Origin of the sequence: Nostoc parmelioides FACHB-3921, assembly GCF_014696625.1 — a bacterium.
Classification (GTDB): Bacteria; Cyanobacteriota; Cyanobacteriia; order Cyanobacteriales; family Nostocaceae; genus Trichormus; species Trichormus parmelioides.
In genome coordinates this window covers 1-44093 of sequence record NZ_JACJQL010000050.1, presented here as the reverse complement: position 1 = coordinate 44093, position 44093 = coordinate 1, and the positions used below count along the sequence as shown (strand labels likewise).

39 protein-coding genes and 1 pseudogene are annotated in these 44093 nt (G+C 41.1%); 16 read left to right on the top strand and 24 right to left on the bottom strand.

What is annotated here, in order from left to right; all coding sequences use genetic code 11:
• On the top strand, nucleotides 1-339 hold a 339-nt coding region (locus tag H6G14_RS24515; RefSeq protein WP_242053527.1), incomplete at its 5' end, for a transposase.
• A gap of 18 nt (nucleotides 340-357) precedes the next feature.
• On the opposite strand, the gene H6G14_RS24510 is transcribed toward H6G14_RS24515, so the two are convergent.
• From H6G14_RS24510 to H6G14_RS24490, 5 genes are all read right to left on the bottom strand, one after another.
• Nucleotides 358-546: an RNA-binding S4 domain-containing protein gene (locus tag H6G14_RS24510; RefSeq protein ID WP_190570442.1), complete on the bottom strand. Its 189-nt coding sequence runs from the start codon at nucleotides 544-546 to the stop codon at nucleotides 358-360.
• A 79-nt stretch (nucleotides 547-625) separates the two neighbouring features.
• Nucleotides 626-1063 (bottom strand): DUF6918 family protein, encoded by a 438-nt coding sequence (locus tag H6G14_RS24505; protein WP_190570441.1) that lies wholly within the window; start codon nucleotides 1061-1063, stop codon nucleotides 626-628.
• Nucleotides 1064-1337: 274 nt separating this feature from the next.
• The gene (locus H6G14_RS24500) at nucleotides 1338-2000 is read right to left on the bottom strand and encodes a cadmium resistance transporter (protein ID WP_190570439.1); all 663 of its coding nucleotides are present in this window, start codon (nucleotides 1998-2000) and stop codon (nucleotides 1338-1340) included.
• 438 nt (nucleotides 2001-2438) lie between these two features.
• On the bottom strand, nucleotides 2439-3245 hold the full coding sequence (locus H6G14_RS24495) for a pentapeptide repeat-containing protein (protein WP_190570437.1): 807 nt from the start codon (nucleotides 3243-3245) through the stop codon (nucleotides 2439-2441).
• Nucleotides 3246-3255: 10 nt separating this feature from the next.
• A complete protein-coding gene (locus H6G14_RS24490; RefSeq protein WP_190570435.1) occupies nucleotides 3256-3897 on the bottom strand; it encodes a beta-carboxysome protein CcmP in 642 nt (213 codons plus the stop codon).
• A gap of 201 nt (nucleotides 3898-4098) precedes the next feature.
• On the opposite strand from H6G14_RS24490, the gene H6G14_RS24485 reads away from it, so the two are divergent.
• Nucleotides 4099-4794: an HAD family hydrolase gene (locus H6G14_RS24485; RefSeq protein WP_190570433.1), complete on the top strand. Its 696-nt coding sequence runs from the start codon at nucleotides 4099-4101 to the stop codon at nucleotides 4792-4794.
• A gap of 78 nt (nucleotides 4795-4872) precedes the next feature.
• On the opposite strand, the gene H6G14_RS24480 is transcribed toward H6G14_RS24485, so the two are convergent.
• Nucleotides 4873-5499, bottom strand: a complete 627-nt coding sequence (locus H6G14_RS24480) for a CPP1-like family protein (RefSeq protein WP_011321570.1) — start codon at nucleotides 5497-5499, stop codon at nucleotides 4873-4875.
• A 658-nt stretch (nucleotides 5500-6157) separates the two neighbouring features.
• On the opposite strand from H6G14_RS24480, the gene H6G14_RS24475 reads away from it, so the two are divergent.
• Nucleotides 6158-6874, top strand: coding sequence for a response regulator transcription factor (locus H6G14_RS24475; RefSeq protein WP_011321571.1), 717 nt, complete (start codon nucleotides 6158-6160; stop codon nucleotides 6872-6874).
• Between the two features lie 420 nt (nucleotides 6875-7294).
• On the opposite strand, the gene H6G14_RS24470 is transcribed toward H6G14_RS24475, so the two are convergent.
• The 3 genes from H6G14_RS24470 to H6G14_RS24460 all read right to left on the bottom strand — a co-directional run bounded on the left by H6G14_RS24470 (nucleotide 7295) and on the right by H6G14_RS24460 (nucleotide 9328).
• The gene (locus H6G14_RS24470; protein ID WP_010997412.1) at nucleotides 7295-7492 is read right to left on the bottom strand and encodes a DUF2811 domain-containing protein; all 198 of its coding nucleotides are present in this window, start codon (nucleotides 7490-7492) and stop codon (nucleotides 7295-7297) included.
• A 902-nt stretch (nucleotides 7493-8394) separates the two neighbouring features.
• The gene (hisIE, locus tag H6G14_RS24465) at nucleotides 8395-9045 is read right to left on the bottom strand and encodes a bifunctional phosphoribosyl-AMP cyclohydrolase/phosphoribosyl-ATP diphosphatase HisIE (RefSeq protein ID WP_190570430.1); all 651 of its coding nucleotides are present in this window, start codon (nucleotides 9043-9045) and stop codon (nucleotides 8395-8397) included.
• A gap of 88 nt (nucleotides 9046-9133) precedes the next feature.
• Entirely contained in the window at nucleotides 9134-9328 is a 195-nt protein-coding gene (locus tag H6G14_RS24460; RefSeq protein WP_190570429.1) for a ChaB family protein, read from the bottom strand.
• A 109-nt stretch (nucleotides 9329-9437) separates the two neighbouring features.
• On the opposite strand from H6G14_RS24460, the gene hemL reads away from it, so the two are divergent.
• Together hemL and H6G14_RS34510 are read left to right on the top strand one after the other, a co-directional pair.
• The gene (gene hemL / locus H6G14_RS24455; protein ID WP_190570427.1) at nucleotides 9438-10736 is read left to right on the top strand and encodes a glutamate-1-semialdehyde 2,1-aminomutase; all 1299 of its coding nucleotides are present in this window, start codon (nucleotides 9438-9440) and stop codon (nucleotides 10734-10736) included.
• Nucleotides 10737-10746: 10 nt separating this feature from the next.
• Entirely contained in the window at nucleotides 10747-10980 is a 234-nt protein-coding gene (locus H6G14_RS34510; protein ID WP_479684947.1) for a hypothetical protein, read from the top strand.
• A gap of 179 nt (nucleotides 10981-11159) precedes the next feature.
• Here H6G14_RS34510 and H6G14_RS24445 read toward each other — a convergent pair whose 3' ends face one another.
• On the bottom strand, nucleotides 11160-11675 hold the full coding sequence (locus tag H6G14_RS24445; RefSeq protein WP_242053526.1) for a hypothetical protein: 516 nt from the start codon (nucleotides 11673-11675) through the stop codon (nucleotides 11160-11162).
• Between the two features lie 382 nt (nucleotides 11676-12057).
• Between H6G14_RS24445 and H6G14_RS24440 the strand changes: the two genes are divergently transcribed.
• Nucleotides 12058-13632: a serine/threonine-protein kinase gene (locus tag H6G14_RS24440; RefSeq protein WP_190570425.1), complete on the top strand. Its 1575-nt coding sequence runs from the start codon at nucleotides 12058-12060 to the stop codon at nucleotides 13630-13632.
• A gap of 343 nt (nucleotides 13633-13975) precedes the next feature.
• A complete protein-coding gene (locus H6G14_RS24435) occupies nucleotides 13976-14680 on the top strand; it encodes an FHA domain-containing protein (protein WP_190570423.1) in 705 nt (234 codons plus the stop codon).
• A gap of 176 nt (nucleotides 14681-14856) precedes the next feature.
• Here the strand turns inward: H6G14_RS24435 and recA are convergent, their stop codons facing one another.
• From recA to H6G14_RS24400, 7 genes and pseudogenes are all read right to left on the bottom strand, one after another.
• A complete protein-coding gene (recA, locus tag H6G14_RS24430; RefSeq protein ID WP_190570421.1) occupies nucleotides 14857-15933 on the bottom strand; it encodes a recombinase RecA in 1077 nt (358 codons plus the stop codon).
• A gap of 631 nt (nucleotides 15934-16564) precedes the next feature.
• A pseudogene (locus H6G14_RS24425) lies at nucleotides 16565-19207 on the bottom strand (amino acid adenylation domain-containing protein); the annotation flags it as partial.
• 180 nt (nucleotides 19208-19387) lie between these two features.
• Nucleotides 19388-20764 carry an ATP-grasp domain-containing protein gene (locus H6G14_RS24420; protein ID WP_190570417.1) on the bottom strand — a complete coding sequence of 459 codons (1377 nt, stop codon included), beginning with the start codon at nucleotides 20762-20764 and terminating at the stop codon, nucleotides 19388-19390.
• 14 nt (nucleotides 20765-20778) lie between these two features.
• A complete protein-coding gene (locus tag H6G14_RS24415) occupies nucleotides 20779-21618 on the bottom strand; it encodes an O-methyltransferase (RefSeq protein ID WP_190570415.1) in 840 nt (279 codons plus the stop codon).
• 23 nt (nucleotides 21619-21641) lie between these two features.
• Nucleotides 21642-21779 carry a hypothetical protein gene (locus H6G14_RS24410; RefSeq protein ID WP_190570412.1) on the bottom strand — a complete coding sequence of 46 codons (138 nt, stop codon included), beginning with the start codon at nucleotides 21777-21779 and terminating at the stop codon, nucleotides 21642-21644.
• Between the two features lie 19 nt (nucleotides 21780-21798).
• Nucleotides 21799-23031, bottom strand: coding sequence for a sedoheptulose 7-phosphate cyclase (locus tag H6G14_RS24405; protein ID WP_190570410.1), 1233 nt, complete (start codon nucleotides 23029-23031; stop codon nucleotides 21799-21801).
• Between the two features lie 1217 nt (nucleotides 23032-24248).
• Nucleotides 24249-26174, bottom strand: coding sequence for a heavy metal translocating P-type ATPase (locus H6G14_RS24400; RefSeq protein ID WP_190570408.1), 1926 nt, complete (start codon nucleotides 26172-26174; stop codon nucleotides 24249-24251).
• A 118-nt stretch (nucleotides 26175-26292) separates the two neighbouring features.
• Here H6G14_RS24400 and H6G14_RS24395 point away from each other — a divergent pair, with 118 nt between their 5' ends.
• Nucleotides 26293-27399, top strand: coding sequence for a precorrin-8X methylmutase (locus H6G14_RS24395; protein WP_190570406.1), 1107 nt, complete (start codon nucleotides 26293-26295; stop codon nucleotides 27397-27399).
• A 103-nt stretch (nucleotides 27400-27502) separates the two neighbouring features.
• Here the strand turns inward: H6G14_RS24395 and H6G14_RS24390 are convergent, their stop codons facing one another.
• Entirely contained in the window at nucleotides 27503-27778 is a 276-nt protein-coding gene (locus tag H6G14_RS24390) for a hypothetical protein (RefSeq protein WP_190570405.1), read from the bottom strand.
• Nucleotides 27779-28240: 462 nt separating this feature from the next.
• On the opposite strand from H6G14_RS24390, the gene H6G14_RS24385 reads away from it, so the two are divergent.
• Nucleotides 28241-28618 (top strand): sensory rhodopsin transducer, encoded by a 378-nt coding sequence (locus H6G14_RS24385; protein ID WP_011320559.1) that lies wholly within the window; start codon nucleotides 28241-28243, stop codon nucleotides 28616-28618.
• Between the two features lie 5 nt (nucleotides 28619-28623).
• Here the strand turns inward: H6G14_RS24385 and H6G14_RS24380 are convergent, their stop codons facing one another.
• The gene (locus tag H6G14_RS24380; protein WP_190570403.1) at nucleotides 28624-29886 is read right to left on the bottom strand and encodes a sensor histidine kinase; all 1263 of its coding nucleotides are present in this window, start codon (nucleotides 29884-29886) and stop codon (nucleotides 28624-28626) included.
• A 192-nt stretch (nucleotides 29887-30078) separates the two neighbouring features.
• Between H6G14_RS24380 and H6G14_RS24375 the strand changes: the two genes are divergently transcribed.
• A complete protein-coding gene (locus tag H6G14_RS24375) occupies nucleotides 30079-30378 on the top strand; it encodes a 30S ribosomal protein PSRP-3 (protein ID WP_044521654.1) in 300 nt (99 codons plus the stop codon).
• A 122-nt stretch (nucleotides 30379-30500) separates the two neighbouring features.
• Here H6G14_RS24375 and H6G14_RS24370 read toward each other — a convergent pair whose 3' ends face one another.
• Nucleotides 30501-32183 (bottom strand): serine/threonine-protein kinase, encoded by a 1683-nt coding sequence (locus H6G14_RS24370; RefSeq protein ID WP_190570449.1) that lies wholly within the window; start codon nucleotides 32181-32183, stop codon nucleotides 30501-30503.
• Nucleotides 32184-32846: 663 nt separating this feature from the next.
• Between H6G14_RS24370 and H6G14_RS24365 the strand changes: the two genes are divergently transcribed.
• Nucleotides 32847-35912 carry a sensor domain-containing protein gene (locus tag H6G14_RS24365; protein ID WP_190570401.1) on the top strand — a complete coding sequence of 1022 codons (3066 nt, stop codon included), beginning with the start codon at nucleotides 32847-32849 and terminating at the stop codon, nucleotides 35910-35912.
• 619 nt (nucleotides 35913-36531) lie between these two features.
• On the opposite strand, the gene H6G14_RS24360 is transcribed toward H6G14_RS24365, so the two are convergent.
• The gene (locus H6G14_RS24360; RefSeq protein WP_190570447.1) at nucleotides 36532-37443 is read right to left on the bottom strand and encodes an AraC family transcriptional regulator; all 912 of its coding nucleotides are present in this window, start codon (nucleotides 37441-37443) and stop codon (nucleotides 36532-36534) included.
• 189 nt (nucleotides 37444-37632) lie between these two features.
• Here H6G14_RS24360 and H6G14_RS24355 point away from each other — a divergent pair, with 189 nt between their 5' ends.
• Nucleotides 37633-38037 carry a DCC1-like thiol-disulfide oxidoreductase family protein gene (locus tag H6G14_RS24355; protein ID WP_190570444.1) on the top strand — a complete coding sequence of 135 codons (405 nt, stop codon included), beginning with the start codon at nucleotides 37633-37635 and terminating at the stop codon, nucleotides 38035-38037.
• 163 nt (nucleotides 38038-38200) lie between these two features.
• On the opposite strand, the gene H6G14_RS24350 is transcribed toward H6G14_RS24355, so the two are convergent.
• On the bottom strand, nucleotides 38201-38632 hold the full coding sequence (locus H6G14_RS24350; RefSeq protein ID WP_190570399.1) for a hypothetical protein: 432 nt from the start codon (nucleotides 38630-38632) through the stop codon (nucleotides 38201-38203).
• Between the two features lie 129 nt (nucleotides 38633-38761).
• Nucleotides 38762-39316, bottom strand: coding sequence for a bifunctional adenosylcobinamide kinase/adenosylcobinamide-phosphate guanylyltransferase (gene cobU, locus H6G14_RS24345; RefSeq protein ID WP_190570398.1), 555 nt, complete (start codon nucleotides 39314-39316; stop codon nucleotides 38762-38764).
• A gap of 373 nt (nucleotides 39317-39689) precedes the next feature.
• Here cobU and H6G14_RS24340 point away from each other — a divergent pair, with 373 nt between their 5' ends.
• From H6G14_RS24340 to hpsU, 4 genes are all read left to right on the top strand, one after another.
• A complete protein-coding gene (locus H6G14_RS24340; protein ID WP_190570395.1) occupies nucleotides 39690-40484 on the top strand; it encodes a hypothetical protein in 795 nt (264 codons plus the stop codon).
• 189 nt (nucleotides 40485-40673) lie between these two features.
• Nucleotides 40674-41615, top strand: coding sequence for a glycosyltransferase family 2 protein (locus H6G14_RS24335; RefSeq protein WP_190570393.1), 942 nt, complete (start codon nucleotides 40674-40676; stop codon nucleotides 41613-41615).
• Between the two features lie 20 nt (nucleotides 41616-41635).
• The gene (locus tag H6G14_RS24330; RefSeq protein ID WP_190570391.1) at nucleotides 41636-42577 is read left to right on the top strand and encodes a glycosyltransferase family 2 protein; all 942 of its coding nucleotides are present in this window, start codon (nucleotides 41636-41638) and stop codon (nucleotides 42575-42577) included.
• Between the two features lie 28 nt (nucleotides 42578-42605).
• Nucleotides 42606-43169, top strand: a complete 564-nt coding sequence (gene hpsU, locus H6G14_RS24325) for a hormogonium polysaccharide biosynthesis acetyltransferase HpsU (protein ID WP_190570389.1) — start codon at nucleotides 42606-42608, stop codon at nucleotides 43167-43169.
• 90 nt (nucleotides 43170-43259) lie between these two features.
• On the opposite strand, the gene H6G14_RS24320 is transcribed toward hpsU, so the two are convergent.
• Nucleotides 43260-43943, bottom strand: a complete 684-nt coding sequence (locus tag H6G14_RS24320) for a DUF928 domain-containing protein (RefSeq protein WP_338421215.1) — start codon at nucleotides 43941-43943, stop codon at nucleotides 43260-43262.
• Nucleotides 43944-44093 lie beyond the last annotated feature (150 nt).

Below are 44093 nucleotides of genomic sequence, written 5' to 3'. Positions count from 1 at the left end.
GATGGAGTAAAGTTTGAAGTATCTCAATTATATCTTTCTGCCTTCTGCCTTCTGCCCTCTGCCTTCTGCCTTGCCCCAACCAAGATCACCAAAAGTTGCCAAGACCCCCATTGTGGTTTCATTAACCCGTTAGTCAAAGATTTAAAACTGCGTGAATGGACTTGTCCTACTTGCAGTAATTACAATTTGAGAGACAATAATGCGGCTTTGAACATATTGGGTGAGGGATTAAAACTTTTAATAGCAGCCGTCGGTGCGCCGGATGCTCTAAACGCCTATGGAGAATCTGTAAGTCCTGGAGTCATCCAGGCAGGACTCGTTGAAGTAGGAATCCCGTGACTTCTAGTCATGAGAGGTTCAAATTACGTCTCCAACCTCAAAAACTTGCCCCGCCACCATCACGCGATCGCTTGATACTAATTTTCTTCCCCGTCGAGTTTCAACCGCACCATTAACTTTGACATCACCATCCATAATCATCAGCTTGGCTTGCCCTCCAGTCGGGGCTATACCGACTAACTTCAAAAACTGATCCAGTTTAATCATGCTTATCAGAATTAATTTATCCCTAAAAAACAAGGACAGGTGCGGACACCCATCCCACAAATATACAACACCTAAATTTTTAAGCTTTTGTGTATTTATCAATTAATTTGGCAAAATCTGGCACTGCTTCTTCTACGTGCTGCTTGGCAGAACCACGAAATTTATCATAAGTTCCCCGCACAATTTGCCGCTTCGAGTCCTTGACCCTAGCATCCGTAATGCTAAGTAGCGCATCAGCCGTGCGAGAGCGACTCTCCACCAAATGCCCAACAGCATCGCCCTTCTGCACACCCTCACTCCAAATTGGATCAAGCGCCTCAAAACACTGTGGTAGTAGTTGCTCCACTACATGAGGTATATATCCAGGCTTGATTCCCTTCAGTGCAGCAAAAGCAGTCTTCAAAGCGATACCACTGATGCCCGACTTGGAAGCCAGTTGCGATTCTATCATATTGCAGCAATCCTCTACAACCAGAGCCTTTTTCTCTGGGTTCAAGAGTCCGTCACTAAGTCCCATTTCACTCCTCTTTGTTCGGTATCAAAGTACTTGATGTTAATTCAATTATTTTTCCTACTGAGCAGGAAATTACAGAAAATACTATCAGATTGATGATCACTTAACTTGAGTTCCAAGGAACCCAACCCCAACCACTCCCCTACAAGGGAAAGCTGCTCAAAATCTATAACTGAGTACCAAAAAATCAGCGTTTTCAGCCACTCACCGCGTCGGGAAGAGATTTGAAGAGGGGTTCTTCCCAATTTATCGAACTCACATTTATATCAAAAAAATCCTAAATTTTTATACTCATAAGTAAACTAAATGTACCTCTCTCATACATAATAAATAAACCTAAAGCAATCAAGATAAAAGGTATAAAAGTTTTGCCATGAAGGCTCAAAACATAAGCGATAGGGGCTTGACGACTTAACAGATCAGCAGTAACACACCAGATGCCAACCATGAAAAAAAATACCCCTACAATCACTCCCAATGTCACCAGATTTTGTCCAGCAAATAAAGGAATATAAATACTAATGTTGTCACCACCATTAGCGACAGTTACTGCTGCTACCTTATACACTTGAGGATGCAAAAGACTACATATAAAAGCTAATATAGGATTAGTAGGTGAAGACCCTTTTAAATCTGTAGTTACAGCTTGAATTTGGGTATTTTCCTGCTCTTTTGTAACTAATTGTTTGATGCCAATTATTATAGGTAAAATTCCTAATAATCCTATGAATTCTCGCTGCACAAATAAGCCACCAAAAAAACCTGGCAAGCTAGCCAAAATAATAATTGCAAAACCAAGGAAATGACCGACCCAAATATGCGATCGCCGAAAATTCACATCTATCTGCGAGAACAGTAGCAGTAAAATAATAATATCATCGATATTTGTGGCTGCGAAGGCAACCAGACTTTCCGTAAAAGCCGTTACTAGCTGATTCATGCTCAATTATTAAAGATGGAAAAAGGCAGTAGCCTATGACTTCGTTGAAGGTTCGGCGGGAGGTTGATTACTCTCATTTCACTGTACAAAGTGCCATTATTTGCCAATAATAACTTAATGTTTTTTTTAATTATCTACTCGTTTTTTACACTTTTATCACTTGGGTATGATGTTGCACATAAATTAATTTATCAGAAAACAATAGCTAATATTTTAACTCTTTATGGTAGACAGATTAAGCCGTTCGTCCTCGTGTAATTCGGGGTTTTTATTTTTTTAAGTCAAGCCTGAATTTGGGAAAAATTAGCTAGATTGCCAGAAAGAATATGCAGCGATTCAGCTTACCATTACGGGGAAAAGGAAACGACAAAAGTCAAAAAGCCTATTCTATAGGCTTTTTGACTTTTGTATACAACGTGCTGTACTAGTAGTTGTGGACTAATCATGCCTTGAAGAATCAGGCATAATTGTTTCTTGAAGATTGACCCCATACAGGTTAGCACCGTTCAAATTAGCCCCTCTAAGATTAGCACCACTCAGATTAGCCCCTGCTAAATTAGCACTGGTGAGATTAGCCCAGGCTAAGTCAGCGCCTCTCAAGTCTGCTGCGGTTAAATTCGCCCGAAATAAGTATGCACCTCCTAGATGTGCTTTATGTAGATTAGCTTTGTAGAAGTTGGCTTTGTAAAGGTAAGCTCCCATCACTTCTGCTTGATATAGATTTGCCTCGCTGAAATCAGCCGCAATGAGATTAGCGGCGACAAGATTCGCAAAACACAGGTTAGAGCGGATGAGTTTTGCTCCAGCCAAATCAGCATCTCTCAAATCAGCACTACTGAAGTCGGTACCAATTAAATTAGCCTCCGTCGCAATAGCACCCCGGAGATTGGCTCCACTCAAATCAGCACCAATGAAATGAGCATGGCTCAAATCTGCGTGTGTGAGTACGGACTGGCTCAAGTTAGCCACACTAAAATTACCTGCACTCAAGTTAGCTTCACTGAGTTTTGCTTGATAGAGGTTGGCACTACTGAGGTCAGCACCACTGAGGTTAGCACGTACAAGCAGAGCATGACTTAAGTCTACTCGGCTTAAGTTAGTACCTGCGAGATGTGCGCCCCTGAGGTTATTTTCTTGTAGGTTTGCGGTGCTGAGGTCTGGTTCAATTTGCGGATTTTTTTGTCTCCACTCAATCCATCTCACTGCACCTGCCCGTAATAAAGCTAGATGCTCTAGATTTGCCATTGTCTCTCCTTTACTCCTGGCGACCACTATGGGAATTACTCCGGCCAGCAACGCTTTCTATGGCTGCTCTCGCTCCCGCCGCGCCAGCGAGAATGTCCCTTTCTTGCCCACCTAAATACAACCTGCCAAAACTGCCCACAGCTTGAACTTCTAGGATGTTAATTGAAGCTGCTTTCTCAGCTTCATTGGCTGCTAGGGCAGCATAAGCAGCAGGTTCAACCTCTAATACATATAGAGTCTGCCCTGCTAGTAGTAACTGTCCTCGTCGCGTCCGGTTGATCAGTTGGGTTTGGTAAGCGTCTATATTCCTAATAATCTGGCTGGAAACAATTCGCGGTTTAATACACTCTTCTCTTTTGACTCCTAGCGCCGCCAAAATCGCTTGACCAGCAGCCCGCGTTTCGCCTTGAGAGCCTGAATGTACTTCCAATAGACCGTATAATCTCTCAACTACTTGCACTCCTGGGCGGACAGAAGCAGCTTTGAGGGCTATATCGGTAATTTTATTAATCTCGATACCAGGAGAGATTTCAATCCACAGAGATGTATCTCCTGGTAATGGCAAGAAACCTTGGGCTACTGTTCCTATATATGCCGCGTGTTGTGGTTGCAGGCTGTCGAGAAATACGAAACTGCGTAGTTCTATTCCCAAGATAATGCTCTCCAGTCATGAGGTTAAAGTAATATTTCGCAATATATGAATGTAACTTAAAACTACCATAAGGCTAGTACTACCTTTCAGCATCATCCCAGGAATTACACCCATTAATTACTTTAACTACTGAGTATTTTGATATTAATTCATCACAAAAGCTACAATAATATTCATATTAATTAATATTTAGCTGCGGCGATGCTGAGACTGATTACTGATTTTGACGGCCCAATTATGGATGTTTCGGAAAGGTACTATCGTGTGTACCTATTTTGCTTAGAGAAAATCCAACATCCAGGCCAGCCAGTACGGCAATTATCTAAAGCAGAATTTTGGCAAATGAAGCGTAAGCACGTTCCTGAGAAAGAAATTGCCCTAATTTCTGGTTTGGATGCAGTGCAAGCACAGGAATTTTCTCAATTGCGCCGTCAAACAGTGCATACAGAACCTTACTTTCAGTATGATAGTCCTATCCCTGGCGCTTTAGACGTGTTGTCAAAGGTGCAACAATCTGGGTTGGATTTAGTCGTGATGACCATGCGTCGAGTTTGGGAACTGGACTATGCTTTCCAAAAATATGATTTAGGTCAATTCTTCCCAGAAAATCGCTGTTATTGTCTCAGTAACGACTATGTGAAAACCCGCGACATTGACGATAAACCTTTGTTAATGCAAAGAGCTTTAGCCGAATTACCCCCCGCAGCTGATACTTGGATGGTGGGAGATACGGAAGCCGACATTATGGCCGCAAAAAAACATGGTGTTAAGGTGATTGCTGTAGAATCTGGTATCCGCGATCGCACTCAATTACAACAATATCACCCTGATTTAATCGTGCAGAATCTCTGTGCTGCTGTAGATATCATCTTAGAATCTTCGGTTGTGAAAATCTAAATTAAAAACCCCTTCCTGGATAGGTAGGGGTCAGATTTGGAAATATTTGGGTTGTTTTTCTTGCAAATCTGAACCGGTCTAGCGTAGAAAACTACTAATCAACCACAATAATATAAAAGTCAGTACCGTGGAAAACTGATTTGCAGTGAAACTGATAGCGGGTATTTGCGGCAATAGTAAATTAGCAATCAGTCCACCAGTAATTAAGCCTATAATCAGACCTACAAGAGTGAACAAAACTGCTCTACCAAATCGGCCTTCTTTACGATTGAGAAAGAAAATACTAGTTCCTACCCCAATTACCAACGCCAACTGCAAAACTTGATCGCCTGCGGCTGGATAAAAAACACTAATAGCACTCAAACCCAAAAACCAAACCCCTGGCAAAAGCACATCTGTCCCTGAAGGCTGATCTAATATTTTTTGCAGCCATGCAGGGGACTGCTCGCGGGGTGTTAAGTTTTCTTTGGGAGCCGATTGCACTCTTAATTCTGGAAAGCGGATACGTTCAGGAACCTTGATTTTACCTTCTTGGCGCATCCTCAAACGATCCATTAAAATCGCATCGTAGGCAGCCTCAATGATTTCTACACTCTTGCTATCGCCACTATATTGTTCAAATAGGCGATTGCGAGCGTCCTGAATCTCATCAAAGCTAGCATCTTCTGATACCCCAAGTTTTTCGTAGGGACTTTGATCGCTCATGGGAGTTTATACTTCAGCCTTAGTCAGGGGCAGTCTTTGATCGAAGGAAACAATTTTAGGTTTTATTTTGATCGAAAACAAAAGTATCGACCGTATTTTATGCCCTACCAGGATATTAGCACGGGTTAGTTAGATTAACCCGTAAATTTTAACTATAGTAACTTTAACATATTGCCATAACTCCGTGTATCCCCTCATGTCGTTGACCAATTCTGGCTCTACTCTAGAATTTGAGCTAGGGATACCTAAGAGCTATTTTTATGAAAAAAATAACTTTTATCTTTCAGATTTGGCAATTTACAGTTCCCTAAAGGCGTTTTCATGATTGAGCCACTAGATTCAGTAGTAGTATCAATCCAGATAAAGATTTAAAATTGAAAAGTTTTAAATTTCCACTAAACTTGAAAACACACTGCTGTGGTTAAAACCCAAAGATGACGAAACATTAAGTTGATCATGATAATTCTTCCATCCCAATGTAGGAATTACTCCGAGATTCTTCTTTGTATCGTTATACTGCGTTGTGATTACACTATTATGTGGATCATCAGGAAATCTTATCCTGAGTTTTGTAGTTTCTTAAATATTCCCAAGTGGAAACTGCGTTTTTACGCCATACTGCTGTTAATCTTATTAATTTTTGTGCAAAGTGATGGTCATGGCTCCTGCCAAGATTCTTGTAGTTGATGACGACCCTGCGGTTCGGAATTTAATCCAACGCTTTTTGATAAAGCAAAACTATCAGGTGGAGGCTGCCGAAGATGGTAAGACAGCCTTATCTCTATTTGAGCAATTTAACCCAGATTTGGTAATTTTGGATGTCAACCTACCAGATGTCATTGGGTTTAACCTCTGCCAAGAGATGCAAAGTCGTAATGGTGTTTTTGTTCTGATGCTAACTAGCCGTGCAGATGAAGCTGACAAGATTCGCGGCTTTGCGAAAGGTGCTGATGACTACCTTACCAAACCCTTTGGGCTGGGAGAACTAGAAGTCAGAGTCGGAGCTATTTTGAGAAGACAGCGTGTTGTCACCACCGCAGAACAGAAACGGTTAACATTTGAAAAACTGATGATTGACCCTGTGCGGCGAGAGGTGACACTTAATAGCCAAGCTGTACCCTTAACTGCTCTAGAATTTGATCTGTTACATTTCTTAGCCAGCCATCCTGGCAGAGTGTGGCGACGCGCCGAACTAATTCAAGAGGTCTGGGACTACGAATATGTGGGCGACCAGCGAGTTGTAGACGTACATATCGGTCAAATTCGCAAAAAAATTGAAGTGGATGCTAGCCAACCAGCATTGATTCAGACCGTGCGTGGGGTAGGGTATAAATTTGAATGTCCCACTCATTCCCAGGTGGAAACTAATGCTTAAGTATGTGGCTCCTAGTCTAGGTTTAAATAATTCTTTTTATACTTAGACTAGATATTTTCTACGTATAATTAAAAACTAGATTAATCAAATCGCTCAAAGACTTGCAATGAAGTCAGTGTATGAGCGATATTTTCATGTAAACAACCAAAAGCTTACGCTAGTAGTCTGGCAAGTCAGCTTTGCAAGGTTAATAGGAGCAAAAACAGTCTCCTTATTACCCCTGCTCCCCCTGCTTACCTTAGCCTAGCAATTTTGGGTTGGTGAACTACTAGGAGACGGTTGATTTAAATAAAAAATTCTCATGGACACGATATAGCGTATCCATGACAGAAATAAGTAATCATAGTACCGTCCGTACCAGCACTTGAGAATGCCTAGTACATTAGCTGTATGTGGCAAATCGGTACGAGACATTTCTACTTAGCAGTGATGAAATAAAGTTTCTAAGTAAACACGGGCAGCACGGCGATCGCTATCTCCGTTTTGTAGTAAAAACAATGACAGTGCTGCCGTTAAGACACGATTTTGATCCCAATCAGGATGTGTTTCTAAGTAATTTTTCAGAGAATCATGGAGAGTTTCAGGGATTTCTGTAAAAATACTAACTGTCGAGTTCATAACATTTTCCTTCTTTGAGGTCAGTCAAGGGGATAGATTGCTTGTAGTTAGCCGGTTGTAGATAACCATCCGACAGACATCGGTTTTTGGTATTAATGTCAACGGTTGAACAAACTACAAACCCAGGTCGAATCATTGTGCGATATGAGGGGGTGGGTTTGTCAATGCTGCGAAATGTTAAAAACGGTTGTATAAAAAACAGACCTGGACGCAACAATCAGGATCAAAAGTCGATTTTTGTTACATTACTCAACAAAAACTCAGTCCCTACCAATTATTAAACACGTAAATTAAAAATCCCCAGTAAAACGGCAACAGCCTATTACCTCGTAGACCATCTGTGGAAAACCAGGAAAATCCCTGTGGAAATCCTGTGGAATCAGTGAGGAAAATTTCACCGAATGATAAGAATTACAAAAACATGATCTTTTGATAACAATTCATCTCATAAAAGTTGCGCTACCGTCCCAGTTATCTGCGATACATCCCCAGATTTAGGTTTTAGCGATCGCCAGATGTCCCTCAGAAGTTACTTCAGGTTTTACTATGTCTTACACCCCCATCTTTTTGTTCACCAGATGGGTCTATATTTGCCATAGCAGGCGTTTCTATTCATTTCCCCATTAAATCCCTTTTCTGGGCTTGCTGGTTCCTTCCTTGATTGCTTCTCCTACCTCAGTTCTTACGAGAGGCTAACCGCAAACGCGTAGCGTCTCATAGACAAGGCTAACGCCAACGCAATTCGCTTTTTCAGTGTTGTAACGGGGATTTAAACCCCTACATTTTGTTAATTTTCATTCTTTCTCATCTGCCGATCCCCAGTCCCAGACAGAAGCCAAAAGAAAAAATCTTTTACTTTTTGACTTTTGACTTTTGACTTTTGACTTTTTTGTCCCCAGTCCCTAACGCCTGCGTTCTTGCAACTTCCGATAAACTGCTTTTATATCTACTTGATGGTGAGCTAAAGCCACCAAAGTGTGGTATAACAAATCTGCCACCTCACCAGCGATCGCCTCTTGGTCATCATCCTTACAAGCCATCACAACTTCAGCCGATTCCTCGCCAATTTTCTTCAAAATCTTATTATCGCCGCCTGCAAATAACTTGCTAGTATAGGAACTTTCGCTGGGATGTTTTTGGCGATCGCAAATTACCTGAAATACCTGGGATAATGTATCACCTGGTGGGGCCACGATTTTCCCTTCCACCTGATGAAAACAACTACGTTCACCAGTATGGCAAGCAATATCTCCAATCTGCTCCACCCCTACTAGCAGTGCATCGCTGTCACAGTCATAACGTATGCTTTGTACCTTTTGGGTATGGCCAGAAGTTCCGCCCTTATGCCACAATTCCTGTCGGGAACGACTCCAAAACCAAGTTTCCCCCGTATCTAAAGTCTTTTGTAAAGACTCTCGATTCATCCACGCCATCATGAGGACTGTGCCATCCAAATAATCTTGCACAATTGCTGGCACTAAACCTCGTTCATCGTAGCGGATTTCCTCGACGGGGATAACGTTTTGTGGTGAGAGTGAATCGATGAAGGACATACCAGCTAAATTTAATGAGAATGATTCATAGTTTCACGATACCATTCTGTATAGAGCAGCTGGCATGATTTTTTCGAGTAATGTTTTTTCATCCTTGTAAAACAACAGTCCTATCCATAGCCGACTGCATCCTGACAGCACTCAAAGCAACGTGATGAGCTTTTGAAACTTCGCCATACCAATGGATTGCCGAGTTAAAAGCTGCCCGATAAAGGTCTTGGTGGGACTGGGATAATTGAGAGCGGACTTCTAAAGGCAAGTCTTCGTTGGACTTGTATAACATATTGTTATTTTTTTGGTTCTGCTTATTTTATACGATAGAAGTTCTAGGCGATTTTTAACCCTATCCTGAGATAGAGCTTTTTTTTGTTGCCCATTGTTAGGAGAGACCCTTGGTAAATACCACTATTAAAACCACAAAATCACAAGAAATCTTCGCTGCCGCCCAAAACCTTATGCCAGGTGGTGTTAGTTCCCCTGTGCGTGCCTTTAAATCTGTAGGGGGACAACCCATCGTATTTGATCATGTAAAGGGTGCATACATCTGGGATGTAGATGGCAACCAATACATTGACTATGTAGGCACTTGGGGGCCTGCTATTTGCGGTCATGCTCATCCAGATGTCATCGGGGCGTTGCATGATGCTTTAGAGAAAGGTACTAGTTTTGGTGCGCCTTCATTCTTGGAAAATGTTTTGGCGGAAATGGTCATCGCTGCTGTTCCCAGCATCGAAATGGTAAGATTCGTCAACTCAGGGACAGAAGCTTGTATGGCCGTATTGCGGCTGATGCGAGCTTTCACTAACCGGGAGAAAGTCATCAAGTTTGAAGGCTGTTACCACGGACACGCCGATATGTTCCTGGTCAAAGCCGGCTCTGGTGTAGCCACACTAGGTTTACCCGATTCCCCAGGTGTGCCAAAATCTGCAACCAGCAGTACTCTCACAGCCCCATACAATGACCTCGAAGCTGTTAAGGCTTTATTTGAGGAAAACCGCGATCAAATCGCTGGTGTCATTCTCGAACCAGTTGTTGGGAATGCTGGGTTTATTACTCCTGATGCCGGCTTTTTGGAAGGACTACGGGAATTAACTCACGAACATGGAGCTTTACTCGTGTTTGATGAAGTGATGACCGGTTTCCGCATTGCTTATGGTGGCGCTCAAGAAAAGTTTGGCGTTACACCCGATTTGACGACTTTAGGCAAAGTTATCGGTGGTGGATTACCTGTGGGTGCTTATGGTGGTCGTCGGGATATTATGTCAATGATTGCGCCTGCGGGCCCGGTGTATCAAGCAGGAACGCTTTCTGGTAATCCTTTAGCAATGACAGCCGGGATTAAAACTCTGGAGTTATTGCAAAAGCCCGGTGCTTATGAGTATCTAGAGCGGATTACTAAGAAGTTAGCCGATGGGTTACTGCAAGTTGCCCAGGAAACAGGTCATGCAGCTTGCGGTGGTCATATTAGCGCCATGTTCGGCTTATTCTTTACCTCTGGCCCTGTGCATAACTATGAAGATGCCAAAAATTCTGACACAGCAAAATTTGGTCGCTTCCATCGCGGTATGTTAGAGCGGGGTGTTTACTTAGCACCTTCTCAATTTGAGGCTGGCTTTACATCTTTAGCTCACACTGACGAAGATATTGACCAGACAATTGCGATCGCCCGCGAAGTGCTATCTAGTATCTAAATACTAAGTAATGAGTGCTGAGTATTATAACTCAGCACTCAAAAATCAGAACTTTTTAACAGCCACAGCCATTATGGTTACAGCCTTTTATAGTTTTGTGACCTTCGGCACAGCCTTCAGAACAATAGTATTTACCTTCTTTGTTGATGGCATCTTCTACGGAAATGATACACAAGCAACTCGGACAGGCACATTTCATTTGAGTTACGGTTGTCATAATTATTTCCTCCGTTTTCACTTGTGATTACACTACAATACCTGAACAGATGTTCAAGTATTGCTTAATAAAATGTAATAATTAGGTTATAGCCGTAGCCAGATAGATTAGGACATCAAGCTAAGAGCAAACGCTGACAACACAAGGCTTTCAAGTCTGTCAACAGTCAACAGCTATATATAGTACGTTTGGCCACTCTCAGTAATTCAAAGAGTCGGTACAACATCCAGTATGGGAGACTCTACACTATAGTTCTTACCATTAAATTCATAGGTGAATACAGCTTTGACTTTTTTTGCACCACTAAAGCCTTGAGCATTAGTTAAATAAAAGCCTTGTTCAAAAATTTGTAGTCCAGCCAAATTAAATGGTTGCACTACCTGAGAAATCAAAATTTTATTATTATCTGCTTGTTTAAGTTCGACTTTCTGTGCGTTGATATTTAGATGATTGAGAGTCGAATTCTCCAGTCTCAACCTGACAACAGCGTGACCAACTGGGTAATTTTTTGCCGCACCAGGAGGTGGTATCAATGTTTCATATACTTCTAAAAGATTAACATTCAATCTTAGAGCAGGTTTTTGGGTATTTTGTACCATAATTATTGTTTGGATGAGTGATTCAGTTTTGGGTAGAGATGTCAGTGTAGTAGCGGCTATCCAGAAAAGATAATCAAACACCCTAACCTCCATTTTTTGAGTTTTCAGTATAGCTTGCTGCATCAATTTCCACCGCAGCAAAGGCACTAACGGCTAAAAGATAGTATTTCTAGTTAGTATTACTGATCTACCCATCTTATTGAAAATAATCTTGAGTAAAATAACTGAAAAAACCAAATTTTAAAATCCAGTTATATAGAAAAAAAGCAATCTCCATTCTGAAAAATTGTCCCAGGAAAATATTTAGCCTCGACACTATTTGCTAGCATAAGTATAATAAATCATTCAATGATGAGAATCGCTTTACGTAACCCAGGTACAACTTTAGGAATTCTTTAAAAGAGTTCCAGCAAAAATTACCTAGTGAGAGTTGATGTTGTATCTCAATAATTGAAACAGAGCATAATGCTTTCTATTATTTATTCGTGCAGCGAGTTGACAGTGCATGAGCTACTGCATTAATCCTACCTGTCCAAATCCAGAAAATGTAGCATTTAGCCAAAGGTGTGAGGCTTGTGGCTCACGGCTACTGTTGCGCGATCGCTATCGGGTACTGAAACCATTAGGTCAGGGTGGCTTCGGTGCAACCTTTTTAGCCCATGATCAAATATTGCCAGGGGAACCAAGTTGTGTAATTAAACAATTACGTCCTTCAGGAACAGCACCACACGTTTTGCAGATGGCGCGAGAACTATTTGAGCGAGAAGCCAAAACCTTAGGCACAATTGGCAATCATCCCCAAGTACCGCGATTACTAGACTACTTTGAAGAGCAAGAACAATTCTACTTAGTTCAGGAATATATCAGTGGTTCCACTCTTCAACAGGAAGTTAAACTTAATGGCACTCTGAGCGAAACAGGTGTAAAACAATTTTTAAGTGAAATTCTCCCATTACTACAATACATCCATGAACATAAGGTAATTCACCGTGATATCAAACCAGCCAACTTAATTCGCCGGTCTCAAGATGCCAGAATGGTATTGATTGACTTTGGTGCCGTCAAAAACCAAGTCAGCCAAGCAATTACAAACCAATCGGCAAACACAGCACTAACGGCTTATGCAATTGGTACTCCTGGTTTTGCACCTCCAGAGCAAATGGCAATGCGTCCAGTTTATGCTAGCGATATCTATGCCTTGGGGGTGACTTGTGTATATCTATTAACAGGGAAAACACCTAAAGATTTAGATTACAATCCCACAACAGGTGAAGTTATGTGGGAACATTTGGTACAAGTAAGTGATCACCTGCTTGGTGTGCTGCGGAAAATGTTGGAAGTATCAGTACGCGGTCGTTACCAGTCAGCTACAGATGTACTTAAAGCCTTGGAAATCGAGCCATATTTGGAAAGTTTGGCTCAGGGATTGCTAGTGAAATCAGATAAAGAACAAACATCCCAACGTCCGGAAAATTCTGCGGTTTTATCTGGCAGTTCTCCCGTTGCCGCGACTAGCGTAGGTGGCGTAGCACAGGTAGCCGCAGCAATTAGAGCCAGAAGAGCTAAAGATGCAGCAGCCAAGCTAGCCATATTACCTAATAGCAACAGTAATAGTAACGGATTGCCAACTCAACAATCTAAAGCTGGACGTAGGCTAGATAGCCAAACTTTAATGAAAGCTTATCTTAGAGGGAGACGCGACTTTGCTCTTCATAATTTAAACTTCCTTAATCTCCAAGGAGTTGACTTATCAGAAACGAATTTTCATTCAGCTCAACTACAAAACACTAATCTCCAAGGAGCTAACCTCCATAACAGTGATTTTGGCAGAGCTAGCCTAACACGTGCCAACCTTAAAGACGCTAATTTAAGTAAAGCTTATTTTAATCATGCCGATTTAGAAGGTGCAGACCTACGTGGTGCAGACCTCAGTCATGCTTATCTCAGTAATGCCAATCTTCGTGGGACTAATTTGTGTGGTGCTAATCTTACAGGTGCAAAAATTACCGATGAGCAACTAGCATTAGCTAAAACTAACTGGATGACAATACGTCCTAATGGTAAAAGAGGCTTATTATAACTGGAAAATTTAAGACAGAAGATTTTGGTTCCTATTGATTTTTATGAATCATATCTTTTGTCCGAGATATTACGATAAAACTTAGATTTTTAAATGCCAAGAACTTCTAAAAGAATTGAATAGAAGTGAGCATTAAATCATAAATTCTCATAGCTAGAGAAAATAATTGGATTAATCTTAATGAATGAATTATATTAAGTTTATTTACAATAGAATACAATAGATAAAGATACATTAAACCGATAAAATTTCTGGTTACACAAAGTAGCCAAAGAAAAGATATAAATTTCTCTGACCATTTCCTGAAACCACATATTAATTAGCCGAAATTTCCTATTAACATATGTTAAAAGACCAAGATAGAGGCATCGGATTCCAGTTGAAAGACCAGGATATAGAACGGCGTTTAAGTTTATATCAGATATTCATTTCTTTGTATGAACAGCATAGTGATCTTTTGAATGATATCCTGCAATTAGACAATCTATCTCAGTCATCCTGGGCTATTGCAAAGCCTTACTATATACAAGGGGTAATCGATGAACCAGCTATATATGTGATTACCAACTTATGTAATAATCAAACACAAACCCTACAGCAACCACAGTTAACTTGGACGATAGGGCGCGATCGCAGTAATGGTATTTCCACTTATGATAAACTGTTGTCTCGTCACCATGCGGCAGTGCAGTATATTGACAATCAAGGTTTTTACTTAATTGATTTCAACAGTACAAATGGTTCGTTTGTTAATGGAGAGCAAATATATCAGCCAGTGAGACTTAAAGATGGTGATGTGATACGGTTAGGAAGTTTAACGTTTAATTTCTTCTTGAATTATAGCTGTCGTCTTCTACCAACAGTAACACCAGATTTCCCGAAGCCAACGATACCACAAGCACAGAATCATGGAAGTGAAAATGCAGAAGATACTGTACAAATTTTCATGGATTCTAATTCTCTAGAAAGTTTAAAATATGAATACCATGATTTAAGTCCTGAGCATAAATCGGAGATTTTAGACTCTTTTTTTCAAAGACAGATATAATTTTATTCTGGTGAAATAAACCCAGATTACTTTATAAAAATCTATAAATTAAAAGACTACCCCATGTGGAGTAATCTTCAGACGAATAGTAGCATTTTATAGGTATGTGCGGATGGTGCTAGTGTGATTACTTAGTTTAGAGAAAAATTTTTCCCTAGTTCATCACACTACCAATATTATTCTTCTTCGTCTAAGTCAACATCTTCTTCATCTTCTTCGTTAGCCTTGGCTACCGAGTTTGCAGAAACAACAGCGCCCTTGTCCAATTTTTCACGCACCTGTTGTTTAATCTGTTCAGCAAATTCTGTTTTCTCTTCTAGATACTTAATAGCGTTATCTCGACCTTGAGAAATGTTATCTCCGTTGTAACTGTACCATGCTCCCTTACGGAGTAAGATACCAGTTTCTTCAGCTAAATCTACTAAGCAACCTAGAGTCGAAACACCTTTACCAAAAATAATGTCAAATTCTGCAATTCTAAAGGGCGGCGCAACTTTATTTTTTGCAACTTTGACTTTAACTCGGTTACCAAACTCATCAGTACCTTTTTTCAAGGTTTGAATCCGACGAATATCCAAGCGTACTGAAGCATAGAACTTTAACGCGTTACCACCAGTTGTTGTTTCCGGGCTACCGTAGGTAACACCAATTTTTTGCCGCAATTGGTTAATGAAAATCACTGTGCAACCAGATTTACCGATGTTACCAGTAATTTTACGTAGAGCTTGGCTCATTAATCTCGCTTGTAAACCGACGTGGGCATCACCCATATCGCCTTCGATTTCTGCGCGGGGAACCAACGCTGCTACTGAGTCAATAACTACAATATCAACGGCGGCGGAGCGTACCAGTTGATCAACAATTTCCAACGCGGATTCACCGGTGTCTGGTTGGGAGACCAGCAAGTTTTGAATATCTACACCTAAGGCTGAGGCATAGGTGGGGTCAAGGGCGTGTTCAGCATCCACAAAAGCAGCAATTCCGCCTTCTTTTTGTACTTCGGCGATCGCGTGGAGTGCTACTGTTGTTTTACCGGAACTTTCCGGGCCATAAATCTCAATCACCCGTCCCTTGGGCAAACCGCCACCCAATGCTAAATCCAAGGTGAGCGCTCCTGTGGAAATTGTTTCTACCCGCATTCGGGTAGCATCGCCCAGGCGCATGATTGCTCCTTTACCGAAGCTGCGCTCAATCTGGTTGAGTACCATAGTTAGCGCTTTTTGCTTGCCTGAAGTATCGGTATTGATAGCCATTACTGCCTCTAAAAATGTATGGATTTAAGGAGTGTGGGGTTTGGAGTTTGAGTAGAACAGATATACTATTTTAGCCGGAAAATTCTAGTATAGGGCTTCTCAAATTAAAAAGTAACTTTGACAAGATCGTAACCCAAGATTCCGCAGGTGCGATCAGAAATATCTTCATGTATTTACCAAAATTTTTACTAGGGCTACTGAACAGTCTGCTACTCTATCCTGATTAGGGCGCGCCAAAAGGTAAATTATCCGAAATTCATGGTTGAGTAAGACGGATCAGTACGGTATAACTTAGCTACACTCATAAATTATTCATACTGATGCACCCTTGGTCATATTAGACCGCAATGTAGCATATGAGTTAATTAAGAGACTATTTATCAAGTAAATATTAAGTAGGGGAAGCAAAAATGGGTGTAGATGTTCTTCCCGCTTTATTGCCATTGTGTTACGGCTATGAAAGGATTTGGGACTTAGAGACAAGAAAATCGACCTTTCGGGGAGAGGTACCCTGCGGATACACCGATAAACGCGGATAAAATCGATTTTTTAATGCAACCTTTCATACTAGCTACGCCACTACAGTTAGTCTGATGATGACACTTGCATAAATGCTAGTTCCAACTACGAATTACGAATTATTTTCCAAACAATCTTTTAAATTTTTTGCTAAAACCTGTACATGGGGTTCTAAAACAAACGAATAATGGTTTCCAGGGACATCAATAATATTAATTTCTTGAGCCGCCATCACAGAAAATAATTCTACCCAAACTAAAGTCGGGTCAGGAGCCATAATATGTTTTTCTCTGGCTCGAAATACAGTTACTTTCCCTGGGTATGGTTGTCGTACATAGGAATAAGTGGCTTTTAAAGTTCCCACCAAAACATCAAGAATACGTCGATTATTTTGACGTTCTACACCTAGTGGGAATATTCTAGCTTTCCTGGCTTTATCGATAATGTAATTGATTTTTTCTTCTACAGTTAAATCTTCTATTTCTTCGGATGTGACTAGGTTATCTTGACCAAACATACCGCCAAAAACTCTAGAAAGAACACCAACTAAATAAACGTCATCAATGGGCTTTTGTTTATCTAGTAGAATCGGCACATAAGAATCTAATATTGCTAGTAAAGATACTTCTTGTCCTTGTCTATGTAACTGTTGTGCTACTTCATAAGCTACGACTCCACCAAATGACCATCCCCCGACACGATAAGGCCCTTTGGGTTGAAATTCTCTGATAGTTTTGACATAGACACTAGCCATATCTTCAACTCGCATCAAGGGTTCTTTATCTCCATAAAATCCTTGAGCTTGTAAGCCGTAAAATGGTTGATCAGTTCCTATATATTGAGAGAGTTTAAAATAACATAAAACGTGACCGCCAGCAGGATGTATACAAAAGAAAGGCTGTTGCTTACCTTGTGGTTGAATTGGAACTAGAGGCGAGTTATGGATTTGGTTATTTGCTTGAATAACCTTGGCTAAATCTGCAATTACTGGATTCGTTAAAAGTGTTGCTAAGGGTATCTCCTTAGCAAATAACTGCTCAATTTGAGAAATTAAATGTAAAGCTTTGAGGGAATTACCACCAATAGCGAAAAAGTTTTCTGTCACACCTATTTTAGGTAAATGCAGAATGTCTGACCAGATTTGCACTAATTTTTCTTCAATTTCATTCCGAGGAGCCACATAAGAATTGCGTGAATTATAGTCAGATAAATCAGGCTTAGGTAATGCCTTACGATCTACTTTACCACTGGGAGTTAAAGGAAGAGTTTCCAGCATGACAAAAGCGGCTGGAATCATAAATTCTGGGAGCTTTTCTTGAAGGAAATCACGCAGATTATCAAGCTGGGGTTTGACGGAATTGTAGGTGATATAAGCTACAAGTTGTTTTTCTTGGGCGTTATCATCCCGCGCTATGACTACAGCTTCTCTGACTTGTGGGTGTGAGGATACAATATTTTCAATCTCGCCAATTTCAATTCTGTAACCACGAATTTTTACTTGATAATCAGCCCTACCAATATATTCAATATTACCATCGGGTAAATAACGAGCTAAATCACCTGTTTTATAAAGTCGGTTATACTGAGAATTGGAAAAGGAATTAATAATAAATTTTTCTTGGGTCAATTCTTCTTTATTCAAATAACCACGAGCAACCCCTACACCACCGATATAAATTTCACCAGTGACACCAATATTTACTGGTTGCAAATCAGTATCAAGAATGTAAATTTGAGTATTGGCAATGGGACGACCAATAGGTACAGTCTTTAAATTACTATCTTGTCTACATTGCCAAAATGTGACATCAATTGCTGCTTCTGTCGGGCCGTATAGGTTATGTAATTCACATTGCAAATGCTGGAAAAATCTATTTTGTAAATCTATAGATAAAGCTTCACCGCTACAAATAACTCTTTTTAGAGAGGTGCATTTGCTTACATAGCGATTTTGTAAAAACACTTGCAGCATTGAGGGGACAAAATGCAACGTAGTGATTTTTTCTTGGTTGATTAAATTGATAAGGTAAGCGCTATCTTTATGTCCGCCTGGTTTGGCTATTACCAAACGTGCGCCAGTTAATAAAGTCCAGAAGAACTCCCAAACGGAAACATCAAAACTAAAGGGGGTTTTTTGTAAAATGCTATCTGTGGAATCTATTTGATAAGCTTCCTGCATCCACAGTAAACGATTACAGATACCTTTGTGGGTGTTCATTGCACCTTTTGGTTTACCAGTGGAACCAGAGGTGTAAATTACATAAGCAAGATTATCCGGTTTTATATTGCTGTTGGGATTGGTATTAGCTTGTGTAGAAATTTTCTCCCATTCCCTATCTACACAGATAGTTTGTGCTTGATGTTGGGGAATTTGATTTAGTAATTTTTCTTGAGTTAGTAGTACCTTCACCTGAGAATCTTCTAGCATATAAGCTATGCGTTCTTGAGGATATTCAGGGTCAATAGGGACATAAGCACCGCCAGCTTTGAGGATTCCTAAAAGACAGATAACTATTTCTAAGGAACGTTCCATACAAACGCCTACCAAAGTTTCTGGCTGGACTCCTAATGTTTGTAAATAATGTCCTAGCTGGTTTGCTTTATGATTTAGTTCTTGATAAGTTAGTTGTTGCTTGTCAAAGGTGACAGCGATCGCCTCAGGAGTTCGTTCTACTTGAGCTACAATTAATTCATGTAAACTCTGAGAAAGATCATAATCTCTGTGGGTCGCGTTCCACTCTACAAGCAACTGATGAATATTAAAATCTATAGTCTGCATATCTTCTAACTTTGCTCAATAATAAAAAATTTCTCACGCAGAGACGCAGAGAAAACACACTCCGCGTCCCTCTCTCTTGAAAAGTTTCCTACGGAGGGAAACCCTCCTCCAGAACTTTTCGCTGCGTTAACCTCAGCGTCCCTCTGCGTTCAAAAACTAATCTCCCCCCAATTCCACCAACTTTCCAATATTGAAATCTATCCGCGTCCAACCTTTAAGACGACGCAAATTATTCAATAACAGTAGGGGAATTTGCCAATGATGTACCATCAAAAACGGTAAAGGGTCATCTGGCTGATAAATCGCATCAGTCCCGCGCCAAATATTCCCCAGCCATCTTTGCAACTGAGTGAAAGAACGGATACCAGTTAAACGCCAAACTTCGTGATAAGTCCAATAAGTAGGCTTGCTTGTCACTAGTGGTTGTATGGTTTCAGTCGTTGGTGCTTGACTCAGGTAGGCTTGTGCTACCTGGGGATGGTCGTAAAATGTCGTAATTGCTGAATGTGTGCGGGGGTTACACTCGATGGCGTAAACTGTTCCGTCTTCGGATTGAATAAAGTCAAAGGAAATCTGTCCTGTCAGCTTCAGTTCCTTGACAAAACGCTGTACCCATTCGGTGATTTGTGGGTTGTCTACGTTCTCATAGTTGACTTGAAAGGCTGAAGATTCACAACAGCAATGCAGTCTGAGTTCCCCATTCCGAACTGTGCTATGGGTGCAAAACTCCTTACCAGGGATAAACTCCTGCATAATCCACGGTTTTTCGGGACTAATTGGCAAACTTCTGACGAATGCTGCTGTTTCCTCTGGAGTAGCACAGGGGAGTTTGGTTAAGTCCAACCGCCGCACTGAGTCGTAGGGAATGCTTTTGAGGATGTATTGGCGCGTCTCTCCAGAAAAATCAAAGTTGATAACTTGTTCCGGCGAGGTAATTTTAAAGGATTTGGGTACTGATAAACCAAGCGATCGCGCTTTCTGTGTCAACGCAAATTTATCATCCAACATTTGGGTAATATCTGCGTCAAAGTGAAACACTTCGCAATAATGGGATAACTCTGGTTTGGCTAATGAGTCGTAGTAGCTACCCACTGGACTGGTGACGGGAATGTAAACATCGATGTTTTCTTGTTTGACAATATCTACCAAAGCTTGAATGTAGGCTTGGGGATTGTCTTGGGGTGCGGGGACTGTGTAAAACTTATCCACCGCCTGGGAAAAACGATGACCAGTCAGCCAGTATTTATGGGTTTCCACCAAGACAACTCTATGTCCAGCCGCGTGGAATGACCTTGCTAGTTGTAACGCTTTGGTCATCTTACCGCCACTGATAAGAATGTTTTGGGGATTTGCTGCTTTGACTTTTTGCGGTCGGAAGGCTAGCAAGGATATAAAAACAATGGTGGCATTGAATGGCAATGCTAGTAATAACAAAGCCAAAGTGCAGATATTTTGGATAATTGCAGCTATTTTCGTCTGGGAAGGAAGAGACGGTGTAGCAGGTGTGGAAGAAAGGGGAAGGGATTGTGCCATAGTCGATTGGACAATTAAGGTTGTATTCTGCGGATAATTGTTAAACCATCTCGCAACGGCAACAAAACCTGTTGTACACGGTGGTCTATGGCTACTGTATGATTAAATTGAGCGATCGCTTCACCATTGACGCTACGTTCCTCTGCTGGTAGATAAACTTCCCCTTGCAGTAAGGTGTTATCCACACAAATAAACCCATCTGGCGCTAACAAACTGCTACCTAGCAACTTATGAAAATAGGTTACGTACTCTTTTTTATCTGCGTCGATAAATACCAAGTCAAAGGATTCCCCAGCCTCTGCTAACTTATCAAGAGTTGCTAAGGCTGCATCCAGTTCCACACGAATCTTTCCACCGTGGGGAGATTGTTGAAAGGCTTTCTGTCCAATCTCCGCCGCATAAGGGTCAACCTCACAAGCCACCAGTAGTCCATCCTCTGGTAATGCTTCCGCCATCGCCAGCGCCGAATAACCGGTAAACATCCCGATTTCTAAAACTCGTTTGGCTTTGGTCATGTGAACAAACATCTTTAAGGTTTGTCCTTCGATGTGACCAGAAAGCATCTCCTGTTCCAGAGGACGGACGGTTGTACCTCCGTTGAAGTGTTCTCCCCAGGCTTCGGTGGCTGTGGTTTTTGCCAATGCAGCTAGTGCATCTGACTCTGGAGTAGTGCATTCTTCTAAATAAGGGTCTATACCTGCGGCTAAACGCCAAGCCTGATTAATGTTTGCTATCAATTCCCCAGGTAAGTCTGGATGTTGCTTAACCTCTTTGACTATGGCTTCTAACTGCTTGGTTAAGATTCCCAGTGGTGTAACAGGTCTAGCTGTTGGTTGGACAATTACATTTGTCAAGTCGCTTCGCTCCAATTCAAAATTCAAAATTCAAAATTAAAGACAAATAATGTCTGATTGTTGGCGTAGCCTTCTCTTTCCCTACGGGACGCTCCGCGAACAGAGACGCTACCGCGCTCGCGCAGCTTATCCCTAGTATTCACCCGTAGGGTATTTTGCATTTTGAATTCAAAAAAGTCATTATTTCACACTCCCGATTAATTCTTTTTGATAAACGGGATACACATCCACACCTTCACCACCACGGGGATAACTGGTACAAAGTTCTTTATGTTCAGCTAATGCGGCTGCTAATTCTTCTCTTGTCAGGTCATTGACGAAGACACAATCACCAATGGGTTTTGGCATGGCGGCTCTCAACAAACCATCACGAGTTAATGTGATAGATTCAGTACCACGCCACAAAATATCTACATCCAACATAGGATGGTCGAGGGATAGACCAACGCGACTCATTAATCCTAAAATACGATCGCGTTCTGCAATTGTAATATATCCTCTACGGGCGGCGATCGTTGCAGAGAAAGCCATATCTACATTAACGGCGTGTCCGTGGAACATGGGTAGACGAGGCGCAAGTTCCAAGGTGGGACTCCAAGTGTGACCGTAAGCAATCACCCTATCTAGGTCTAACTCATGCAGGTTGGGAACTTCCAACTCCAACATCTTATGGATAGCTTTGTAAGTCAAACGATGAGCTATTTCTTTAATCTCTGGAGTTGCGTCTAGATTGCCAAAATGAGTACGTAGTAATTCTTCGCCGTACTTCTCCAACAATTCAAAAACTTCTTGATGCGCTACTACAGCGATTTTTACCAATTCCGCCATCCCGTTACGCACTTGGTCTGTGGGGAGAGTACCCAACAAGGAGAAATCTAAAAATACTTTGCGAGAAGCATGATAAGCACCCAAACGGTTTTTCAGTTTGCGATGATTAACGGCTACCTTAATTGCTACGCTGGCATCAATTAATCCAATCAATGTGGTAGGAATACGGATGTAATTGCTGCTGCGACGATATGTAGAACAAGCAAAGCCGACAACATCTGTAATTAAACCGCCACCCACTACTAATACTGGTTCTTTGCGGACTAATTTGAAATCTGCAAAGACATCTATAACTCTTTCAAAAGTTTGAATAGTCTTATCTGGTTCGGTAATGGTAATAGGAAATAGCCTCAGTTCTATACCGTAATACTGGAAATATGCCTGAATTTGATGACCATACAACCGACTTACGTTAGCATCTACAATCGCCAAGCATCGTCCAAAACCTTGATATACATCTGCTAGCGCAGAATTCTGAGTTTCAAAAACACCATCTACATACACCAAATCATACTCAATCTTTTCGTAACCTTCCACATGAAAAGATGTTTCCTTAGCTTCAAACTTTGCTTGGACGATACTCATAGTCTCTTATCTCTTAATTGCAGTACATGAATGTCAGGATTTTAGTTGAAGTTGCAAGTGAGACTGAACTTCTAGTCAAGGGGAAAATGCAGTAAAACAACTCTAATTTTCTTTGTGAAAAAAAGAGATATCTCAGGGCAAATTTTTTTTGACAACCAAAGTTTACCTATGCCAAATGAGAGCGCTAAAAATTTTTCAACACACCTATATTTCGGTCATATGAGAGAGTTAATTAACTTTGGTGCAGCCTTAGAAATCAAGTAGTTAACAGCGAGAAAAGGATAGTCTTTTCAAGCTAGCTGACCGATAATTCTAAGTATTTAATAATTTGCAGATTATTTGCGGACGAGAATGATGCACAACCAACTATCAGTAGCAATTTTACTTGTTGAAATTGCTTAAAATTTACTTAACGTTTCTAAACATATCATTATTTATTGATTATTGCACATCTTTTTTACAAGAATTTCTGAGAATTTTTATTAAACAGTTCATAATCTTTACTTAAAATACTCTTATAGTTACTCACCTCAACAGAAATTTCAGCAGTTGTACTCGCTTACTAAATGAATAGTAATCAAATCTAATTGCTGTCAAATAGGCATAAGTTAAAAAAATCTCACGATAAATTAGCCTCTAATCTTAATAAAAAATTAGGGCTTATTTAAGAGAAATAACTGTTGGGTACAGTGACAAAAATAGCAGTCCAAATCCCCGGACATACCTACTGTTGTCAGAGCAGCAAAAATATCCTTAGTAAGCCAATAAACGTTTAAATAGCATAAGTACTTATGAGGCCTCTCAACTGTTAACTGTTAACAGCCCTCACGATGGATTATGCAGCTTAAAGACAGAACAGCTTACTTACTGAATCTTAAAATTTTACAAAATCATGTAATAAAGCTTCATATAATAACTCTCATTTTTCATTTAGTAGGATACAGGTAAATCCGCAAAAATAACGAATTCACCGGTGTTGAGAGCAAATATTGAGCTAGGGCAGCCATCTCTACTCCCCGGACAGCTTAATCTTTGCTTTACATTTCTCAATGTAACATCGTTTGTAAAATAATGCACTTAGTCAAAAGATACATTTTGCTAAAGCAGGGATCAACATAAGAAATTTCCCGGAAAGATTAGGCTTTTTTAAGCAAAAGTACTTATTGACAAAGTGACTTAATAAGTAGTTCGAGAAGTTGAAATTAATTTTTCCTCAATTACTTCAGTAATCGTAGACCACTCAGAGTAACTAACACAGTGGAACCTTCATGGCCAATTACGCCGATGGGTAAGTTAATATTGCCGAGAAAATTACCAATTAACAATAGACCAATAAACCCCAGAGCTATAACTATATTTTGCTTGATAATGCGATGCGATCGCCTGCCCAATTCCATAGCCGCAGCAATTTTCTCTAATTTATCAGCCATCAAGACGATATCTGCTGTTTCCAGCACCACATCACTACCAGCCACACCCATTGCAATCCCTACAGATGCTTGAGCCAAAGCCGGTGCATCATTAATCCCATCCCCCACCATCGCCACGGTTTGATACTTGTGTTGCAAACTGCGAATGACATCTAATTTATCTTCAGGTAAAAGTTCGGCAAATACTTGATCAATCCCCACCGCTTGAGCTACACTCTCAGCCGTGCGTTGATTATCTCCCGTAATCATCACAATTTGTTCTATACCCAATTTCCGCAACCTGGCAATAGTCCCAGCCGCTTCTGGTCTAATCATATCTGCAATGGCAATTATACCTATTACCTGATACTCATCCCCATGACTTTCCCCTTGGGCTACCCAAACCACCGTTTTCCCCTCATCTTCCCAAGATGGCGCTATCTCCAGTAATTCCTGTGGTAACTTATTTACATACTTCTGGATAAAAGCTATATTCCCCACAATTACTTGTTGCTCATTGGCAGTACCCACAACTCCCTGTCCTGGTATCGCTTGTACCTCCGTTGCACGTACCCAGTTTAAATCCCTAGCCGCCTGGACAATGGCTTGAGCAATGGGGTGTTCTGATGATGACTCTAAAGCTGCTGCCGTCTTTAATACCTCTATTTCTGTGTAATTACTAGCAGCAATCACCTGAGACACCTGGACTTGTCCTGTAGTCAGAGTACCAGTTTTATCAAAGGCGATCGCTCTGACTTTACCAATCTTCTCCAACTGCGCCCCATTTTTAAACAAAATCCCCTGTCTTGCACCATTGGCAATACCCGATAATAATGTAGGCATAATTGCCGCCATCAATGCACAGGGAGAAGCCACCACCAAAAAAGTTAAAGCCCTGTAAATTGTTGTTTCCCAGTCCCAACCCCAAATAAATGGTGGTAAAGTTGCCAACAATATCCCCGCAATCACAATTATCTTTGCATACCCCCTCTCAAAAACTTCGATAAACTGTTGCGAGGGAGGTGCTTCCGTTTGTGCTTGTTCCACCAAGCGAATTACCCGTTGAATCAAACTACTGGCGGCTGGTTTGTGTACCTTTAATTTCAACGCCCCATAACCATTAAGTGTCCCAGCGAACACCTCTTCACCTACCGTCTTTTCTACAGGTAAAGACTCCCCCGTAATCGCCGCTTGATTGATGGTGCTGTAACCAGACACAATCACCGCATCGGTAGGAATCAACTCACCCGGCTTGACGACAATCTCATCTCCCACTTGTAATTGACTGATAGCAATAGTTTCTTCCCCAGTTTGATTGACAATCGTAGCTGTATCTGGTGTCAAACTCATCAAACTGCGGATACTCCTCTCCGTGTGGCGCATAGCGTAACCTTCCAATGCACCACTGATGGCAAAAATGAGAATTAAAATAGCCCCATCAATAATTAAATGATATTCCCCCCGCCACAAACCCAAACTTGCTGCACCAAGGGCTGCAACAATCATCAGCAAATCTACATCCAGTTCTTTTTCCTTAATCAGCGTCGTCAGTCCCTCACGGGCGCTTTCATAACCACCAATCACATAAGCCGCAGGTAACAACAACAACGCGAAACCCAACCAACCCAAATGCAAAGCGAACCACCCAAAAAATAACAGCACCCCACAAAGCAAGGCGGCTAAGGTGTCGGTGTGTTCTTTGGTGAATTGGTGAAAACGTTGGGGGTAAAGCATAGAGTTGCATCAGTCAGGAATACCTTTACCCTAAACCTTGACATTGATGTTAATGTCAAGCATATGGGGATAAATCACCCAGAGGCTGAAAAGTGTAGAGAACAAGGTGGCGTAAATTATGAATTCTGGTTGCTTAACAATTAAAGAACTCACCCAAGCCGTAGGTGGTGGGATTACTCCCCGGATGGTGCGACACTACCATGAGCTAGGGTTGTTACCGCAACCTGTGCGATCGCCCAGCAATTACCGCCTCTACACCCCACAAGACGTTATCAGGTTGCAACGAATTGTCGCCCTCAAGCAGCAAGGGTTCCAACTCAACCACATCCGCCACATCTTGGAGATGGAACCAGAAGCAGATACCAACGCCAATTTTATGGCACAGTTACAACAACAATATCGCTCAGTCATGCAGCAAATAGCCCAACTGCGACAAACAGCATCAGCCTTAGAGGGATTATTAGGACGCGATCGCCATTGTCAAATTATGCAGGCGGAAGTATTGGCACAACTCAAGTTATTAGAGGTGGAAACGCAAGTTGGCTTAGGGGGATTAGCAGAACTTTGGCATGGTTTAGACGCAGAGGTACATACCCACCCAGAAGTATTTGCCGAATCTTTGCAACATATCTTACCTGATTTATCCGCGCGATCGGAAATTGAACAACATCTGATTTCTCAGTTAGTTTTGGCTTGTGGTGATGTGAGTTTGCTATCTTTTATAAGGGTAAATAAAGGAGCGATCGCCGCCAGTCGTCAAGCTCTTTCCTCTGCTTGTGAGATTGTCGTTGATATCCCCACCATTGCAGCAGCTATAGACCAAACAAGATTAGTTCATTTAGGCTGTAAAGTCACCACCTTAATTGATAACCCCCATATCACCACAGCCATCGAGGCAGAAAAGGAATTTTGGCAACATCAACAATGGCGCGAGAGATTAGCAAAAGTTAGTCAAGGCTGCATAGTGGTGATTGGTTACGCACCTTCCGTACTTTTAGAAGTCTGCACCTTAATTAACCAGCAAAAAATCCAACCTGCATTAGTCATTGGGATGCCCATTGGCTTCAGTCATGCTCCCGCCGCCAAAAGAGAATTAATGCAACAAACATCACCTTTTATCACTATTGAGGGAACCATAGGCGGAGGATTGTTGGCTGCTACTGCCCTCAATGCTTTGGTTGAATCATTCATTGAAAAGCCAAATTGTCATTGTTATTTGGGTTAAGGGGGGCGATTCGCATTTTACGCAGATTTCCCACTCAAAAAGCTCTCAATCAAGAGTAGGGGAATTACTGGGTTGCCTAGTTTAATTTTGTCAATCTCCTATGCTATCTGGACTTTTGTCTCAAGTAGACTCCTACAAAACCTATAACAGCCGCAATAGCAAGTAAAATCAAAGGATTAAAGACAATCACAAAACCAGTACTCTGTTCATACTGCCAACGCAATAACCATAAAGCATCATTCCCAATATTGAAAGAAGGCACTCTCAAAACAGATAACAATACAAGCAGCAACAACGCCAACGCGTTCAATCCCACGAATGTTGATAAAGTGATTTTGCACCAAAGCCGGAAAAGACGATAGATTTTTTCTGTTGACATATTTTTCTTAATTTAAAATTAATACAAGATTTATCAATGTCTTGTTGTAGGTTTCAACAGTTAATTATTTACACTGTTCTACTGACAAACATAATATTTTTAGTTTCCTGTGGAAATGTGAATATAAAATGACTAATTGCTCAGTGATTATACAAGTACCCAGATTCATATATCTTGAAGGTTAATACAATATCCAACATCCAAAATTGTTTGATGGCAAGTTTCAGATGAAATTCAATTTTGGCTAAATACGTCACTTTTTAGTCACATTTTTTTATCATACTAAAAACTAACCATAATAAGGCTATTAACTAGCGACAAAAAAACAATATTTATATCTTGGGAAAACCACTGGCGATCGCTTTGCGGAAAATACTTTACAGGTTGTAGAAAATATTACATTATTTGGCAAGTCAAAACTTCAACAATCACGCAGAAGAGTTTGATCTTAGGGGGTATTAAATGAGTCTATCAATTGGACGTACTTGCTGGGCGATCGCTGAAGGTTACATTCCACCCTACAGTAACGGGCCGGAACCTCAGTTTATCAGCCATGAGACCGTGTGCATCCTCAATGCTGGCGACGAAGATGCTCATGTAGAAATCACAATTTACTATAGCGACAAAGAGCCAGTAGGAGCTTATCGGTTGACAGTGCCTGCACGCCGCACTAAACACGTCCGCTTTAATGACCTGAATGACCCAGCACCGATTCCTCATGACACTGATTTTGCCAGTGTGATTCAATCAAATGTGCCGATTGTTGTTCAACATACTCGCCTAGACTCACGACAGGCGGAAAATGCTCTGCTTAGTACTATTGCTTACGCTAATACTTGATAACTCTATTTCAGAGGTAATAAAACTTGAAAAGTTGTACCTTGATTTACTACACTGTGGACATTAATCTGACCGCCATGAGATTGGATAATTTGTTGGGTAATAGCTAATCCCAAACCAAATCCACCAGTCTTACGAGAACGCTTTTTATCTACCCGATAAAACCGTTCAAAAATGTATGGCAAATCATTTTGAGGAATGCCAATACCATTATCTACCACTTGAATTACAGACCAACTTGACTGAGTAAACAGCTGTAACTCCACCTGACCACCTTCAGGAGTATATTTACAAGCATTACTCAGTAAATTAATGAATGCTTGACGGAGTAGATTAGCATCACCAAGAACCCTGACATGATATTTTGGCAGCGTGAAAAGTAACTTGATATGTTGTGTTTCTGGATGGAGAAGAAAATCATCTTTGATTTGCAAAAGTAAAATTTTGAGGTCAACAGTTTGCAAAGATTCGATGGGTATGCGCCCTTGATAACGTGCTAAGAATAACAAATCATTGACTAGGGTACTCATTGATTGGGCAATATCAAAAATCTTTTGTAGGCGCTGACGTTGGGTTGCTGGGTCAGTAGATTTTGTTAGTAAGCCATACTGGGCATTACTGACAATAGCAGATAGAGGCGATCGCAATTCATGGGAAGCATCAGCCGTAAACCTTTGCAGATAATCGTAACTTTGGCGAATTGGCTGCATCGCCACTCCCCCCAGCCACCAACCAGTCAAAGCAATAATTCCTAAAGTAATGGGGACTGAAATAGCCAAAACCAGCCGAAACTCAGCTAAAGTACCTTCCGTATCTGTCAATGGCATTGCAGCCTGCATATAGCCAATTAATAAGCCATCCTGGTAAACAGGCAAAGTTACCTGACGCAACCATAACTCCCTATTAATTTTGATAGTATTAAATCCACTAGCAACTAACAGGCGATCGCTTGGAGTCTCACCAAAAAACTGCACTAGTCGCTTCTGCTCATCATACCAACCTGCATACACTAATTGACTATCTGGCAGTGGCTCTACCTTCGTTCCCAACAGAGGTACTTTGTCCAAATCTAACCTGCGCCGACGATTGTCCAGTTCTGTCCTCACACTCGCCGCCATCACGGTGGTTTTTTTATACAGTAATTGGTCTAATTCCTCTAACTCATCTACCACCTTCACATAATAGACCGCCGCCGCAAACACAACTAAAATACCCCCCATTGCGAGGGTGAACCAACTGGCAAGATTGCGACGACTGCGATTAAACATAATGGGTCAGTTGTTAGTAGTGGCGGGTTTATTTTGAATTTTGTTGGCGAAGCCTTGCCGTAGGCTATTTTGAATTTTGAATTTTTAATTCCCCCTTGCGGTACTAGTTTGGTCAACTGGTAAGGTATTGAGTTAAAATAAGCGATCGCAAACTTAATTAATTTAGTACCCGGATATTGGCCGGAGGTGTGATTGACCAAGTTTATTTTAAAAATTCTTTGGCTAGACGAGAACGTTGCTCTGGCTGTTGATCAGGTGGTAGGCAAAGGTACCAGTCCTCTGACTAAGTATTTCTTCTGGCCTCGTAATGATGCTTGGGAAGAGTTGAAAAAAGAACTCGAATCCAAACACTGGATCAGTGATTTAGATCGCGTCGAGTTGCTCAATAAGGCAACAGAAGTGATTAACTACTGGCAAGAGGAAGGCAGAAACCGTCCGATGGCAGAGGCTCAGTTAAAATTTCCTGAAGTTACCTTTACAGGTAGTGCTTGATTTCATGACACCAGTGCAGGAAGGCGTTAAGCCTTCATACACTCACAATCATAAAAAACTTTAGGGTAAAGGGTAATATTGTTACTGAGTACTTAGTACTCAGCACTCCTTACTCTTGCAATTCAATTTTGCTGTATTACAAGTTGCCACAATTTGATGGTCTTGTCCCTGCTGCTACTAGCAATCATTTGGGCAACAGGGTTAACAGCAACAGCACACACTGAGTCTAAATGACTGGCAAGAGTCACAATTTCTTCTGTTGTGCTTACCTTCCACAACTTGATGGTTTTATCCCAACTGGCACTAATCAGTGTTTCGTTATCGGCGGTGAAAGTCACTGCAACTACAGACCAGGAATGGCCTAAAAGTGTGCTGATTAGCTGACCACTGTTGATATCCCACAATTTTATAGTATTGTCATCGCTGCCTGTTGCCAAAATTTTGCCATCTGGGCTAAAAGCGATCGCCAAAACCGCCCTTGTATGTCCTGAAAGTGTTTTGAGTAAGGTATATCTTGGGTGGTTTTGTGTTATCTGCCATAGGCGAATTGTTCTGTCAAAACTGGCGCTGGCTAAAATCTCTCCCTGGGGACTAAATGCTACTGCACTCACTTGTAATTGGTGTGCTTTGAGGGCATAAATTTCTTTACCAGTGATAACATCCCACAGTTTGACTTGCTTGTCCCAACTCCCACTGGCGAGAATTTGCCCATTAGGGCTAAAACTTACAGATTTGACAGGGTTTGTATGTCCATTTAAGGTGAAAACTTCCCTAGATGTTGGGAGATGCCACAATTTGATGGTTTTATCGTCGCTAGCCGTGGCTAGAATCTCTCCCTGGGGACTAAAAGTTACTGAGGTGACAGCCAGAGAATGTCCTGAGAAGCAGGCGAGTAATTTTTGTGTGCTTAATTCCCACAATCTGATGATTTTGTCATCACCACCACTAGCTAATATATTCCCGTCAGGGCTAATGGTGAGGGAGTTAGTACAATTATCTCCTGTGAGGGTATGTAGGCATTGCCACGGGGACTGTGGGGATGGGTAATGTAGTATTTTGGCTTCTATACCCATTGCCTGCATCACTTCATCTGCTGATTGCAAGCGTTGATGAACTGATTTTTGGATAAGTTTGTTGAGTATTTTAGTTAGGCGATCGCTTATTCTAGTTGTCAGATATTGTTGCCACACCCAACAATCGTTAGCAATATCGAATAAATCAAAGGGTGACACCAAGGTAAGTAGGTGGATGCAGGTCACCCCCAAGCTATAAAGGTCGCTGGCGAATACTGCTTTACCTTTGATTTGTTCTGGTGCAGCATACTCAGGACTACCAACACCCAGTTCATCAGTTACTTGGTCAGTCCTTGAGATAATCTGCACATGACCAAAATCCACCAATACCAAATTTGTAGAATCTGGTGTCAGTTGTCGGATAATGTTTTCTGGTTTAATATCACCGTGGATCAATCGGCGATCGCTCATCAATTTTAGGATTGGCAATAAATTCGTTAAAAGTTGCCAGACTTGAGTTTCATTAAAAGCGCCTTCTTCTTTAACCACCTGCGCTAAATTAGCACCCGCAATAAATTCCTGTACCAAATAATAGTTATCTTGATCCCGAAAATAAGCTAATAAAGTTGGTAGCTGTGCATTTCGCCCTAATTCTTCAATATATTGAATTTTTTGCCCAAAATTCTCAGATATCTTTCCATTAACAGGAAATTTCTGCACAATACAATAAATCGGTGGAGATATACCCTGATCAACAGCAAAATAGGTTTGGCACAATCGCCCCCGACTCATCAAATTTATTAAACAATAACGATTTTGTAAAAGATTTAAAATAGTCAAGTCGCTTCGCTCCAATTCAAAATTCAAAATTCAAAATTAAAGACCCCACGGATAAATCCGGGGGCTTGTATCCTTTTTTTGTTCGGTCAATTCTATTCCTTATTACTTTGTTAGTTCTGAGGTTATGTAGCACTTTAGTGCTGAGGAAATCATGAATCAAGTCCTGACCACGAAATGGCTTACCCATCCCATGATGTACTGTTTGGAAAAATCCTCCCCTGGGTTTTTGGCTCATATTTTTGAAGAAATGTTACACTAATATATAAAGTTTCAGTAAAAAATATGACTGCATCTATCAAAAGGAGTAACATTAACAATAGTTTAATAATTTGCTTTGACAATTAACAATTTAGTGTTCAGCAATCACTGTATAATTAGCCCCGAACAACTATGCAGCTTTTAGTTACTCATAGATGCTCAAAGATTATTTCTCAGTGAAAACATTTAATCGCTTTTGGAAATAGTTATATTTTATACAATAATGAATAAGCGATTACCGCTATTCTAGATCGCTGGTGTACAAGCGTACAAACACTATCAAAATAAAGTGTCAGAGCCTTTTAAATAAGTGGAATTTCCAGTTAAATTCCCTCAGCAATTTACAAAAATCTGGCAATGGTTTTTACGCGTGGCAAAGTGTACAAAAATCATCTGAACCTTCAGACAAACAAAGGCTTCTCAAAGCCAACAAAAGATTCTCTCAGTGAATGTGAGGCTGTAAATTCATACTTTACACCAGAATTTCAGTCTTATGAAAAATCCATATTAGAATTACAAGAAATAATTGATTTATTAGCTGAAATCAACCCATTTCCCGTAGCAATTATTGATTTAGAAAGCCATCAAATTTTATTTCAGAATAAGCTGGTTAATAACCCGGTATTTCAGCAAATAATTCCCGATTTTTTGGCTGATTCAGATTTATGGACTCAGTTAAATAGCAAATTAGAAACTGGTGATTTTATTAGTAACTTGGGGCTAGAATTTAAAAGCAGTGATAAAAACAGATTTTTAGCTATAATTTCCGGCAAAATAGTGAATTATGAGAATAAACAAGCAGTATTCTTAGTATTTACAGATGTCAATACCGTCCTTGTCACTAGTGAGGAACAACAAAAAGATACATTAGTAAAACTAGAACTTAGCCATTTAATTGCTGATCCGAGTGATAGCCAGGGATTACCTACGATCCAACATAACCTATGGCCTGCTCCTTCGCATTTGATGGAACAGGCGTTAGCTGCTACCAGTAATGGGATTGTGTTGACAGATGCCAATCAACCAGATAATCCCATTATCTATGTAAATCCAGGTTTTGAAGCTATGACTGGCTACTCGGCTAGTGAAGTTGTTGGGCAAAACTGCCGACTTTTACAAGCTCATGAAACAGATCAGCCAGGTCTTAGCGAGTTACGTGCTGCCCTCCAAGAACAGAAAGAATGCCATGTCATTATCAAAAATTTCCGCAAAGATGGCACCGAATTTTGGAATGAACTCTACATTGCACCTGTATTTGATAGTTATGGGCAGTTAACTCATTTTATCGGTATTCAGAACGATATAACTCAACATCTACAGGCATTAGAGACATTACAAGAACAGAAAGAACAGTATCGCCGCATTGTAGAAACCGCCAGTGAGGGAATTTGGTTACTCAATCGCAATAACGAAACTACCTTCGTCAATCAACAGATGGCGACTATGTTGGGTTACACCATTGAAGAAATGCTGGGTGAAAGCTTGTTTTCCTTTATGGATGCCGAAGGTGTAGATATAGCTCAAGACTTACTATTAGGCCGTCGGCAAGGCATTCAAGAGAAACACAACTTTAAATTCCGTCGCAAAGATGGCTCAGACTTATGGGCAATTATTTCCTGTACGCCGTTATTCGATGAGCAAGGAAACTATACTGGCGCGTTGGGAATGTTGACTAATATTAGCGATGTCTACGACGAGCTGCGCCTACGCAAACAAGCAGAAAACGCATTGCAAGAAAGCAAAGAACGTCTAGACGGAATTTTAAATTCCCTGGAAGTCGTAATTTGGTCAATTGCAGCAGATACTTTTGAAATTCTTTATCTGAATTCTGCGGTAGTTCAAGTTTATGGTCGTTCTGTTGATGAATTTTACAATAACTCCAATTTGTGGTTTGAGCTAATTCACCCAGAAGACCAGCAAAGGGTGAATCAATCAATTAAACCATTATTGGCGAATGGTAGCCACGAACTAGAATACAGAATCCTCCGGCAAGATGGACAGGTACGCTGGCTTTATAACCACAGTCATGTGATTTATGACGCTGTTGGTCAGCCAATTCGTATTGAAGGTGTTGCTACGGATATTACTGAGCGGAAAAACATGGAAGAGCGGCTAGTCTACCATGCTTTTTACGATGATCTGACTGGATTGCCCAACCGAGTTTTATTTATGGATCGGTTAGCGCAAACCATTAACCAAGCCAAAGAATCACCGAATGATCTATTTGCCGTACTATTTTTGGATCTTGACCGTTTTAAAGTTGTGAATGATAGTTTAAGTCACTTAGTTGGTGATCAACTACTAGTAAGTTTTGCTCAACGCTTACAAAGTTGCTTACAACCAGAAGATACTCTGGCTCGTTTGGGCGGAGATGAGTTCGCAATTTTACTATCTCACATTCAATCTATCGATGATGCAACCCATATAGCTGAAAAGATTCATCAGGCACTCAAGTTACCATTTAACTTGAGCGGATATGAAGTATTTACAACTGTCAGCATTGGCATTGCTTTTAGCACAAACGATTATATTCAAGCCGCAGATTTGCTGCGAGACGCTGATACTGCGCTTTACTGCGCTAAGGAGCAAGGTAAAGCTTGGCACATAGTATTCGATTCTACTATGTATGACCGAGCAGTAGCTCTGTTGCAGTTAGAAACTGATTTGCGTTGGGCGATCGCTAGGCAAGAGTTGTATGTTGTTTACCAACCCATTGTCTCAGTCGCCACAGGTAAAATTACCGGATTTGAAGCACTAGTTCGCTGGGAACACCCAGAAAGAGGACTAATCTCACCAGTCGAGTTTATTCCTGTAGCCGAAGAAACAGGACTGATTATTCAGATTGGTCAGTTTGTGTTGCGGGAATCTTGCCAACAATTAAAACAATGGCATTTAGAGTTTCCTGAGTTCCAGCATTTGAGTATCAACGTCAATCTTTCTGGTAAACAGTTTTCCCAACCATATTTAGTTGAGGAGATTGAGCAACTGTTACAAGAATTTGAGCTAGACGCTAACAGCATCAAGTTAGAAATTACAGAAAGCGCCATTATGGCTAGTCCTGAACAAGCTGCTACTATTCTTCAACAATTAAAAACTTTAGGGATTCAGTTGTGTATTGATGACTTTGGTACAGGTTATTCATCTTTAGCTTATTTACACTGTTTCCCCATTGATGTTTTAAAAATTGACCGTTCTTTTACGAAGCGAATTGATAGCGATAGTGAGCAATTGGCAATTATCCGTGCTATTGTCACACTTGCTAATAATTTGGAAATGAGTGTAGTGGCTGAAGGTGTAGAAACAGTAAACCAGTTGGTACAATTACAGTTATTAAAATGTGACCAAGCCCAAGGATATTTGTTCTCAAAACCCTTAAGTAGTGACAAAGTTAGCTTGTTATTGGCTGCAAAAATAGAATTTTAGAACACAAAATCTTGGCTTGTCCGCCATATTCAGTTTGGAATCAGAAAATTCTACAGAAACAACGAGCGATCGCGTCAACCTATAGGTGTTTTCCCGTTAACCTCAATTTTTATGGCTGAATGCCTTATCCTCTATACATTTAAATGCAGTTGACCTCTTCCAACGGTTGACGCAACTCCTGAAAGTAATCCCTATTAGGGATTGAAACTCTAATGATTTCAGATTTGATTAAATGTGAAATTGTTGCAACACCATATAATCCCTATTAGGGATTGAAACAGCTTTATCAATTGCGCTATTAGCTGTACGAATTGCACCTACTGTTGCAACACCATATAATCCCTATTAGGGATTGAAACTTACGTGGGATAACTCAAAAAATCCCACACTTGAAGTTGCAACACCATATAATCCCTATTAGGGATTGAAACGCCGGCGCGCAGGGTAGCGGCATTCCCATTAACGGTAGAGTTGCAACACCATATAATCCCTATTAGGGATTGAAACAGTGCAACCAGCACAAATCCCAATTTACGCAAAATTGTTGCAACACCACATAACCCATATTAGTGATAGTTGTCACAAAATCCAGATTATCTTCCCAACGCCCAAAGCCCGATTAAGTCTTGACTTGTTCCCTGTATACCCTGGGTGTAATACCCATGAGTTTACGAAATACATTTGTGAAGTGGCTTTGGCTTTGAAAGCCGACTTGGGTGCATATTTGCTCTATGGTTTTGTTAGTGCTACCCAGTAACTTTTTTGCTCGCTCAATTCGGCAATTCATCACATACTGATGTGGTGCAAAACCTGTTGATTGCTTAAATTGGCGCGAAAAGTAATACATACTCATCCCTACTGCTGTGGAAATATCGACCAAAGTCAAATCTTGGTCAAGATTTTCATGAATGTAGGAAATTGCTTGTCTGAGTTTCCAGTGTGAAAGCCCTTTATGATGATGGTTGTCAATGATGGTTCCACCTGTTACACAATAGTGTTTGAGTAGGTGAATACAAAGGGTGGTCGTCAGGGATTCAATGTAAATGCTACTGCCTTTATGCTCAGATTCTAGTTCTGTTTGGAGTGCTAGCCCAATTTGTTGAATTAAAGGATCTGGTGCAGCAAAACGAGGTTTTATTTCAATTTTCTGTAAATCTCCAGCTTCTATCACCATACGTGTAAAAAAAGCTGGTTCCACACTGAGGACTAAAAATTTTGTTTCTGATTGCCAGCGTGATATGTGATGAGTTTGGGCAGGAATGATTGCCACATCGCCCTTAGCTATATTCTCATACTGCAAACGCCCATCAAGTATGCGCTCTAAACGGACTATTTGCTGGTCTAAGCTAACAGTGAGGACGTGTTGCTGTGGGCTGTGTTCTGGAGTTTCATGGCCAGGCTGTTGGTGAACATCTAACCGTAGACCTTGCCATTGGGCATGATAACTAGAAACCAGGGGCGATCGCGGTAGAATTTCTGTATAGGCATCTTCTTGAGTAAAATCAACACTTAAGATTTTCTCTTCCGACATCATTCTCACCCCAAGGTTTTGGGTTTTGGTGTAACAGTATATTCAGTATTTCAGACTGACTAAATACGCCAAAAATCAAGTTTGTAAAAGCAATTGGCAATTTAACTGAAATTTACTGAATAAATACTATATTAAAATACTTTGTGTACTTAATACTTAAATCAATACAGAATTATAGTTATGAGTTCAATAAGTTACTACGTTATCTATGATGGCAATTGTAATCTCTGCGTTACTTTAGTAAAATTGCTAGAAACCTTAGACCAAGGTAAGATTTTCCATTATATCCCCATGCAGGATGAACAGGCGATCGCTCAATGGGAAATTACGCCTCAAGGTTGTGAACTAGGAGTAATTTTAATTGATGCTAAGGAGCCGCAACGACGTTGGCAAGGAAGCGACGCAGCCGAAGAAATTGGTCGTTTATTGCCCCTTGGTAGTATTTTTGTCGATGCTTATCGAGCTTTACCGGGGGTGAAATGGGTAGGCGATCGCGTTTATGCCCAAGTCCGCGATAACCGTTATACTCTCTTTGGTCAGCGTTCTTGTACTTACCATTCACCATATAAAACTGCTCAAGGGACTTCCAGATAAAAAAATATCCCAAATGTAGGGTGCGTCAGTATGAATATTTTCTTGATACAGCTAGGTTTTCTCCCACTGACGCACCCTACTAACTTATAGAACCGCTCAATAAGTAATTAGTAATTGGTGATTGCGAAGAAGAGTTTACCCATTACCCATTACCATAATTAATTCATTGCCTAGCAGTAGACAAATTCCCCGAAAGCCGATTCCGAATTACTTTTAATTGCTCTTGGCTACTGATTGGGGATCGTGGTGTGGGTAGTTCAGTATTCGGCCAACCCGGTAAACTACCACAGGGGCAGGATAACGGAGGCATACCGAGATTTCGCATCGGTACTGGCATAGCACAACGACCACAAGCTATCATGTCCCATCCGGGGGTTAGCAGCTCGGCAATAGTTTCTTCTGTCCCTTCTAGATAACAGTCACCAGTTGAGGGTGAGAGAATCGTTTGCCAACAGTCTTCAAATTCTTGACTATAGCGATCGCCTTGGAATATAGGTTGAGGCAACAAGTGTGTCCCCTCATTACCGACCACTACTTTCTTGCCCAACTGAAACCAGTAGGCAAGATATATTTTTACTTCTTCTTTGGTTGCCATACCACGATCTTACAATCGGTATTAGGGAATTTTGCAGACTAACTACTTAATTTTCTATTAAGAAAGTGTCTGACTTTGCACAGCAAAATAATAATCAAGTTCTCTTAATATTTTTTAATCAATTCTTAATTATTCATCATCTATTGAGTCTGGTAATCGTGTTCCCAAAGCGGTGAGATTGAGTGCATAACCGCCAGTGACTAAGTAAACGCTATCGCACATCCCACCTAATTGGCGGACTAAAGCACCAAGGCGATCGCGGAATTTTCTTCCTAAAGGGTATGCTGGCACTATACCCCAACCAGTTTCTTCCGCCACAAATACCATATCAGCCGCAACTAGCTGTACTGTTACCAAAAATTCGGCTACGGTACTTGCCCAACTAACTTCATCTTGTTCTAAAAGATTCGCTACCCAAGTTCCCAGAGAATCCACAAGAACACAACTGTTAGCCTTGGTATTTGCCAGGGTCGCAGATAATGTAGTTGGAACTTCTAGGGTTACCCAATCTTGAGGACGGCGGTTTTGATGTTGTTGAATACGTTCTTGCCATTCTGCGTCATCTGGGTTTCTAGTGGCTGTAGCCACGTAAATCACCGTTTTCCCTGACTCTCTTGCCCAAGTCTCTGCCCATTCACTTTTTCCAGACCTAGCAGGCCCTGTAATTAAGATCACTTGTCCCAAAGTTGTTTCCTCAATTGATTTTTCAGATTAATTTCCTTTTTGGAAGGGTGTAATACCAATTCAAAATTCAAAATACCCTACGGGAAGGCAAGCCTACAAAATTCAAAATTAAGAAACCTATATTTTGCAAAGGTTTCTGGGTTCGGATTTGTATCACAATTTTAGTGAAATGGTATAAGGATTTTATACACCCATAAACCTAAACCCCCATACCCCTTACATTGAGAAAATTTAGTGTAAATAAATAACTTTTAAGAGATAAAATTATCACCAGCATTATTTATGCCAAAATTGGCACAAGCTAAAAAATCTTAACACCCCCATTTTTAATTATTAAATAGCTTTGGGGAACGTAGATTTGAGGAATAGGTATATGAAAGCAGGCATAAAACGCATTGAGGCAACTTTACATGATTTGGGGACAAAGGACACTGCTGCGACAGAAGTAAGTGATTCTACAAAACGTCCACTATCTTTTAGGATTAGTGTTGCGGGTAAAGACACAGCTGAAAGTGAAGGTAACAGCCCAGAACAAAGGCAAAATCTGGACATAGATACTCAGGTTGAGTATTCGCCTGAACAGAATTTATTTCCCCACCATAGTTCTGTGCAGACTTTTCCAGCGCAAGAGGGGCTGGGCAAAACACCAAGCTTGCCGAAATTTAAAACACCTACATTCAGTAGTCATCGCCACGGCGCAAACCCGGCGTTGGCGATGAATATGTTGCAAGAAATTCAAGAAATAGTTGCTGGTTGGCAGCAAGAATTACAAAATATACTACAACAAATTCAAGATATTTACTTAGAAGGGCCAATTGTTAATGGTTGGCTAGAATCCAATCCTAGCGAAGCTGAAGCTGGTGGTACTGCTACGTTACGCCATGCAGAAGTTGACCAACTGATGAATTACGTAGAAGAAATTTGTGCTAATGATGGGAAAGTACCTCATCAAACTCCCCGTACTGGTTATCATCTTTGTGGGTTGGATAATTCTGGTAGAGTTTGGTCGCGCCCATGTCCAGCAGATCAGTTGGCTAGTGTGAGTATGGCGATCGCCCGTTACCAAAAATTACGTCAATTTTTGGGACGTAAGCAATATCTAGAAACTCGCCTTAGTCAACTAGCTGAAACCCTCGTAGTTTTACATAGTCACATTCAACAAACCTGAACTCATAACATTATTTCCGCAAAAACGCGGTTGGTAAGGAGGAAAGCTAAGTATAGATTAAGTTTCAGTAGTTAAGGGCAAAATTTAAGATTGATTAGCCGCTCAATAATCATCAATAGGACTTACTTCGAGTTAGATTAATTACGAATTACAAATTACGAGCGAACGTAAAATCCACCACCAATAACCATGCCAGATCCGCAAATCTCTGCCATTATCTGTACACACAATCGAGATACCTATCTAGGTGCAGCGATTGATAGCTTGTTAGTGCAAGATTTTGCTGGTGAGTTTGAAGTTGTGGTCATAGACAACGGATCTAGCGATCGCACCCGTGAAGTAGTCGAGCAAAGAGCAGGTGATCCTCGTTTAAAATATGTCTTTGAACCCACCATTGGTTTATCTGTAGCCAGAAACACTGGTGCTAAATTTGCCAAGTCCGAAATTCTGGCTTACTTGGATGATGATGCAGTTGCTAGTACTCGCTGGTTACAGGTATTGTACTCTGCCTATCAAAACTATCCTCAACTAGCGATCGCTGGTGGTAAAGTCACCCTCCTATGGCCTCCAGATACCCAGCCACCAAGGTGGTTATCTTCTGGGTTAGCAGGAAACTTGGGAGCCTATGACTTAGGGGACAAAGTGATTTACATTGAGCAACCAGGCTTAACACCAAGGGGATTGAATTACTCCATCCGCCGGACTTTTCTCGAAGAAATTGGAGGTTTTGACCCTCATCTTGGTCGCATCGGCAAAAACCTCCTATCCAATGAGGAACTACAAATGACAGAACTAGCGCTCACAGGGGGTTGGCAAGTTGCTTATCTTCCAGAAGCTTTGGTTGCTCACAACGTTGCGCCAGAACGCCTCAATCGCTCCTGGTTTTTAAATCGGGGTTGGTGGCAAGGAATTAGTGAGTGTTATCGAGAACAACTATCAGGGAAAGCCGGCGTTGGACAGTTATCAAGGGGTGGGGAACGGTTAGTGCGTGGCTTGTATAAAGCATTGCGATATTTTTCTAATCCAGCAGAACGTTTTGATAACTTGGTATATGCTTATGGTCAAATAGGTTACTTAAATGCTGTCCTTCAAGGTTTGCTGTTTACAGCTAATAATAAAAGTAGTCAATAGTCCCTTAAACTAAATTATATATGTCTTCCAAAGTTCCCGTTTCTGTACTCATTCCCGCCAAAAATGAACAGGCAAATCTGCCAGCCTGTCTTGATAGCCTACAAAGAGCAGATGAGATATTTATTGTAGATTCTCAAAGTACTGATAAAAGCATTGAAATTGCCAAAAACTATGGTGTAAACCTAGTACAGTTCTACTTTAATGGACGCTGGCCGAAAAAGAAGAATTGGTCTTTAGATAACCTGCCATTTCGCAACGAGTGGGTATTAATTGTAGATTGCGATGAGCGTATTCCCAATCAATTGTGGGATGAAATTGCCCAAGTAATCAAAACAGAAGAACATACAGGTTACTATCTCAATCGTCGTGTATTTTTCTTAGGTAAGTGGATTCGCTACGGTGGCAAGTATCCTGATTGGAATCTGCGGTTATTTAAGCATAAATTAGGTCGCTACGAAAATCTGCATACCGAAGATGTACCAAATACTGGTGATAACGAAGTTCATGAACACGTTGTCATGCAGGGTAAAGTTGGTTATCTCAAAGAAGATATGCTCCATGAAGATTTCCGCGACATTTACCATTGGTTAGAAAGACACAATCGTTATTCCAACTGGGAAGCTCGCGTTTATTACAACCTGATTACAGGTCAAGATGATAGCGATACTATTGGAGCCAATTTATTTGGTGAAGCCGTACAACGCAAGCGCTTTCTCAAGAGGGTCTGGGTACGTCTGCCGTTTAAGCCACTCTTAAGGTTTATTTTGTTCTATGTTATTCGCTTAGGTTTTTTAGATGGTCGAGCCGGATATATTTATGGCAGGCTACTCAGTCAATATGAATATCAAATTGGCGTTAAACTCTACGAATTACGTAATTGTGGTGGTACATTAAATACTGCAAATACTTCTAATTCTATCCCGCCATCTCTTACCCAAGAAATCGAGAAATCTACAACTTAGAAGATGCGGGGGAGATGACTGTTGACTAATGACTAACGACAAACCTTTTGTAGATTTACGCCAGTATGACCAATCTTGGTTTGATCGGGGGCGTTCAGCTTGGTATATTTTGTTATGGTGGTTGGTGCAGGCGATCGCCTTTCCTCTGACTCCCCATCCTTCTAGTAACATCCGTTGTTGGCTATTACGTCTGTTTGGTGCGCGGATTGGTAAAGGTGTGGTAGTTCGTCCCACTGCACGTTTTACTTTCCCCTGGAAAGTCACCATCGGAGATTACAGTTGGGTTGGCGATGATGTAGTTTTCTACAGTCTAGATGAAATTCACATCGGTCAACACTGCGTAATTTCCCAGAAAAGTTACCTGTGTACAGGTAGCCATGATATCCAAGACCCGACATTCAGATTAAAGGTAGCCGGGATTACCATTGGCAACGGTGCTTGGGTCGCCACAGATTGTTTCATCGCGCCAGGGGTGCAAATAGGAGCTAACGCCGTGATTGGCGCTCGTAGCAGTGTTTTTACTAGTATGCCTCCTGGGCAGGTTTGCTGGGGTAGCCCTTGCCGTCCTCAGCATCCCAGGTTGAAGGAGTGAGGGAGGAGGGAGCAGAGGGAGCAGGGGAGGCAGGGGAGGCAGAGGGGAATTTTTGAATTTTGAATTTTGAATTGATTCCTCCCCAATCCCCTACTGAAGTTTACGAGAAACCATAGGTTTGGCTACAATATCATCCAAACTAATGCTGGTGAGTAATCGCCGCCAATTTTCTTGGATGGCTGGGTCTTGAGGATTTGTTTGCAGCATTTGAAACAGTGTGTTGGCTGCCTCGAACCAAATGCCATTTTCCCCATAGATGGCTACTTGTTGTAACGGTGATGCTGTTTCCAGTTGCTTGGTCGTTTCTGGTTTAAGCTGGACTCTTTGAACGACTCCTTCAACATAAATTGGGGGTGCTGGATTTTGTTGGTCGCACTCTACGGTGAAAAACCAACGATATTGCTTATCTACAGCTAAACTGGGAGCATCCGCAGGCAGAGAAACGCTAATAATTCCTGGTTTTTCAGGTAGAGCGATCGCCTTTTGGTAAATAATATTTGTATCCTGGTCTTGCAAAACAAATTCTGTCGGATAGCCAGAATCTTTGGCATACGGCACATAAAACAAAAATGTCGGATGTGCCTTTGTTGTTAATCCCCAGACATTGGTGACTGTGGGAGCATCTTGAGTGAATGGTACTAAAGCTGTGAGTTGAGGTTCAACCGATGGGCAAGTACCCCGTTTAGCACCACCACGAACACGCCCACCAGGACGACGTTCTGAACTAGGTAGAGGTGGTTGAACAAAGGTGTTTTTTTTGTGAGCAGTACTTATATTGTTATTGTTTCGTGGGTTAACAGGTGTTGTTGCTAATACCTAGGACTTACGCATTGACAAAATGGCAAAAGAGTGGATTGATAAAAAGTATCATCTACTCACTAGGTATCGAACAATCAGAGAAATCAGCAAACCCTCGACAGCACA

What these genes read in the sequence shown, in the direction of transcription:
- H6G14_RS24485 (WP_190570433.1), top strand. Translation starts at nt 4,099, where the DNA reads ATGCTGAGACTGATTACTGATTTTGACGGCCCAATTATGGATGTTTCG.
- H6G14_RS24390 (WP_190570405.1), bottom strand. Translation starts at nt 27,778, where the DNA reads ATGTCAACAGAAAAAATCTATCGTCTTTTCCGGCTTTGGTGCAAAATC.
- H6G14_RS24365 (WP_190570401.1), top strand. Translation starts at nt 32,847, where the DNA reads ATGGTTTTTACGCGTGGCAAAGTGTACAAAAATCATCTGAACCTTCAG.
- H6G14_RS24385 (WP_011320559.1), top strand. Translation starts at nt 28,241, where the DNA reads ATGAGTCTATCAATTGGACGTACTTGCTGGGCGATCGCTGAAGGTTAC.
- H6G14_RS24460 (WP_190570429.1), bottom strand. Translation starts at nt 9,328, where the DNA reads ATGTTATACAAGTCCAACGAAGACTTGCCTTTAGAAGTCCGCTCTCAA.
- recA (WP_190570421.1), bottom strand. Translation starts at nt 15,933, where the DNA reads ATGGCTATCAATACCGATACTTCAGGCAAGCAAAAAGCGCTAACTATG.
- H6G14_RS24445 (WP_242053526.1), bottom strand. Translation starts at nt 11,675, where the DNA reads ATGCAGCAAGCTATACTGAAAACTCAAAAAATGGAGGTTAGGGTGTTT.
- H6G14_RS24510 (WP_190570442.1), bottom strand. Translation starts at nt 546, where the DNA reads ATGATTAAACTGGATCAGTTTTTGAAGTTAGTCGGTATAGCCCCGACT.
- H6G14_RS24350 (WP_190570399.1), bottom strand. Translation starts at nt 38,632, where the DNA reads ATGGCAACCAAAGAAGAAGTAAAAATATATCTTGCCTACTGGTTTCAG.
- H6G14_RS24495 (WP_190570437.1), bottom strand. Translation starts at nt 3,245, where the DNA reads ATGGCAAATCTAGAGCATCTAGCTTTATTACGGGCAGGTGCAGTGAGA.
- H6G14_RS24440 (WP_190570425.1), top strand. Translation starts at nt 12,058, where the DNA reads ATGAGCTACTGCATTAATCCTACCTGTCCAAATCCAGAAAATGTAGCA.
- H6G14_RS34510 (WP_479684947.1), top strand. Translation starts at nt 10,747, where the DNA reads ATGAGTGCTGAGTATTATAACTCAGCACTCAAAAATCAGAACTTTTTA.
- H6G14_RS24435 (WP_190570423.1), top strand. Translation starts at nt 13,976, where the DNA reads ATGTTAAAAGACCAAGATAGAGGCATCGGATTCCAGTTGAAAGACCAG.
- H6G14_RS24470 (WP_010997412.1), bottom strand. Translation starts at nt 7,492, where the DNA reads ATGAACTCGACAGTTAGTATTTTTACAGAAATCCCTGAAACTCTCCAT.
- H6G14_RS24400 (WP_190570408.1), bottom strand. Translation starts at nt 26,174, where the DNA reads ATGCTTTACCCCCAACGTTTTCACCAATTCACCAAAGAACACACCGAC.
- H6G14_RS24395 (WP_190570406.1), top strand. Translation starts at nt 26,293, where the DNA reads ATGAATTCTGGTTGCTTAACAATTAAAGAACTCACCCAAGCCGTAGGT.
- H6G14_RS24405 (WP_190570410.1), bottom strand. Translation starts at nt 23,031, where the DNA reads ATGAGTATCGTCCAAGCAAAGTTTGAAGCTAAGGAAACATCTTTTCAT.
- H6G14_RS24500 (WP_190570439.1), bottom strand. Translation starts at nt 2,000, where the DNA reads ATGAATCAGCTAGTAACGGCTTTTACGGAAAGTCTGGTTGCCTTCGCA.
- H6G14_RS24335 (WP_190570393.1), top strand. Translation starts at nt 40,674, where the DNA reads ATGCCAGATCCGCAAATCTCTGCCATTATCTGTACACACAATCGAGAT.
- H6G14_RS24380 (WP_190570403.1), bottom strand. Translation starts at nt 29,886, where the DNA reads ATGTTTAATCGCAGTCGTCGCAATCTTGCCAGTTGGTTCACCCTCGCA.
- H6G14_RS24330 (WP_190570391.1), top strand. Translation starts at nt 41,636, where the DNA reads ATGTCTTCCAAAGTTCCCGTTTCTGTACTCATTCCCGCCAAAAATGAA.
- H6G14_RS24360 (WP_190570447.1), bottom strand. Translation starts at nt 37,443, where the DNA reads ATGTCGGAAGAGAAAATCTTAAGTGTTGATTTTACTCAAGAAGATGCC.
- H6G14_RS24370 (WP_190570449.1), bottom strand. Translation starts at nt 32,183, where the DNA reads ATGAGTCGGGGGCGATTGTGCCAAACCTATTTTGCTGTTGATCAGGGT.
- H6G14_RS24410 (WP_190570412.1), bottom strand. Translation starts at nt 21,779, where the DNA reads ATGCAAAATACCCTACGGGTGAATACTAGGGATAAGCTGCGCGAGCGC.
- H6G14_RS24475 (WP_011321571.1), top strand. Translation starts at nt 6,158, where the DNA reads ATGGCTCCTGCCAAGATTCTTGTAGTTGATGACGACCCTGCGGTTCGG.
- H6G14_RS24480 (WP_011321570.1), bottom strand. Translation starts at nt 5,499, where the DNA reads ATGAGCGATCAAAGTCCCTACGAAAAACTTGGGGTATCAGAAGATGCT.
- hpsU (WP_190570389.1), top strand. Translation starts at nt 42,606, where the DNA reads ATGACTAACGACAAACCTTTTGTAGATTTACGCCAGTATGACCAATCT.
- H6G14_RS24420 (WP_190570417.1), bottom strand. Translation starts at nt 20,764, where the DNA reads ATGGCACAATCCCTTCCCCTTTCTTCCACACCTGCTACACCGTCTCTT.
- H6G14_RS24340 (WP_190570395.1), top strand. Translation starts at nt 39,690, where the DNA reads ATGAAAGCAGGCATAAAACGCATTGAGGCAACTTTACATGATTTGGGG.
- H6G14_RS24505 (WP_190570441.1), bottom strand. Translation starts at nt 1,063, where the DNA reads ATGGGACTTAGTGACGGACTCTTGAACCCAGAGAAAAAGGCTCTGGTT.
- hisIE (WP_190570430.1), bottom strand. Translation starts at nt 9,045, where the DNA reads ATGTCCTTCATCGATTCACTCTCACCACAAAACGTTATCCCCGTCGAG.